The sequence below is a fragment of the Brevibacillus sp. SAFN-007a genome (assembly GCF_051967035.1).
Taxonomy (GTDB): Bacteria; Bacillota; Bacilli; order Brevibacillales; family Brevibacillaceae; genus Brevibacillus.
In genome coordinates, this window is the sequence record NZ_JBQCKK010000012.1 from 57672 (window position 1) to 114970 (window position 57299).

Here is a 57299-nt window from a genome sequence, read left to right on the forward strand (position 1 = left end):
AAGGATAAGGTAAAAGATGTAGAAACTGTTTCTGATGAAACCATGGAAAAAATTCTCGCCCTCCAGCCCGACTTGATTATTGCCGGGTCCTGGATGAAAAACCTGGATAAACTGAAGGAAATTGCGCCGACAGTTGTCTACACCTGGGGCAAGCTCGACTATTTGGCGCAGCAGCGCGAGATCGGCAAGCTGCTGAACAAGGAACAGGAAGCGCAAGCGTGGATCGACGATTTCACCAAGCGCGCGCAAGCTGCCGGAGAAGAGATCAAGGCGAAAATCGGCAAGGACAAAACCGTCTCCGTCTTCGAGCATGATGCAAAAGACTTCTATGTATTCGGAAACAACTGGGCACGCGGAACCGAAATTCTGTACCAGGCAATGGGTCTGGCCATGCCGGAAAAAGTGAAGAAGGACGCGCTCGGCCCTGGCTACTACATGCTCTCCCTGGAAGTGATTCCGGAGTACGCTGGAGACTATATCGTACTCAGCCAGCGCAAGGGCGGAGAAAATGCATTCCTGAACTCTGAAACATGGAAAAACATTCCGGCCGTAAAAAACAACCGTGTGATCGTCATCGATACGGAGGCCTCTACCTACAGTGACCCGATCACGCTGGAGTATTTGCTGAACATTTTCAAGGAAGGTTTTTTGGGCAAGTCGTAATCCGTTACAGCTAGATGAGCAAAAGGCCTGAAAGCAGCGTGGAAAATGCGAGAGCAGGAACACGCAACTACCAAAATATAAAATGGCGAAAACGCTTGGGAAACCAGGCGTTTTTTCTTTTTGGACGGCACAGGAGGATAAGCCCTATTCTATTTGCTTTCCAATGGGCAGGAAGGATGAGGAGCGCCGTTTCTGGTGAACATGGGATTTTTGCGTGTGAGGTGCCGACACGGGCGTGATGCTACAGCCTTGGTGTATGGAGAGAAGGAAAAGAACAGATGGAGGGAGAGGAATCAAGATAATAAGGGAGAATATTCCTGGATACAACATCCTGTTTTTTCTCTGGAATCTATGGAAAAAGGAACGAAAGTAATGGATGAACGCAAGGTTTTAATACTGATCGATCAAATAGATAAGACCAAAGAAATAGCCGATTATTCGTTTGGTGAAAAGGAAGACGTCATACATATTTACTTTATGAGACGTCGCGATCAGTTTTACCGTTATAAGAAGAACAGAGTTGTGATTAAAACCTCTCCCCGACCGTTGACGATCACTCACGGAGTGGTCTTGTGTGGCGGGCTTCCCCTGCGAAATGTACAGGAGGTTGTCCAGTTTGAAGACCTCTGCAAAGTGTTTTTCGACAATCAGCAGACGGGCATTTACAAATCATCGGCGATTCGCGTAGGGACAGCAGAGGAAGCACACAACCAAGCCGCACAAGTCTTAGATTATTGGCATGACAATGTGCAATACACGACGACAGAGGGGAAGCCGGATTTGTTTTTGCAAAAGCAGTTCTCCAGGCTACATCGCATACATCCGGATAGTGTACTGGTGACTTATCTCAGGCGCGCCCCGATTGCCAAAGCGGAGCGAAACGCCATTGCTGACATCTATCCATTCAGGATTAATGTGAGCCAAAAAGAAGCGCTGGAACAAGCGCTAGCTAGCCAGATTTCCATCATTGAAGGGCCGCCGGGCACCGGGAAAACACAAACGATCTTAAATATCCTGGCTAATCTGGTTGTCATGAAAAAGAAATCGGTAGCCGTTGTTTCGGGAAACAACGCGGCTGTCCAAAATGTGAAAGACAAGTTGCAAAAGCACGGGTACGGCTTTATCGCCGCAACGTTGGGAAACAAGGATAATCGAGAAGCTTTTTTTCAAAGCTTGCCGGAATACCCGGTGGCGGGATGGCAGAGCAATAGACAAGAAGACGAGATCTTGGATCAAATCCTAAAGCTGTCCGAGCAACTAAAAGAGTTGTTAACCCTCGTCAACCGCAAGGCTAAGCTGGAGCAAGAGATTGAGGCTTACCGTCTGGAGCAAAAGCATTTTCTTTTTCATCATGAAAAACACAATCTGGAGGAGATGGGGCGAATATTTTATCGTCGCCAGACTGCTGACACCATCATTGCATTTTTGGCAGACGAGTATTTTACAGGCGACCGTTCATTCCGTTTTTTGCAGAAAGCAAAGCTGTTGTTCAAGTACGGTTTTGTCCATTTTCAAAAATGGAAAGAGAATCGCCTGGAATGGATTACACGCTTGCAGATGAAGTACTACGAACTGAAGCTGGAAGAATTGGAGAAGGAGCGGAGCGGCATACAGCAGAAGTTGGAGACGCAATCATTCGACGAGTTGCTGAGGCAGCATGAAGCGTACTCTACGACTCTTTTCAGGCATAAGCTGTACGAGAAATATAAAGCAAAAAGGAAATACAGTGGAACTGCTAAAAGCTATCAAGGGGACTGGAAGGAGTTTATTGAACATTTCCCGATCGTGCTGAGCACCACGCATGCTTTGCGTTCTTGCATACCGGATGACTATCTGTTTGATTATGTCATGATCGACGAAGCGTCCCAGGTGGATTTGCTCACAGGAGCGCTTGCCATGTCATGCGCCAAAAATGTGATTATTGTTGGAGACACGAAACAGTTGCCCCAAATTGTTGATAAGGACATTAAGGCCAAGCTGAAGACCGAGGCTGTCGATGAGGCATACGACTATTTCAACCAAAGTCTTTTGTCTTCCATGCTTGCCGTATACGGTGAAAAGGTTCCAAAAACGATGCTGAAGGAGCATTACCGATGCAGGCGCGGAATCATCGGGTTTTGCAACCAGCAGTACTACAACAATGAACTGATTCCTTTAAAAGTAGAAGAAACCGCAGAGCCCCCCATCCGGTTGCATTACACAGCGGCAGGAAACCATATGCGCAAAGTAACGAGGGGAGCACAGACAGGGACATGTAATCAGAGAGAAATTGAAACGGTGAAAGAGGAGATTCTAAAAGAGTTGCAGCTTCAAAATATTCCTCTGGAGGATATCGGCTTTGCCACTCCGTATCGTTTACAGGTGGAGGAAGCGAACGGCATTTTAGCTGAGCAGGTTGAGATTGATACTGTTCATAGATATCAAGGACGGGAAAAGCGAATCATGATCCTATCAACTGTTCTGGACCAGACGAGAGCCGGGCAGATGGGGAAGCGCTTTGTCGAAGATTCATGTTTGGTCAATGTAGCCGTATCCAGAGCACAAGAGCAATTTATTCTCGTCACCGACCATGCGCTCTTTCGCAAATCGCGAAAAGATATTGGCAATTTGATAAGGTACATAGAATACAGCACCTTGCACGAGAATATCACACAAAGTCAGCTTATTTCCGTTTTCGACCTATTGTACAGCGAATATTCAGAGCGTTTGAGGGACTTGCAGAGTCGATTGTTATTCAATACGAAACTCAAATCAAGATTCCAATCGGAAAAGATCATTGAGCTTGTTTTGTCCGACTTGCTCAAAGAAGATGCCTATAAGTGCTTTACATTCTGCACGCATGTGCATCTCAAAGATATATTCAAGGATACTGAGCCCCTCAGTGATGCCGAGCAGAAGTACGTGAAAAATCGAGCATCGTTTGACTTTGTCATTTACGACGTGATGAACAAGCAGCCGCTATTGGCAATCGAGGTAGACGGTTTTGCTTTCCATCGAAATCATCCGCAGCAACAGGAGCGGGACGAACTGAAAAACAACATTTGCCGCAAATATCAGTTTCCGCTGTTGCGACTCCCGACTACTGGCTCTGGTGAAGAAGCAAAGATTCGCAACGAACTGGATCGGCTTATAAGCGGATAGCATCTGATCGGCGCGAAAGCTGGCCGCCTTTTCACCCGAAACATTTTGGCTGGCTTACCGTCAAAAAACCCGTGCTTTCACGCAAGTAGTTGCGTACATGGCACGGGGTCTCCCTTCCCTTCAAATTCTTTTACTCCACCAGCCCCCTGATCTTCGGAAACACCTTCAACGCCGTCTTGTAAAACACATCCTCCTGATACTCCGCCGGGATCAGCTCCTGCACGAACTGGATGTACGACTTCACGGGGGCGAGCGGCCAGTCGGTGCCGAACAGGAGCTTTTCGTAATGGTCGCAGTAGGTGATTGCGTGGCGCAGGTGCGCGAAGAACAGCGGCGACTCGGCCAGCCTGCGGCAGTTGGCGGCGTCACCGACCATCAGGCCGGAGAGGTCGGCAAACATGTTGCGGTTTTTGTACACGACTTCCGCGCCATCCAGCACCCACGGGTCGCCGAAGTGCGCCATCAGGAAGTTCACGTCCCGATGCTTGACCGCTACCTCGTCGAGCGTGAGCGGGTGGGCGTATTTGAGCAGGCCGCGCTCCGAGTACGTATCGCCTGTATGAAACACAACCGGCACCTCGTATTGGGCCGCCAGCGCGTAGACCGGATCGTAGACGCTGTCGTAGGCGTAGAACGGATAGTAGCCCAGATAGATTTTCAAGCCGACGGCCTGCGGTTTTTGCAGCTCGGCTTCCAGGCGGGCGACTGCCGCCTCGTCCAGCTGATACGGATTGACGCCCAGGCAGTAGACGAGCTGCGGCGGCAACTCATCTGTCAGGTCGAGGCCCATCGGTGTCGCCGCTTCCGGGTCGGGAAAGCCGTCCTTTTGCGTCTCGGTCAGGCCCATACCGATGCCGAGCACGACGCCGCTTTCCGCATATTCCTGCAAAATGCCTTGGACGGAGTAGTCGACGAACGACTTTTCGGCCGCCGTGCGCTTGAATTCTTCGATGTGGGATAGATGCATGTGGGCATCAATGATCTTCATCGTGAGAGCCTCCCTTCGGTTTCGCGGGCAAACCGGATGGCGCGCAAGGCCGACAGCGAATCGGCTGGCAGCGGCTCGTCCGCCAACAGGAAAAAGACCGGGGCGGTAAAGGTTGTTCGGTCATGCGGCAGGTTCAGCTTGCGCGCGAGGGAGGCGAGGGCGATGTCTGCCGTCTCCAGGTCCGTGACGATTTGCAGCTTTTCCTTGCGCGACGGGCTGCCAAACGTATAGTCTGACGCTTCGTAGGCGAACAGTTCCCCTTGGCCCAGCTTGTAGTGCAGCTTCTCGCCATGCTTTCCTGCCGTGTTCAGCCACAGAGGGCCTGTAGCAGTTTCCGTTTGCAAAAAGATTTCCGTGGTCCACTCTTTGTTCGCAAAGTACGTCCCCGTATGCTGCACGATCTCGACAGTATGGCAGAGCAGCGGGACGCCAGGCATGAGCAGGAAATATTGATGGCAGGTGAGGCCGCGATATGTTTCCTGCTTTTTCACGTGGTAGCTCAGTTTGATCCCTTGCCAGACGTTGCGCTGGTTGTCGGTCAGTCGGGCGAAGCAGGCGGCCCGCTCTTCCTTGACCAGCGAAAACGCACTCAGCCCCTCGACGTGGTTGCTGATGCCGCCTGTCCACGGGTTCCACCACGACTTCGGCTGGCGCTCGGGGAAGGAGCTGGCCAGCCACTCCTGCCCTCCGGCAGTGAGCGAGTAGAGCGCCGGGGCGAAGTCCGGGGCGGCTTTGATGCGGATAAAGCCGTTGTCTGCGACGTACACCAGTTGTCCCGCTTCCTCCGTCGTCTCCTGGACAATCTCGCCTTGGCCGATGGGGAAGATCGCGCTCTGCAAGCGAGTGTCGTGGGTGGCGAAGCGTCCGTCTACGCGCACGAGGTCAGGCGAGCCAGTCGGCGCTGCGAACGAAAAGTGCGATTCTGTCGCTTCGGCCTCCTCCGTGTAGCGGGTGGCTTGTTCTGCGGCAGGCGCGCTTTGCAGCGAGGCAGACAGCTCGCCCTCCCAATATTGCTGCTTGTACTCCTTGACCTGTACGTGCACTTCTTTTCCTCCGACAAACGGGTTGTGACCGTTGGCGATAAGCTCCAGATGAGGGGTCAGGGACAGGTTTTCTGCCGGCAAGGCTTCTTTTTGCGCAAAGGCGCGGAAGTCCTTCCAGTCCGCATACGCACCGTGTGTCATGTGGATCGGGCCGAACGTCTTTTTGTCGTGCGGCTCCAGGCTGCCAAGGCACGTCTCCAGCGTGAACTGCCGGACCTGGAAGTCCAACTGGTATCCCGCTGGCCAGCACATGCCCCACGGCGTCGCTTCCTCGCGGGAAAACAGCCAGTTTTCGCTGACGAGCTTGCCATCCCAGTAGTCCAGGTCGCTGCCGTAGGAGGAGGGGACGTCGACATAGCGGCCCTGATACGGCAAAATCGGGCGGTGCAGCGCGTGCGAAAAACCTTGGGTCAGCCACAGCTCCGCCGCCGTTTTTTCGGCAGAGCGGTTTTCCAGTTCCAGCAGGTGTTCGACGGAGCCGTCTCCGAACAGCAGCGTTTTTTCCACCAGGACGAGTTCGGGGGAACGGCCGGAATGATACGTGGCGCAAATCCCGATCGCGCCCTTTTCCGCGACAAACACGACCTGCTCGGCGCGTTTTTTGGAAAACTCGCTGGAATACGGCTTGCCAAGCTTGGGATAGGTGATGGAGCTCGGCTCGCCGCCATTTGCGCTCGTGATGGTCAGTTCGTTGTCATCCTTGGTCAAAGACAGCGCGTGGCGGCCGTGGTGCAAGTGCCAGGCTTGTTCCGTCTCGCCTGCGAGTATGGCGCCAAGGCCCGTGAAGGCAGCCCCGAGCTTTTTCGCAAACGAGACCGTACTGCCGTCTGCAAGCTGCGCCTGTACGTGTACATCTGCCTCGTAAAATCCGTGTTGCAGAACCTCAGCGGCAAGCGGCAGCGAGATGCGCTCTTTGCCCGCCAGCGTCAGCGTGAATAATTGTTCCCGGAGGCGTAAAAACGGCGCTTCCGGAAGCGTGAACGAAAACTCCGCCTCTTCGGCAAAGTTGTTTTCCACATCGAGATACAACGGGGCGGTCTGTCCGGGGTAGGACAAGCCGGGGACGTGCAGGGAGAGAGAGGCGGGAAACTTGGGCAGGATTCCGACCTGGAACAAGGCGCGCTTGCCGTTAATCAGGACGTGTGTGCGGACGCTGGGGTGTGTGCGCCAGACGCTTTGCTCCTCTGTAATCTCTCCGACAAAAAAGCGGGTGGACAGCGTCGTCTCGCCTGTCACTTCCTGTTCGTGATGGTAGTCAAAGCGGATGTTTTGGTCAGACTCCCCCGTCAAGGACAGCGTCAACGGCTTGCCTGATTTGTTGACGATCCGGTAGCGAATCTGGTACGTGCGGCCGAAGACCAGCTCCAGCTGCTCCACTTCGGCAGCGAGCAAGTAATCTTCCGTTTCGATCAGCCGCATGCCGCGTCCGCGCCGTTCGAACTCCACGCGCAGACTCTTGTCGCCTTTCGTCCAGGAATAGGTGAAGTAGTCGAAGCCGTTTTCTTTCCGGCCATCCGGCTCGACCACAATCTCGCGGGCAGAGTCCCGATACCAGTCGAGTTCCGCAAAATAGTGCGCAATGGCTTCCGTCCGCAGCACCGTGGGCATCATGTTCATCAAATGTGTGCTATCGTCGCGGTCTTCCCAGAAAAAACCGAATTTTTTGTACAGCGGGACAGCCTTCGTGTTTCCCGCCCATGTATAGAGATCAAGCCGCGGCCAGCCGAGCTGGACCGTCTGCTCGAGGGCGTGGGCAAGCAGCAGGCGTCCTACCTTTTTGCCGTGGTATTCCGGCCGGACGTTGAGCAGGGGAATGTAGAGGGCGCCGGTATCTTCGCGGTACTCGGCAAGGCTGCAATAGCCCACGACGGTTTGGCCGTCCATCGCCAGGTAAACGGCGAGAGCATCGGAGCGTGCTTCCTCCTGCCTGATTTGTTCCGCTGTCGTGATCGAATTTCCGCCACCCCAACTGTCCCGGCTGGCGTTCCACATGTCCGCGACGGCTCCGGCCAGCTCGGGACGGTAGAGGACGATAGAGAGAGAATCCATGATTGCCTGCACCTCGATCTCATTGTCAGTATTTGTATAGTAATAGAGAGACGATAGAGGGAGAGATTTGGTTTCTGGTTTTCCCGGCTTTTTTCGCAGGGGCGAGAGTCAGCGGAGTGGGGCGGTGAACACGATGACAGTGGATCAAGCAAAACGTGCTTGTTTCTCGGGGCAGAGTCGAGGAAAATAAGAAGAAATCCACTATCTTCCATAAAAAGGGTCATGCCGATGTCTACGTACAGTCTTTTGGAAAAACTGCTGTTTTGGTCAGCCGCTCTGGACGAAAAAAAGCTGGCGCGCTCGCTTGCAGGCAAGACGATTCTCCTTACAGGAGCAAGCTCCGGGATTGGCGAGCAGCTCGCCTATTTGTTGGGGCGCTGCGAGGTGAGGTTGCTGCTGGTGGCGAGAAGCGTGGACAAGCTTCGCCGGATCAAACGGGAAATCGAGCAGCACGGAACGGCTACAGTCAGCGTTTTCGGGGCGGATTTGCGCGAGTCGCTTGAACGGGAGGCGTTTTTGGCCTGGGTGTGCGAGCAGGCAGACACGATCCATATCGTGGTCAGCAACGCGGGCTTGTCCATCCGGCGTTCGATCATGGACTCGCTCGACCGCCACCACGATTTTACACGGACGATGGCGATCAACTACTTCGCTCCGGTCAGGCTGCTGCTGTCTCTTCTGCCGCAGCTTGCCCGAAGCAACGGACATATCATTCATGTTTCCACGATCAACACGTCGCTGATTCCGCTGCCGTACTGGGCGGCGTATCAAGCTTCGAAGGCGGCCTTCGACATCTGGTTTCGCTCGGCGGCGCCGGAGTGGAACGCGCGAGGAATCGCTACGACTGCGATTTATTTTCCGCTGGTAAAAACGCCGATGATCGTGCCGACTGCCGCTTACCGCAGCATGCCTGCCATGAGCGCGGAGCACGCCGCCCGGGTGATCGCCCAGTCCATGTATACGAGACGAAAAAGCTGGCGGCCGTGGTGGCTTCTGTTCGGAGAGCTGGCCTCGGTTTTGGGCAGACGACTATGGGAGCGCCTCACTCCGCGCTGGCTGCGAAAAAAGGGGGGATGACGGTGCGGATCGCGTTTTTGCTTGCGGCGCTGTACCGAATGAAGCTGTTGACACCAGCGGGCATCGGCCGGCTGCTTGCCGCCGTCTGCCGATACGGAATCAACCTGCTGACGCTGTTGCAGGTCGCACAGCGCACGTACGGCCAAAAGATCGCCCTGGCCGACGAACGGGAAGCTGTCAGCTATCGGCAGTTGTGGAGCGACTCTGCACGCCTCGCCTGGGTGTTCAGGGAGAAATACGGATTTGCCCGCGGCCAAAAGGTCGGCTTTGTCTGCCACAATCACATTACGATGGTGAAAGCGATTTTTGCCGCTTCCGGCACGGGGTGCGACATCTATTTGCTCCATCCGGAGATGAGCGCAAGGCAGCTTGCGCAATGGCTGGACGAGACGAAGCTCGACCTGCTCGTCCACGATGCCAAAGAGACGGCTCACATCGAGCAAGCGGCCAACGGGACCGTGCGGCTGTACAGCTATCACGACCAGTTGCCCGCCATCGATCGGCTGGTGCACCAAGGGCATGGGAGGGCCGGAACGGCTGCCGCCACCCGAAAATTGCCAAAGCGGGCATCTGCCGGGCGTATTATGCTGTTGACAGGAGGGACGACGGGACAGCCGAAAAACGTCGCGCACAAGCCGTCGCTGTTCCACTATTTGCCGCCGTTTTTGGCGCTGCTGACGCGGCTTCGGCTGCTGCGCTGCCAGACCGCCTATGTGGCGACGCCCATCTGCCACGGATACGGGCTGGCGATTCTGCTTTTGTTCCTTGCGCTGGGCAAAAAAGTCGTGATAACGCCCGGCTTCGACGCCGCCAACGCCTGTGCGCTGATCGAAAAGCACAAGGTCGATGCCGTGACAGTCGTTCCGCTCATGCTGAGAAAAATGCTGCGGCACAACGCGAGCGCCTTGCAGTCTCTCGCCTGCATCGCCTCTGGCGGCGCGCCGCTATCGTCCGCCCTCGCCGCCGAGGTGTCCGGCCAATGGGGAGCGGTTTTGTTCAACCTGTACGGCACTTCCGAAGCGGGCCTGTGTGCCGTCGCCACGCCACAAGATCTGGCGTCTGCACCGCACACCATCGGCAAAAAAATCGGCGGTGTCGGCTTGCACATACGGGGAAGGGACGGGCGAAAACTCGCGGCAGGCGAGATCGGGCAGCTTTGCGTGCGAAGGCGGAGAGCGTTTTTCTCCACCCGGACTGGCTGGATCGAGACAGGCGATCTGGGCTATCGGGATGAGCGCGGGTATTATTTTTTGTGCGGGCGGACAGACGACATGGTCGTCTCCGGCGGAGAAAATGTGTATCTGATCGAGCTAGAGCGCATGTTGGCCGAGCATCCGGACGTAGAGGATGCGGCAGTGGTGGGCATTCCCGACGAAGCGTTTGGGCAAAGGCTGAAAGCGTTCGTGCAGCCTGCGAGCCATGCCGGGCTGACGGAGGAAGCATTGCTGGGCTGGCTGCGCCCGCGAGTCGCCAGGTACCAGTTGCCAAAAGCGATTGTGTTCGTTGACCGCATCGCCTACACCGACCTGGGCAAGCCCGACCGCAAGCGGCTGATGTAAAAGCCCGGCGGCCAAGCGGTCTGGGCGCATCGTGCTGTAAAGCGCTTCCGAAGCAAGCTTGTGTAACTTGCAGCATACTGTTCAAGGAAATCTGGTAAGCCGATTGCCTATAAATGGGGCTTATCAAAAAAGGGGGAGAGTAAGAACCTTTCTAGCCCCACACAAACAACTCCATTCCGGAAGGGGCCGACCATCTTACGAAGTAGATTGTATTTGGTTTCGAAGCACTCCCAAATATTTCCGTTTGTATTTGTTTACGCCTTGCTGGGAGATACCTAAATGCTTGGCTACGATTTCTTCTGGAACCCCATTGATAACTACTTGCTCGATAATGAATCTTGCTTTAGATGGAAGGGAATGTAACATGTCTTCTACATACAGCTTTGAATCTACAGAAGACAATTGATTTTGCCCGCAGAAATTTTCTATGATCGGAAGCTCTCGGGCGGAAACCTTCTTTGCTTGATACTGCAACCGCCAAGCAATTCTTTTGATAACTTTCCTGCATTCTTCTAGTCGTTCGTCCTTCATGCTTCTCACCATCCCATCCTATAGGTACATGAACAATGTAAAAAGCAACTTTCTTTCACCACGTCTCCTGGCTTCATATCCGTGTTAGTACCAGGATATTGTGGTCTATCGGATGCCATAGAAAATTCATCCTATAAAGTTGATGAACAATAGTAGGGCGCCCATTATCGCTTTCACTATTCAAGGAAAAAAAAGCATCATTTTACAACCAGTTTTTTGGGGGGGAACGAAAATGAACAAAAAATCAATGATTATCGTTTTCCTGGTCTTACTCCTGATCGCTGCTCCAGTTATATATGTTCAAGGCACCTTGTTGAGCTTAGAAGATCAGGTGCGCCACTATCTCATTACCGAGAAAAATATCGATGAGAAAACAATAGGTAGTCTGGATGGCCGTTTTGGGAAGCTTCCGTTCTTTGGTGTAGAAGTTATTTTTGCGGATGAACCCGATGTAAGATACTTTTATACGGAAAGAGACGGAGACATAGTACCTCTCGGTGCAACGCTGAAACCCGAAGGATACAATTACAAACATAAATGAGGCGAAAGCAGCTTGTGTAAAGGAAACGACACATTTTCCCGAAATATCCTGCCCCCGAAAGCCATACATATTACGAGACATCCGAAACAACCAGGGGAAAGGAATGAGCAACCATGCCTCAAGGCATCCACCATATCGAGCTGCCGCTGCCGATCGGGACGATCTGGAAGTTCGTCAGCGTACTGGAAAACTGGGTTCCGCTCGTGCCCGGCTACATCAGCCACGAGGTGATTGACGAGCGGCGCGTGACCTGGACGTTTATCGGCGACATCGGGATCATGAAAAAGCAAATCAGCCTACAGGTGGACATTACCGAGTGGAACGAGCCGACAGAGGTGAAGTTCACGTTGACTGGGATCAACGAGAATTTTACGGGAGAAGGCTACTTTCGCGCGGAGGCGCTGGGGGAGGCTCGCACAAAAATGACCGGGTTTCTCGATATTACCGCCAAAGGCTTGAAGGCCCCGATGGTCAATTCGATTCTGAAATCCCATGTCCCGCAATTGACGACAGATTTGGCGGAAGCCGTCGCCAGCCGGGTGAGGGAAACATAAGCGAAGCGCGCTGCTGAAAACCTTTGCGAGCCGGCAAAGGTTTTTTCTTTGGAAGCCGGACACTTGCGCAGTTGACGACTTCGCGATTTTGCATTAAGCTACCATAATTAATTGGGTAACTGTTGCGAAAAAACATGGGTTTCACGAGGAAGCAACAGGAAAAATGACGAAGGGTGATCGATGTGAAAATCCAGAAAAAATACGAAGCCATTCTCTTTACGTTTCTAATGGCATTGGGCATGTCTTGTCTTTTATCGTTCTTCATGATGCTGGTGAATTTCGGCTTCAACTCCATGCTGCTGGAGCGCTGGCTCAAGGCATGGCCGATGGCTTTTTCGCTGGCGTTTCCCGCCGCTTACTTTTTGCCAAAAGTCATCCGGCGGCTGATGAAAAAAATTACGTTTGTCGAGAGCAAATAAGCTTGGTCATCTGCACAGCTAGCGAAGGCTGTGCTTTTTTTTGTACATCGTCAGGCGGGTACGGCCGACAGGCACTGGGGGCGATTCGTTATTGATGATGAGAATCATTATCTTTATAATAGACCCACATCCAATTCCATGACGCCACAGCACAGAACAGGAGGGAAAGGGAGTTGTCATTTCAGGACGATGTATGGTTATGGAATCACGCAGCTCTCAAAGTAGTGGATGCCCGCCGGGCGGTGATCCAGCCAGGCGACAGCCTGCGCGCGCACCAGCTTACGGCAGGCTCGTTTTTGTGTACTGTACAAGGGAAGGCTCGCATACGGCTTGGTGATGTGCAGTATCAGGCGGGCCCTTATCATATTTGCCATGCCGGAAAAGGCAGTTCATTCGCAGTCGATTCCGTGCAGGAAGCGCTCGAATACTATTTGCTGCAATACAAGGCGACCCTCGCTCTGCCGTGCCGCGAGGAGCTGTTGCGGCTGCAACAGAAGCGGGACCCTTTTCAACGCGCGCACAGCTTTACGCCGCGCTATCCGCTTTCGCTGTTTGGCACCATCCGCCAGCTGCACGAGAAATGGCAGAAGGCGAGCATGCTGGACAGGCTGCACGCGAAGGCGCTTTTGCATCAGTTTGTGTACGAATGGCTCCAGCAGCGCCAGGAGCAGGCAGAAGAGCCGACTCCCCAGAGTCTGGTGGACAAGGCAATCCGCTTGATCGAGGAGCAGTTCTCCGAGAAAATGACGCTGCATGCGCTCGCGAGCCAGGTAGGCTGCCAGGAGCGGCAGTTGCAGCGGCTGTTCAAGGCAGCGCTTGCGGTAGGGCCGATGGAATACCTGCTCCGCGTCCGGGTGGAAAAGGCCAAGGAGCTGCTGCTGAAGCTGAATGTGCCGCTGATGCACATTGCCGAGTCTGTCGGCTTTTCAGACAGCTATTACTTCAGCCGCCTGTTCAAAAAATACGTCGGCATCTCCCCCAGCCAGTTTCGAAAAATGGCCGGACAGCTCGAACTTTGTCGCCAAAATCCATCCCGTTTGTCGCTATCGTTCATTGGCGGCAAACACGTGCCCTTGTATAGTATTACTGACGAGAATGGGAGTCATTCTCAACAAGGAACAGCAGTGGCAGCGCCTGCTTCGACTGCTCTTCTAGCGCACAGGAGCAAGCGCGCCAAACAGGCAGACGCTGAGGAGGGAGTGGCAAAAGCGACAAGCAAGCGTATTCGGCATCTGCGAGGCGAACTGGAACTGGACCGACTGATCGAAAGAATAGCGGTGCTTGATTACCAGTACATCGATCAAATGTACGCTCTCGGCCACTTGCCAGTAGGCAGCGTATTTGCCACGACCAGTCTGTCCGGATTGCCGGAATATTTGGGCGAGAAAATGAGCGCGATCAAAAGGCTGGGGACAAAGGATCATCCGGATTTGACCGCGATTGCCGAGCTGTCGCCGGAGCTGATTGTCTGCACGGATACACATGCGCATTTGTACGACGAGCTGGTCGCGATTGCCCCGACGGTGATGCTCGACAGAAACGACGACTGGCGGACGACGCTTCCTGTGCTGGGAAAAATGCTCGGCAAAGAGCAGGAGGCGCAACACGTGATTGACGCGTACAACCAAAAGATCGTCCATCTGAAAGATGCGATTGCGGCGAAGCTGGGGGGCAAGACGGTTTCCTTGATCCGGCCGCGCGACAACATGATCCGGCTGCACACGACGGCGCACCGGACGGCACGGATTTTGTACCGCGATCTCGGCATCGCGCCGCCGCCGATGGCGATGGACAGCAAGCGGACCAGCTCGTACATCCAGCTGGACGCCATGGCCGAACTGAATGCCGACCACCTCTTTGTGTTGCAGGACGATACGAACGCCGCGCTGACCAGCGCCTACCAGGAGTCCGCCGTCTGGAGAAGTCTGGGCGTGGTCAAAGCCAACCATGTGCGCACGTTCGATACGACGATGTGGATCGGCTTTTACGGGCCTGTCGCGATTAACCGGGTAGTGGACGAAATTGCAGACGCGCTGTTGTCCTGACCGCCTCATCTCTGCCCGCAAAGGGAGAGCATTTGATGAACAAAAACTGGCTAGAAGCGGACGAATCGGCGTATGTGGCGGAGCATTTTCGCCTGACCCATGGCGTACCCGTGCGCTCGGGAGAGTTGATTCCGGTCACAGCGTTGTTGGATGAAAAGACGTGCGCGGACTGTCTCGCGCGGATGAGCGGCTATTTGCACGCCCCTTCGCTGAAAGTGACCGCCTCCCTGTTTGCCAAAAGGTACGCATTTTTGACCGTTGCCCCCATCTTGTACGCCATGACGATGTACAACAAAGCCGTCATGCTGGACGTCGGGCAATGCCAGCTCGTTTTGGCAAAGGAGCCGGGCGAGCCATGGCTGTCGCGGCTCCATGTACGCGCGCCGGACGTTCGCGCGTTCGCTGCCGGGGACAGGAGCGAGTGGCGGGAGCAGATCATCCGCAGCTTGTTCGCCGGACATATCGCACCGCTGTGGCACACGATTTCCCGCGTGGCGAACATTCCACGCATCGTGCTGTGGGAAAATACGGCGGTCCGTTTGTTTTCGCTGTACGAAAAGCGGATCAAAGCGGAGGCGGGAAGCGAACTGCGGGAGCGCGTCCAGGCTGACTTTGCCTGCCTGCTCACGCACGCGCCTGCCCCATGGTTCGGGGAAGCACAAAATCCGTTTGCGCCGTTTTGCGTGTTTGGCGACAGCGAATCTGGCGCGATGACAGCGCGACCGAACCGGATTCGCAAGACGTGCTGCTACCATTACAAGGTTTCTTCGCGCGAAGGTTTTTGCTCGGCCTGCCCGAGAGCGAAAAGCCGATGACAGTGAGAGAGGATCGTGTCCGCACGGTGGAAAAGTGGAGACGGAATCTGTTTATTTTGTGCGCCGGGCAATTTTTGACGATGGCCTCGCTGAGTTGCGTCACCCCGTTTTTGCCGCTCTATTTGCAGGAAATGGGCGTATCTGATCCCGGCGAAGTTCTCTGGTGGACAGGAGCGATTTACGTCGCCAACCTGCTGACGGCGTTTTTGTTTTCGCCGCTGTGGGGCAGGCTGGCGGATCGGCACGGCCGGAAGCTGATGATCGTCCGCTCCGGCTTCGGTCTCGCGGTCACGATTACGCTGATGGGATTTGTCACCAGCCCTGTGCAGTTGCTCGTGCTGCGGCTGGTGAACGGGATGATGGCAGGTTTCAGCCCGGCTGCTGTCGCTTTTACGGCGACGAATACGCCACAGGAGCGCAGCGGCTATGCGCTCGGCATCCTGCATGCCAGCGCGGTCGGGGGAACGATCTGCGGCCCGCTTTTGGGCAGTCTTCTCGCCGTCCGCTTCGGCTTTCGCGCCGTCTTTTGCTACACCGGTCTGTGCATCTTGCTTGCCGCCATGATGATCGTTTTTTGGGTGCAAGAGCGTGTAGCAAACGAGCAGCAGCTTATGGAGAAAACGAACTTTCTCACCGATTTGCGGCACATCGCGGGCAAAAAACCGCTCGGCGCGCTGTTCGTCTCTGCCGCAATCGCCAGGGCAGCGATGGTCGGTACGTTGCCGCTCATCCCGCTGTACGTCCAGCAGTTGCTTCCCGATCAGGACAACGTGGTGATCCTGGCGGGCGTGACGACGGCGGTCATGGGCCTTGCCAATATGCTTGCGGCTCCCCAGCTGGGGAAATGGGGCGACAAGTTCGGCTCCCACCGGATTTTTACCTTCGCCGTGTTCGGCTCGATCGTATTTTTGGTGCCGCAAGCGTTTGTCCAACAATTATGGCAATTCATCGCCCTGCGCTTTTGCACGGGAGCATGCCTGGGCGGGATGATGCCCTCCCTGCACGTTCTCCTGCGGCAGTACGCGCCAAAAGGAATGGAGAGCAGGACGTACAGCTACCATAATTGCGCTGTCTTTTTGGGCGGCATGGCGGGGACGTTTGCCATGGGAGCGATTGCGAGCGGATTCGGCTTGTCGCTGATTTTTGTCGGCTCGGCCGTTTTGCTGCTCCTGAACCAGCTATGGATGACATTCATGGTGCTTCCGCATATCGGCCCGCTGCACGAAAGCGCAGAAAAGCGCCAGTGAGCTTTATTTGGACAAGGAAAACATTGGAAAAACAAAAGGGGGAAACAGCAGTGTTGATCAATAAAAAATGGTCGTTCATTTTCAGCGCCGTGCTTCTCGTTGCCTTCGTACTCGCAGGCTGCGGAACGAGCGGACAAGGAACCGCATCGGGGACGACAGAGACACAACCGTCGCAAAGCCAGCCGCAAACAGCGGCCGAACCGGCTAAAGACGCGGGACAACAGGAGGTCCGGATCGTTTCCCACGCGATGGGAAAAACAGAAGTAAAAGGAACGCCGACCAAAGTCGTGACGTTGTTCCAGGGCGCTACCGATGCCGCCCTGCTGCTTGGCGTCAAGCCGGTAGGCGCAGTAGAGTCGTGGATTGAGCAGCCGTGGTACAACTACATCCGAGACAAGATGGATGGCGTGACCAACCTTGGCTCGGAAAACCAGCCGAACCTGGAAGAGATTGTGGCACTCCACCCGGATCTCATCATTGCCTCCAAGACCCGTCACGAAAAAATTTACGAGCAACTGTCCGCGATTGCGCCAACGGTGATGACCGAAGAGGTGCATATTTGGAAAGACACCTTGAGCCTGAGTGCAGAGGCGCTGAACAAAAAAGCGGAAGAGGCCAAGTTTTTGGAGGAATGGGCGCAAAAGGTAGCCACGTTCAAGGAAAAAATGGGCGACAAGCTCAAGCTGGAGGTCGGGATTGTCGACTTCCGCCCGGATCACGCCCGTATCGTGTACACCGGCTTTTCCGCTCTCGTTCTGGACGAGCTGGGCGTAGCGCGGCCGACGAACCAGAAAGGCGAAGAGTGGGGAGTGAAGCTGACCTCCAAGGAAAACATTGCGCAAATGGACGCGGATATCATTTTCGACCAGACGAGCACGACCCGGGACGACGGACGACTGGATTTGCGCAAGGAGTGGACGGAGCACCCGCTCTGGAAAAATCTGAGGGCGGTGAAAAACAATCGCGTATTCGAGGTCGATTCGGCGATCTGGAACAACGGCTCCGGCCCGTTGGCGGCATTGGGCATGCTGGAAGACTTGTATGAATTTTACGAGTTGAAATAAGGATGCGAGAGGAAACTGTTGACCACAAGCGAGCGTCAGCAGTTTTCTTGTCGATGGCTTTCGCGAAAAAAGCGAGGGAGGATTGTTGTGCGCTCATACTTGCATCAGCCTGTTTACAAGGCGCTTGGCTTGATCGGCTGCGCCATTGTCCTCGGGGGATTGTTTGTGGCAAGCATCGCCCTTGGCAGCACGCCGATTCGCTTTCTAACCGTCATCGAATCGTTTCGCGATTATGACGCCTCGCTCAAGGAGCATGTCATCGTGATGACGACCAGGCTTCCGCGCGCCGTTTTTGCTGCGGTGATCGGAGCAAACCTGGCTGTCGCCGGCGCTCTCATGCAGGCGTTGACCCGAAACCCGATGGCGTCGCCCAGCATTTTCGGCATCAATTCCGGGGCTGTTTTTTTTGTGGTGGCGGCACTAGCTGTCCTGCCGATTTCCTCGCTGGACCAGCTGGTCTGGATCGCTTTTGCGGGAGCGGGCGTAGCTGCTTTCACCGTGTACTTCCTCGGCTCGATGGGCCGAGGGGGCATGACGCCGCTGAAAATCGTGCTGGCAGGTTCGGCCATGTCCGCGCTGTTTGCTTCGTTTACACAAGGAATGCTCGTCCTGGACGAGTCCGGGCTGCAAAATGTGCTGTTTTGGCTGGCAGGCTCTGTGTCCGGCAAAGAGCTGGACAGCTTGCTTCCGGTGTTGCCCTACATGCTGGTCGCCGGAGTCGCGGCGCTATGGCTGGCCCGGTCTGTCAACATTTTGGCGACAGGCGAAGAGGTTGCCAAAGGCTTGGGACAAAAAACGGGCCTCGTCAAGCTGCTGATTGCGCTCACCGTGATCCTGCTTGCGGGCAGCTCGGTCGCGGTCGCAGGTTCGATCGGCTTTGTCGGGCTGGTGATTCCGCACATCGCCCGCTTTCTGGTCGGCATCGACTATCGCTGGGTCATTCCGTACAGCGCGGTTTTGGGCGCCATCTTGCTGGTCGGCGCGGATATTGCGGCACGCTTTTTGATTATGCCCGCCGAGATGCCGCTCGGGGTCATGACGGCGCTGGTCGGTGCGCCTTTCTTTGTCTATACGGCCCGCAAAGAGTACCGCGCGAAAGGAGCATCGCAATGAATCGGCTATTTTCGATCCGAAGCTGGACCGGACGCTTTGCGCGGCTACTGCCGCAGAAGACGATGCTGCTTCTTGCGGTATTGCTGCTGTGTACCGTCGTCGGGATGGTCGTCAGCGTGCAGTTGGGCAGCAAATGGATCCCGCTGCCGGACGTCGTGCGCACGCTGTTTGGCTACGGTACACCAGAGCAGACCCTGGTCATCGGCAAGCTCCGGCTGCCGCGCGTTCTGCTCGCCGTGCTCGTCGGCGCGGCGCTGAGCGTCTCGGGGGCGATTTTGCAGGGCGTGGCCCGTAATCCGCTCGCTTCGCCCGATGTGATCGGGGTGACGGGGGGAGCTGCTTTTGCCGCGGTCGCGTTCATCACCTATACGGCGGGAGCGGTCAGTGTGCGGTGGCTTCCGCTGGCGGCTTTTTGCGGGGCGGCGCTCGTTTCGCTGTTGATTTACTTTTTGGCCTGGAACAAAGGGGTGACGTCCACGCGGCTGATTTTGGTCGGAATCGGGGTAGCTGCCGTCACCAGCGCGTTGACCATGCTGATGATCGTCCTCAGTCCGATTACGGCGGCCAGCAAGGCGTACATCTGGATGACAGGCAGCATCTACGGCGCGTCGTGGGAAAACGTGTACGCCATGCTGCCCTGGGTGATCGTGTTCATTCCTTGGGCGCTTTTATACGCCCGCATCCTCGACGTCCAAGAGCTGGGGGACGAGCTGGCGACAGGGCTTGGCGCGCGCGTGCAGCTTCACCGTTGCATCCTCATGTTCATCAGCGTCGCCTTGGCAGGGGCGGCAGTTGCCGTCGCGGGCGCCGTCGGCTTTATCGGGCTGATCGGCCCGCATATCGCCCGAAAGCTTGTCGGCCCGTCTCACGGCCGCGCCATTCCCGTGGCGGCCCTGATCGGCAGCCTGCTCTTGCTGACTGCGGACACGGTTGCCCGGCTCGCCTTTCAACCGCTCGATGTTCCGGCAGGCGTCTTTACAGCGGGCGTAGGCGCTCCTTTTTTCCTCTATTTGCTCTACCGAAGCCGCAATCGCTAGAAAAGCAAGCTCCGGCCGCTTCCCGGGATTCCACCGGGGAGCGGATTTCTTTTGCCGCAGGCAGAAGCTGTCGCGTATTGACTTTTCCCTCCAAAAGCAGTAAGCTAGGCATATAGAATGTTAGTGAGTGCTAACTATAAAAATCTAGGCAGACGGGAGGGCGAAGGGAAGGAGCAAGCGGCTATGGACACCAAAGAAAAGCTGATGGCAGCCGCCATCGAGTTAATGGCAGCAAAAGGCTACAAAGGCGTATCGACAAAAGAAATCGCTGCCGCTGCCCAGGTTAGCGAAATGACGCTGTTTCGCCATTTTGGCAGCAAGCAAAATCTGCTCGACCAGGCAGTGGAGCGCTACCATTACTCCGTGGAGATGGAGCGGATTTTCGCCGAACAGATCGTCTGGGAGCTGCGGACTGACCTCTTGATGGTGAGCCGGATGTACCACGAGATCATGGAGCGCAATCGCAAGCTGTTTCTCATCGTGCTCAAGGATGACGACCTCGTGGCCATCCGCGAAAAGGCGCAAAAGCATCCGCGCAAGCTGCTGGAGCTGTTGACGCAGTATTTTCAGGTCATGCAGGAGAAGAACAAGTTGATCGCCACCGATGCCGAAGCGCAGGCGATTACCTTCCTGTGGATGAACTACGGGGCGTTCATGACGCATTTGTACGGGGCAGAGACGATCACAAACGTCACGAGGCAGCGGTTCATGGAATCGAGCATCGACTTGTTCGTCAGGGCGCTGACTCCCTGATTGTTGGAAAAAGCATGCGGGCAGGAAGCGCAAGCATACCGCATGTACACATGGGAGGTGGGAACGTGAACAGCAAACCGTCTTTCGCATTACCGAAAAGGGTTGGACAAACCGCCGCGACCGGGTTCCAGATCGGCGTGCGCAGAACGCTGCCGATATCGAGCGAAGGGGCCTGGACTTTTTTGACGTCACGAGAGGGCTTGAAGCTGTGGCTGGGCGAATGGCCGCTGCCTGCCTTTCAGGTGGGAGAAGCGTTTTCGTGTGCAGAAGGGATTTCCGGGGAGTTCAAGGTCGTCAAGCCGTTTCAGCAGCTTCGCCTGCGGTGGAAAAAGCCGGAGTGGGAAAAGCCGTCGACCTTGCAAATCCGCTTGGTAGCCGCCAAAAACGGGAGAACGACGATCAGCTTTCACCAGGAAAACCTCCCGGACAGCGCGGCGCGCGAACAGATGAAGCAGCAGTGGGAGGAAGCGCTGGAAAAGCTGAAAGAAAAAGCGGAGGAAAACGAGGGGAGAAGTGTCCAGTGAACAAGTTCAGCCATATCGATCTGCGCGTGAAAAGTCTGGAAAAATCGTTGCCCTTTTACGAAAAGCTGCTGCCTGCGCTCGGGTTTACGCGCACGTTTCACAGTGCGAACTGGCGCGTGTTTGCAGCGGAAGGCGAGCTGCCGAGCGTGCCGTACTTTGCGATCACCGAAGACCCGGAGCACGTCCCGAACGGCAATCTGATCGGCTTCTGGGCGAGCGATCGGGACGAGGTAGACCGGATGGCCGCGCTCGTGGAGCAGTCCGGGGGCATCATTCACCAAGGGCCGCAGCTGTTTCCCATCAGCCCCACCTACTACGCAGTCTACTTCCAGGACCCGTGCGGCAACCAGTACGAGATCGTGCATCGTCTGAATTAAACGAAAGAGTTGCCCTGAAAAACAACAGAAGAGCAGGAAGCGAACGGAACGGTCATTTTCGCGGTTATTCCCGTGGCCGTTTGCCGTTGCGCGCTGCAGGAGCGGCTCTGTTTTTGGCGCGGCGTGCTTCTATGCAGCAAGTCTGCGGCGGATGGCGCGGTTTCTTTCTCTTTGCTTTTTCGATGACACAGCACAGGCAGCCAGCCTGTGTTTTTTTGTGGGACAAAACGAAAAGCGCGTGAACAGGACGATTCTGAAGGAGGAAAAACGAATGACCGAACAAATGGTGAATCGAAATGGTGTAGAGCTTTGCACGGAGAGCTTCGGCAATCCGGGCTATACGTTCGAGGACATGGCAGACGACGCGATTCACATACTCGATGCCTACCGGATCGAGCGGGCGCACATCGTCGGCATGTCGATGGGCGGGATTATCACGCAGATCATCGCTTTGCGGCATCCGGACAGGGTGCGGACGATCAGCTTGCTGGCCACGTCGAATTTCGCCCCGGATTTGCCGCCGATGGAGGAGAAGATCGGGCAATTTTTCAGCAAGGCAGAAAAGATCGATTGGGAAAAGGAGGAGGACGTGATCGCCTTTTCCGTCGCGAAGTGGAAAGTGCTTGTCGGCTCCAAGTACCCGTTTGACGAAGGGCGGACGTATGAGCTGGCAAAAGCGGAAGTAAAACGCAGCCGCAAGATGGCCAACATCAACAATCACGCGCTGATTCCCGGCAGCGAACCGTATCTGGCCCGGACGGCGGAAATCATGGCCCCTGCCCTGGTCATTCACGGCACAGAGGACCCGATCATTCCGTATCCGCACGGTGTCGCGCTGGCGCGGACGATTCCCGGCGCTGTACTGGTGACGCTGGAAGGCACCGGGCATGAGCTTCCAGAAGGCGACTGGGAGGTGATCGTCGGCGCCATCTTGCAGCATACGCAGGAGGGCGGCGAAGCGTAGCAGGCGGCCCGTGCTACCGCCCTGCTTCTTCGATCTCGTCTTCCTCGCAGAGCAAACGCTCCATCTGCTCGCGGTCCACATGCGCGAGTCCCCAGTCGCAGATCATTTCCAAAAGCGGGATGAGCGAGCGTCCTTTTTCCGTCAGCGCGTACTCGACGCGGGGCGGCACCTCGGGATAGACGGTTCTCGACACGAGGCCGTCTTCCTCCAGTTCGCGCAGCTGGTTGGTCAACGTTTTGTGGGAGATGTCACGGATGTAGCGATGCAGCTCCCCGAAGCGCCTGGGCGCGTGTTCGTACAGCTCGTACAAAATCATCACTTTCCACTTGCCCTGGATGATTTGCAAGGTAGCGTCAAATTCGTTCAAGTACTTTTTCTTCGTCATGGTTCTGTCCTCTCTTACCTCCAGGTTCGTAACCCACTTCAAGGTGCATACTGGTGAAGGGCCGGCGTTTCTGTATATACTCACTTTACCATGAATCAACAAGGAAAGAAGGTACTGTGGATGAAAACGGGATTTGTCGTGATTACAGGGGCTTCGTCCGGCATCGGCAAAGCGACGGCCGCCCTGTTTATCGAAAAAGGACACAACGTGCTTTTGATTGCGCGGCGCATGGAGCGGCTGGAGGAATTTCAGAGCGCTACGGTCCGCAAGGCGCAGGTAGACGTGACGGACGAGCAGGCGTTGAAGAAGGCGATCGCGGAAGCGGAGGCGCAGTTCGGCCCGGTGGAGGCGATCGTCAACAATGCGGGGCGGATGCTTCTCGGCGATATCAGCAAGCAGGACAGCAGCGAATGGAAAGACATGTACGCGGTCAATGTCATCGGTGTGTTGAACGGCATGCAGGCCGTGCTGCCGTCGATGATTGAGCGCAAGACGGGCACGATCATCAACATCAGCTCGATTGCGGGCAAAAAGACGTTTGCCGACCATGCCGCTTACGTAGGCACGAAATTCGCCGTTCACTCGATCAGCGAAAACGTGCGTGAAGAAGTAGCGAAGCACAACGTCCGCGTCATGACGATTGCCCCTGGTGTCGTCGAGACAGAGCTGTTGAGCCACACGACCGACGAGGCGATCAAAGCGAGCTACACGGATTGGAAGCACTCGATCGAAGGCGGTCTCGATCCGAAAACGGTAGCGGAGACGATCTACTTTGCATTCAGCCAGCCGCAGCATGTCAATATTCGCGAGATTGTGCTGGCGCCGACGAGACAGCAAGGATAACAAGCGAGACCCCTAGGCGACCGTCTGGGGGTGTTTGGCGAGCCGCCGGAGCGAACGGCGGCCGATGTACGGTGCCGATTATCGGGTTGACCCGATCGGCACAGGAAAAACTCCCTGTTCAAATCTGGATTTTGTGCATGGCTTACTGGAGAGGCCCCTCTTTATAATGGGAGAGTGACTACTCATTACCGAGGGAAAAGAGGACCGAGCATGCGCAAGCGATTCATGACAGAGGAAGTGGCCGGCTTTGCATTGTCTATCCATGTGCCGAGCAGCTATACAGAAAGAAACAGGCGCTATCCGGTCGTCTACGTGCAAGACGCAGGCAGCGTCGTCATGGATGCGTACAATTACCTGGAGCATTTGTTCATCCATAAACAGCTTCCCGAACTGATATTCGTCGGGATCAAGCCGCACGACCGCAATCACGACTATACGCCGTGGCCGGCAGGTGCGCTTGTTTCGGACAGGCCGGCGTTTGGCGGCGGAGCGAACCGCTATGTGCAAGTGCTCGCAGACGAGATCAAGCCGTACATCGACGCGAACTACCTGACCATGCCGGAGCCGGAGAACACGGCGATAGCAGGTTGCTCGCTCGGGGGACTGGTCAGCGCCTACGCGTATTACAATCGGCCGGATACGTTTGGCAAAAGCGCCTGGATATCTGCTTCGTTCTGGTACGAGGGCTTTATCCCGTATATGCAAAAGACGGCTTTGCCTGATGAAAAGCACCGCATTTACATGTACGTCGGCGAGCTGGAAGGCGCCTACAAACAGACCATTCAGTCGGGGATGCTCGCGCAAACAAAAGAGGCGCATCGGATCTTGCTCGCCAAAGGCTTTCCCGAGGAAAATCTGAAATTCGAGACCGATCCGCTCGGGACGCACGATTCCTTTTTCTTCGCGATTCGCTTCCTGAATGCGTTGAAATGGCTGTTTGGCGACGGCACCGATGCGTTTTTGCGCTAAAGACAGGCGGAGCGCTTGCTGCACCTCCGTACTGCGCCGGGAACCCGAATGTCCCGCATGTATAGAAGGAGAAAATCGGGACACACTGAAAGGCATACACTGTTAACCACCTTTTTCAACCCTCGCACTTTGCCATGCGAGGGATTTTTTTTTGCCCAGATATCCGGTGACTCGTACGAGCTTGCTTCTATTGACAGACAAATCTGGGACTGCTATAAAAAAATAGTGGATAGCACTCTCGATGCCAGAGTGCTAACAAGTGTGTCGTGCAAAAGAAGAAGGGAGAATGTCTGATGGAAAAGAAGCAGTTTCAGGCAGAATCGACGCGACTGTTGGAAATGATGATCCATTCCATTTACACGCAAAAAGAAATTTTTCTGCGTGAGCTGATTTCCAATGCCAGCGATGCGATTGACAAAATCTATTACAAATCGCTGACCGATTCCCAACTCGTTTTTGATAAAGACAATTACTTCATTAAAATTACCATCGACAAGGACGCCCGCGAGCTGACGATTACGGATACGGGGATCGGGATGACGGCCGAAGAGCTGGAAACCAATCTGGGAGTCATCGCCAAAAGCGGCTCGCTCGCCTTCAAAAAAGAAATCGAAGCCAAGGATGGCTACAACATTATCGGGCAATTCGGGGTGGGCTTCTACTCCGCCTTTATGGTCGCCGATGTCGTGACCGTCATCAGCAAGGCGCTGGGGGCAGAGACAGGTTACAAATGGCAGTCCAGCGGCGCGGATGGCTATACGATTGAACCGTACGAAAAAGAGACAGTCGGTACGACGATCATTCTCAAAATCAAGGAGAATACCGAAGAAGAGCGCTACGACGAGTTTTTGGAAGAGTATCGGATACGCGCGATCATCAAAAAGTATTCGGACTTCATCCGCTACCCGATCAAGATGGACGTGACCACCCACAAGCCAAAAGAGGGCAGCGACAACGAATTTGAAGAAACGCGGGAAGAACAGATCATCAACAGCATGGTGCCGATCTGGCGCAAGAACAAAAGCGAGCTGACGGACGAGGATTACGAGCAGTTTTACGCTAGCAAGCATTACGGCTTTGACAAGCCGCTGGCGCATATCCACGTCAGCGCGGACGGAGCCGTCGTGTATCAGGCGATTTTGTACATTCCGGAAAGCATTCCGTTTGACTACTATACGCGCGAGTATGAAAAAGGTCTGGAGCTGTATGCCAATGGCGTACTCATCATGAACAAATGCGCTGACCTGCTGCCGGACTATTTCAGCTTCGTCAAGGGGATGGTCGATTCCGAGAGCCTGTCCCTCAACATTTCCCGAGAAATGCTACAGCATGACCGCCAACTGAAGCTGATCGCGAAAAACATCGCCAGCAAAATCAAAAGTCAGCTGCAAAGCATGCAAAAAAACGAGCGGGAGAAGTACGAGAAGTTTTATCAGGCGTTTGGCAGACAGCTCAAATACGGCGTGTACAGCGATTTCGGCACGCATAAGGACACGCTGCAAGACCTCCTGATGTTCTACTCCTCCAAGGAGAAAAAGCTGGTGACGCTGGCTGAGTACGTGGAGAGAATGCCGGAGGATCAAAAATACATTTACTACGCAACCGGAGAATCGAACGAGCGCATCGAGAAGCTGCCGCAGACCGAGCTGGTGGCCGACAAAGGCTATGAAATCCTGTACTTCACGGAAGACATCGACGAGTTTGCGATCAAAATGATGCGCACCTACAAAGAGAAGGAGTTCCGCTCCGTATCCAGCGCCGATTTGGGCATCGAAGCGGACGACCAGGACAAGGCGGCAGACAGAGAGAAGGAGGACAACCAAGAGCTGTTCGCGTACATGAAGAGCCTGCTCGAAGGAAAAGTGACCAACGTAAAAGCGTCCAAGCGTCTGAAGTCCCATCCGGTTTGCCTGTCCACCGAGGGCGATGTCACCATCGAGATGGAAAAAGTCTTGAACGCCATGCCGAACAGCCAGGGCGTGAAGGCGCAAAAAGTGCTGGAAATCAACGTGAACCACGACGTGTTCCAGTCGCTCAAGGCCGCTTTTGCCGAGGACAAGGAAAAAGTGAATTTGTACACCACCCTGCTCTACAATCAGGCTTTGCTGATCGAAGGCTTGCCGGTTGAAGACCCGGTCGAGTTTACAAACAACATTTGCAAAATCATGGTGTAACCCGCGCCAAGCGCAGCGGACAAGGAGCGGGAAACACGCACGAAGAGGGATGCATAGACGGCATCCCTTTTTTGCGTGCGACGGGCAGTTGCCTCTTTGCGAGGAAAGCGCCTGAGCTAGCCGCGCACAGCAGTCTTGCTATTCGCCAGCCCAGCCGATAAGATGGAAAAAATACAAGCTCTGGAGGAGAGAACGAAATGTGGGAAGAGAAGTGGCAAAAGGACCGTATTGTCGATGCGGATGAACTGAGAAGGCTGGTGGGAGTTCCGCACGAGACCGTTGCGAACAAGAGCATTGCGCAGGTGGAAGAGCACGTCATCCGTTACTTGTCCATGTCGCCGCTGTTTTTTCTGGCGACAACAGATGCCGACGGGCGTTGCGATGTTTCCCCGCGCGGCGATGAACCTGGCTTTGTCAAGGTGCTGGACGAGCGACACCTGATTTTTCCGGAAAGAATGGGAAACAGACGGGTGGACTCCTTGTTGAATATCGTGGCAAACCCGCGGGTCGGGATGATTTTTCTCATTCCCGGTCTGGAAGAAGTGCTGCGCATCAACGGAAAAGCGGTGATTACGAAAAACGCCGAACTGCTGGCGGCGCAGAACTGGAAAGGAAAAACGCTCGGTCTCGGTGTCGTCGTCGAGGTGGAGGAATGCTTCATTCACTGTCCGCGCGCGTTCAAGCAGGCAGGCTTGTGGCAGACGGAGTCGTGGCCGGAAAAAGCCGCTATGCCGTCGGTCATGGACATGTTTCGCGCCCATTTGCGAATCAACGGGGTTGCGTTGAAGGAAAACGGGTAGCTCCCGAGGACGCAACAAAAAAGCCTCCCGCGAATGCCTGGTGCAATCGCGGGAGGCTTGGTCTTGTCAGGCAAACACAGCGGAAACCGGATGGGTTCGCGGTGTGGCTCTGGTTAGTTTTCCACTGCCTTGACTTGTTCGATTTTTGCTTTGCGCAGCTTGTAAATCACGACCAGCAGGATAAACCAGACCGGAGTGACGAACAAGGCAACGCGCGTATCCTCGGCAAGGCCGAGCACGACGAGAATGAACGCCAGGAAAGCGAGAATCAGGTAATTGGCGAACGGATAGAGCGGCATCTTGAACTTGTTGGCTTGTGCCAGCTCCGGTCTTGTCTTGCGGTACTTCATGTGGCAAATCACGATAATGCCCCAGATGTACAGGAAGCTGAGTGTCGAGATGCTCGTAATCAGGGTGAAGACGCCTTCTGGCATGACGTAGTTCAACACAACCGCAATCAGAACGACGACAGTAGAGAAGAACAGGGCATTGGCAGGCACCTGACGGGCTGTCAATTTGGTCATGGACGCAGGTGCGTTGTTTTCTTTACCGAGCGAGTAGAGCATCCGGCTTGTACTGAAGATCGCGCTGTTGCACGCTGAAGCGGCGGAGGTCAGCACGACGAAGTTGACGATTCCTGCTGCGGCAGCGATTCCGATTGCCGCAAACACTTGAACGAACGGACTCTCGCTCGGGATGATGGCGTTCCATGGATAGATGCTCATGATAACGCTGAGAGCGCCGACGTAGAAGATCAGGATACGAAGCGGAATATTGTTGATCGCTTTTGGAATCACGCGCTCAGGGTCTTTTGTCTCTCCGGCCGTCAGTCCGACAAGCTCGATACCCGCAAAGGCGAACACGACCATCTGGAAGGAGAGCAAGAAGCCGGTGATGCCGTTCGGGAACATGCCGCCATGGCTCCACAGATTGGAGAAGCTGGATGCGCCGGAGTTTGTGGAGAAGCCCTTGATAATCATGAAGATTCCCACGACGATCAAAGCGAGAATCGCGATAACTTTAACGAGCGCAAACCAGAACTCCATTTCGCCGAAAAGCTTGACCGTTGCCAGGTTCATGATGAGCAGAACCACGAGCGCAATCAATCCCGGCATCCATTGCGGAACCTCAGGGAACCAGTATTGCGTGTACATGCCGACAGCCGTCAAGTCGGCCATGGCAATCGAGATCCAGCAGAACCAGTACGTCCAGCCTGTGACGAACGCTGCCATGTTTCCGAGATAGTCTTTTACGAAGTCAACAAAGGAATGATAATTCAGGTTACTGAGAAGAAGTTCGCCGAGCGAGCGCATGATCAGAAAGCAAACCATGCCGGTAATCAAGTAAGCGAACAGGATGGACGGACCAGCCAGGTGAATGGATTTTCCCGCACCGAGGAATAAACCTGTCCCGATGGCTCCGCCGATTGCGATGAGTTGAACATGCCTGTTTTTCAAGCCTCGCGCCAAATTTTGCTGTTGCATGTGATCCCCCTCATTTCTCATGCGTGTCATTCATTTACGATTGTGGGTAAAATAACAGCCGCCAATCTTCCGAAAAGTTTATCAAACTTTGTAAATTCATCTTACCATAGGGATACAAAATAAAGACAAGGTGAAGTTGCTTCCATCCAAAAAAACGCTTACATTTTTCAGTGAAGTAGACATTTTGCAGGTTTGTCGGTAGGTTCCCCTCCCTTTTTTTCGGAGCAAATATGAACGGTTATTCAATTGCGAACGCACAGCGAACCTGGCGTCATTCCTACTTTCTCACAACAAAAAAAGGAGCGGGAAAAATAGGCGGGTCCTACTTTTCGCTGTCCTTTTGCCGGCAAGGCTACCTCCTGATGGTGGCTGGGGCTTTCCCCGGAGATGAACATGCATCCATCCGCGCGTGAGGTATTCGCGTGCGTTTTTTTTGATAGTAAATGATTCAAAAAAGCTTGTCAAATGAAAATTTGCAATGAACAGACTGTTTTAATCATAAAACATTTTTGACTGATGGAAGTCCAGATTCTGCCACGATGCGGTGAGGAATTGCGTCCAAAAGGGAAAGGGGCGAAAGGTGGCAGGTCGCAGCCGATGGCTGGTGGAGCGGAGAGCGAATTCACAAGCGAATGGAACAAAAGCGGAGCGATGTGAATAAAAAGTAGCACAGCTCGATAGAGGAGGGCTGTGCTTCTTCGCCGTTGTTGCGGCGCTGATGGGCACGTTTACGGTCGAGAAACCGGCAGCGTGAACCCCCGTCTGACGCGGCGGAAAACGGAAAATGAGGATTGACAGGCGAATGAATATCCGATAAATTTTGCATTAGGGAAACATTTTTATACACAAGCATATTATTTTGCTGTGGAGAATATTATTGGTTAACAACTACAATTTTGTGTATAAGCATAGATGAGCCAGCCCTATCGGATGGTGCTGGGAAATCTATGGTCAACGACAGGCAAGAACGAACACCCATGATTAGATACTTTGGAGGGAATCTCATGAATCGTGCAGTGTCAGTCAGAGAGCTTCACGTCTCCTATTTTGGAGTCGAAGTGGTGCGCAATGTCACATTTGCCATCGAACAGGGAAGCATGGTGGGCGTGATAGGTCCAAACGGAGCGGGGAAGTCGACCATGATCAAGGCCATGCTCGGATTGATCGGCAAGGACAAAGGAGACGTCCTGTTTTCCGGCAAGGAAGTGAATGAAGTCCGCAAGCAAGTCGCCTACGTGCCGCAACGGAGCCAGATCGACTGGACGTTTCCGATCACGGTGATGGATACCGTTCTCATCGGAACGTACCCGAGCATCGGCTGGTTCCGCTTTCCGAAAAAGAAGGAAAAGGCGTGGGCGATGGAATGCCTGCGCAAAGTCGGTCTGGAGGACTTTGCGAAGCGGCAGATCGGCGAGTTGTCCGGCGGCCAGCAGCAGCGCGTCTTTTTGGCCAGGGCACTGGCGCAAAAGCCGGAACTGCTCCTTCTGGACGAGCCGTTTGTCGGGATCGACGTCGCCAGCGAGGAGACGATTGTGCGGATTTTGAAGGAGTTGAAGCGTGAGGGCAAAACGATCGTGGTCGTCCACCATGACCTGAGCAAGGCGAATGCGTACTTCGACCAGCTGCTGCTTTTAAACAAGGAGCTGATCAAGTTCGGAACCGTCGAGGAAGTGCTGAATCGAGAGGTCATGGAGAAAGCATACGCGCATCAACTTCAATTTCTCGAGAAGGTCGAGGTAACGGCGTGATGGATTTTTTACAAGCAATCGCACACTATGGATTTTTGCAAAAGGCTTTGTTTACATCGGTGGTAGTCGGCATGATCTGCGGGGTCATCGGCAGCTTTATTATCTTGCGGGGCATGTCGCTGATGGGGGACGCGATCTCCCACGCGGTTTTGCCGGGAGTAGCCCTGTCGTACGCCTTCGGAGTGAATTTTTTCCTGGGGGCGGTCGCCACTGGCGTCTTGACGGCCATCGGAATCGGCTACGTCAGCCAGAACAGCCGGATCAAGAACGACACGGCTATCGGAATTTTGTTTACCTCGGCTTTTGCCCTGGGGATCATCATGATTACGATGCTGAAAAGCAGCACGGACCTGTATCACATCCTGTTCGGGAACGTGCTGGCGGTCCGGCCGTCCGACATGTGGGTAACCGTCGGCATTGGCGTGATTGTGATCGTGACCGTCTTCGCGTTTTTCAAGGAGCTGCTGCTGACGTCGTTTGACCCGACGATTGCGGCCGCCTACGGGTTGCGCAACAATCTCATCCACTACCTGCTGATGACTTTGCTGACGATGGTGACCGTGGCGTCGTTGCAGACGGTGGGCATCGTACTGGTAGTCGCCATGCTGATTACCCCGGCTGCGACCGCGTATTTGTTGACGGACCGTCTGTCGGTGATGATTTTCCTGGCCGCCGGCTTCGGGGTCATCTCGTCTATCATCGGTTTGTACTTCAGCTTTACCTACAATCTGGCTTCGGGGGCAACGATCGTCATGGTGGCAACCGCGCTGTTTCTCATGGCGTTTCTGTTCTCCCCCAAGCACGGGGTTGTCTGGAAAACGATTCGAGCCCGGCAAAAAAAAGTCGAGCTTTCCAGGTAAAGGAGAATTCGCATGAAAAAATGGAGTTTGTTTCTCGTCTTTGTCCTGGCAACGGTCCTGCTTGCTGCATGCGGCGCTCCGCAAGACAACTCGGCCGAGCCGGGCAAATCCGGCAGCGACAAGCTGCGAGTGGTCACGACGTACTCGATTTTGTACGACATTGTCAAAAACGTGGGCGGCGATCGCGTCGAAATTCACAGCCTGGCTCCCGTCGGCTCCAACCCGCACGAATACGATCCGTTGCCGGTTGACGTGCAGAAAACAACCGATGCCGATGCCGTGTTCTACAACGGCCTGAATCTGGAGGCAGGAAACGCGTGGTTTGAAAAGCTGATGCACACAGCAGGCAAGTCCGGTCCGGATGCGCCCGTGTTCCGCCTGAGCGAAGGCGTAGCCGCTAAGCATTTGACCACCAAAGGCAAGGAAAGCGAAGAAGACCCGCACGCCTGGCTGGACATTCGCAACGGCATCAAGTACGCGGAAAACGCACGCGACGCCCTCATCAAAATCGACCCGGCACACAAGGAGACGTACGAGCAGAACGCAAAGGCGTACATCGAAAAGCTGCGCGCCCTGCATGAAGAAGCCGTCAAGCAGTACAGCCAGATCCCGCGCGAACAGCGCTTCCTGGTTACGAGCGAAGGCGCGTTTAAATACTTCAGCGAGGCGTACGATTTCGACGCCGCCTACATTTGGGAAATCAACTCGGAAAACCAGGGAACGCCTGAGCAGGTCAGCCAGGTAGTCGACCTGATCCGCGCGAAAAAAATTCCGGCGCTGTTCGTCGAAACGAGCATCGACCCGCGCAGCATGGAAATGGTCTCGCGCGAAACCGGCGTGCCGATCGTCGGCAAAGTGTTCACCGACTCGCTCGGCAAGCCAGGCGAGGACGGCGATACGTACATCAAGATGATGGAGTGGAACATCAAGACGATTTACGAAGGGTTGACAAAAAAATAGACAGCAAAGCATGCACAGTTCTCCTGGTGGGGAACTGTGTTTTTGTTGGCAAACGATTCGACGAGAAGAGCAAAGGATTGTCTCGTAAAAAAACACAAGATTGAGTATAATAGTTGAGTGTGAAATGGGACTGCGGAGTCTTGCAAGCAATCAATCTGTGACGTTGAAAGAGAGTGGGAATGTATGGGTCGCAAGTGGAACAATATCAAAGAGAAAAAAGCTTCGAAGGATGCGAGCACCAGTCGTATATATGCCAAGTTCGGGAAGGAAATTTATGTGGCCGCCAAGCAAGGCGAGCCGGACCCCGAGTCCAACCGGGCTTTGAAGGTCGTTCTGGAGCGAGCCAAAACCTACAACGTACCGAAAGCCATTATTGACCGCGCGATCGAAAAAGCGAAGGGCGGATTCGAAGAAAACTACAGCGAGCTGCGCTACGAAGGCTTCGGACCGAACGGCTCCATGGTCATCGTCGACGCCTTGACGAACAACGTCAACCGCACGGCGTCTGAAGTGCGCGCCGCCTTCAACAAAAACGGCGGAAACATGGGCGTGACAGGCTCTGTCGCTTACATGTTCGATCCGACGGCGGTGTTTGGCCTCGAAGGCAAAACGGCCGAGGAGGTCCTCGAAATCCTGATGGAAGCCGAGGTAGACGTTCGCGACATTCTGGAAGAAGACGGAGCGGTGATTGTCTACGCCGAGCCGGAGCAGTATCATGCCGTGCAGGAAGCGCTCAAGAAAGCAGGCATCACCGAGTTCACCGTAGCCGAGCTGACCATGCTCGCGCAAAACGAAGTGACGCTGTCCGAAGAGGCGCAAGCCCAGTTTGAAAAAATGATCGACGCCCTCGAAGACCTTGACGATGTGCAACAGGTGTACCACAACGTCGACCTGGGGGAATAGGGTCAAGAAGAGAAAGACCTTTGCCGCGTGGGTGGCAAAGGTCTTTTTGCTTGCGGCGGCACCTGCAAACGAACAGGGAACGGCTGCTGCGACGCGGAGGAAAGGGCGAGCCTACATGCGGCCTAAAAATAAAACCGCCTCCGAAAAGGAGACGGCATATATCGAGCTCGCTAGTTTTGAGGTGGTACCGATCATCACGTGCGACGCATCTACCTCCTGAAGGGAGTTAAAAGCTGTTAGCCGTGTTGCGGTTTTCCTTTACTCACTAGGTGATCGTGTACATCATCCATGGCACATCGCCTCCGAAGGGACTACAGCCTGTTTGAACACACACCACCGAGCTCGATGAAAATAGTATGATCCGATTTCCGGCTTTTATACGCGCGAATCGCGAATGGCAAAACGCGCTGCGATGGCAACCGTTATTTCAACAGTCGCGCGGAAAGGGCGTTCAGCATCGACTGGTTGCTGTAGGCGGTGCCTCCGGCCAATCCGGGATTGACGGCATTTTCGTAGACCTGCCGGTTTTTGACTACACGCAGGTTGTTCCATTCGTTTTGCTGTTTCACCTGTTCAAAAGCGCGGGCGGCATCAGGATCGCTGCTTTTATCGACCATCACGAACAGATGATCCGGGTCTGCCTGGGCCAGCTCTTTCAGGGAGAGCGCCACGGGCTCTTTTGCTTGCTCCACGACGCTTGGCATTGCCAGTCCCAGATCGGTGTACAGCAAATAGTTGTACCGCTCGTTTTTCGGATAAACGAGAAAAGCGCCTTCGTGGAACCAGGCAGTCAGCACGATTTGGTCCTTGATCGGAGCCAACTTGTCACGAGTCTTTTCCGTATTCGTCCGGACCTTGCTTACAATCGCCTCGACGTTGGCGTCTTTGCCGCGCACTTCTGCAAGCAGCCGCAGGTTGTCTTCCCAATGCGCTCCGTTCGAGGAGACAGGGATCACCGCTGCCGCGCTTTGCAGCTTGCTACGCTTTTCTTCGGACGTCTTGTCGGAGGTCAGGATCGTGTCCGGCCCCAGGGCGGCAAGATCGCCGACGTGGTCTGCGATGTTCGCCGGGAGCTTTAGCGTATTTTGCGTAATTGCGGCGTATTCTTGTGGAAACGCCCCTGATTTTTCCACCGTGGCGGCAAACGGCGGGATGCCGGTCAAAAGCGCATCTTCAAAGCTGCTGCGAGACTCGACAAAGGCGATTTGCTTCGTGCGCGCCGGGATTTCATAGGTGTTGCCCAAATACTGGATAGAGCGTGTCGGCTTGGCGGCACGATCGCCTGCGGCTTGTCCTCCCGGCCCGCTCGCACCGCATGCTGTCAGCACCAGAAAAACAGCTGTTATAGGGATGGCCAGTAGCTTTTTATACATCGCTTCGTCACTCCGATCGTACCATGGTCTGTTTTTTGCAAGAGAGGTGATCCCAGTAAATTATAGGCTACCCGAATCGGGGTGGACTGCCTCATTCCTGAACTTTTTCAGACATTCTCCGGAATCCTTGGTTTTTTCAAAATTGACACCGCCAGAACGATTATGCTTTACTGAAATCAATGATCGCCCAACAAGCAAATAGCGGCGGATGATGATTGTAGGAGAGACTAAACGAACCGTTTAGCACCGAAGGAGCAAGTCCCATAAACCCTTTGGGATCAATCTCTCAGGTACCAGATACTACAATGCGGACGCACCTCTGGAGAGCGCTGACTAAGCCACCCAAGGGGAATACTCCCGGATTGCTGCGCGGAGCCAAACTCTCAGGTAAAAGGACAGAGGAAAGGTAGAGTATCGTCACTCTATCTTTCCCCTGTCCTTTTTCTATAAAAGAAAAGGCCAGCTTCCCGTCTCACGCATTTTGCTCGGATTGGGCAGTCTATGGAAAAGAAACCGCATCGCGAACAGGAGGAATCTCTTATGAACCACGAGCCTCACAAAAACGAGAACCGCGCCGTCTTGCTCATATCGTGCCCGGAGCGGCTGGGCATCATCTCGGCCGTCTCCAACCTGTTGTTTGGCTACAAAGCCAACATCGTGCAGTTCGACCAGCACACGACAGACCCGCGCGACGGCATGTTTTTCATGCGGATTTTGTTCGATCTGGAAGCGCTGCCCGAATCATTCGGAAAGCTGGAGCAGGATCTGGCGAAAATGGCCGAGGAGTACCCGATGGACTGGCGGCTCAGCAAAGAAAGCCAGCGAAAGCGCATGGCGATTTTCGTTTCCAAAATGGATCATTGCCTCGTCGAGCTGCTGTGGCGCGTCAAGTCGAAGGAAATTCTCGTGGATATTCCCATGGTCATCAGCAATCATCCAGACGCCAAAGAGACGGTGGAGGCGTACGGCATTCCTTTTTACCATATTCCGCTGACCACCCAGAGCAAGGAAGAGGCGGAGCGCAAAGCACTTGAGCTGTTGCAGGGCAACGTCGACTTCATCGTCCTGGCCAGGTACATGCAAATTTTGTCCCCGCGCTTCGTCGCGCAGTACCCGAATCGGATTATCAACATTCACCACTCCTTCCTGCCGGCGTTCATCGGGGCCAACCCGTACAAACGCGCCTTCCTGCGCGGGGTGAAGCTCATCGGGGCGACTGCCCACTACGTGACCAACGATCTGGACGAAGGGCCGATCATCGAGCAGGACGTCATTCGCGTCAACCACCGCTATACGGAGGAGGACTTGAAGGTGGCCGGACGCCACGTCGAGCGAAACGTCCTGGCGCAGGCGATCTCCTGGCATGTCGAGGATAAAGTGATCGTGTACGGGAACAAGACGATTGTGTTTGCGTAGCAATCTGGCGTGCGAACGAGAACCCGGAGCAGTTCCTCTGTCATGAAAAAATCCACCCCGCATCAGGTGGATTTTTTTGCTGTAAGGCTCATCTGGAAACCTCTTGACAACCATCTTCAAATATCAAGAAAAATGCTAAAATTTAACTGATGATGAAATGAGGGGAGGTATACATGTGATTCCGATTGTTTTCTATCTGATCCTGCTAGCAATCTTTATTTACTTACTTACGAAAAGGTCAGACTTCATTAGGAAGGATCGAAGGCTATTTATCGCATTGGCTGTAATGGTGTGCTTTGGGCTTATGATGAGCGTAGTGAATTTTTGCCGCAACTGCCCCCGTGACATTTTTTATGCCAGCAGGTATGGTGGAACATAGAAGTTTTCACGTACAGCTAAACAGGCGAGGGATGAGGTGAACAGATGCAGTTCTATTCCAAATACATAAAGAAATACGGTGTGGTCGCGAGCATCTCCATGGTGTTTCTGCTGGTGGAGGCGCTGTGCGATCTGTTGCAGCCGACAATCCTGTCGCGGATTATCGACATCGGGGTGGCAGAGCGCGACATGGATTACGTGCTGAAAACCGGGGGACTGATGCTCTTGATTACGGCGCTGGGCGCGGTCGCCGCCTCCATGCGCAACGTGCTCGCCACCTACGTGTCGCAAAACTTCGGGGCGCAGCTGCGGTCCGATTTGTTTTCCAAGGTGCAGTCCCTGTCGTTTGACAGTCTCAACAAGTTCGACCGGGCGTCGCTCGTCACGCGACTGACCAATGATGTCAACCAGGTGCAGGTGTTTGTCAACGGGATGATGCGCATTTTCGTCAAGGCGCCGCTGGTGTGCATCGGGGGACTGTTCATGGCGACGCAGCTGAACGCGGATTTGGCGGTCGTGCTGGTGGTAGTCGTGCCGATTGTCGGCTTGTTGATCGTTTTGAATCTGAAAATCGGTTTTCCGTTTTTTCTCAAGGTGCAGCAAGCATTGGACCGGGTCAACGGAACCATGCGCGAGTATTTGTCCGGGGTGCGAGTCGTCAAGGCGTTCAACCGCTTTGACTTCGAGGTGGGCAAATTCACGCGGGCCAACGAAGAGTTGCAGCGGAAGTCGCTGTCTGCCACGCGCGTCATGTCCGTATTCAGCCCGGCGATCATGCTGACGGTCAACCTCGGGATTGTCGCCGTGCTCTGGTTGGGCGGCCTCGGCGTCGAGCAAGGAAACATCCAGGTCGGACACATTGTCGCGTTCATCAACTACATGACGCAAATTTTGTTTTCGCTCATGATGATTTCGCTCGTTTTCAACATGTTCGTGCGGGCCAAGGCATCGGCTGGCCGGATCGGCGAAGTTTTTGCCGAAGAAAACCGGATGAGCTGGAAAGAGAGCGCGGCGCAAAGACCGGGAGCGGAAACGGGCCGGATTGACTTTGAACAGGTCAGCTTTTCGTACGATGACCCGGCTGGGCAGCTTGTCTTGAAGAACATTTCGTTTTCGTGCCTGCCCGGCGAGACGGTGGGGATCATCGGCTCGACAGGTTCGGGGAAAACCACGCTGGTCAGCCTGATTCCGCGCTTCTACGATGCGACGGCAGGGACGATTCGCGTAAACGGGCAGGATGTCCGCGAGGTGGACCCGGCCAAGCTGCGCGAAACCATGGCGATTGTTCCGCAAAAAACGACGCTGTTTACGGGAACGGTGCTGGAAAATATCCGCTGGGGCAAGGAGGAGGCCACGGAGGAGGAGGTCGAGGCGGCGGCCAGGATGGCAGAGGCCCACGCGTTCATTGCGGCGATGCCGGAAGGCTACCAGACGCGCGTCGGCCAGGGCGGAGTCAACTTTTCCGGCGGGCAGAAGCAGCGCATCTCCATCGCCAGAGCGTTGGTGAAACAGCCGGAGATTCTCATTCTCGACGACAGCACGAGCGCGGTCGACGTGGCGACGGAGAGCAAGATCAAGGAAGCGCTGCAAACGTACGCCAAAGGGCTGACCTGCATCCTGATCGCGCAGCGGATCACCTCTGTCATGGATGCCGACAAGATCGTCGTGCTCGACAACGGAGAGGTCGCCGGAATCGGCACGCATGAAACGCTACTGGCCACGTGCCGGGTGTACCAGGAAATCTTTACGTCGCAAATCGGCAAGGAGGTGAGCTAGGATGAGCCAGCAGCAAAAGCAACAGCCGTTTTTCCCTCCCCGTCCGGGCCGCGGCTTCGGACATGGCGGTGCGCGCGTGCCGGTGAGCAAGCCGAAAAACTTTTCCGCGACGCTGAAAAGACTGTGGCAGGCGTTCGGACGGGAAAAACGATGGCTGCCGCTCGTGTTCGCCATCGTTTTCGTGGATGGCTTGCTGATGCTCTCGGCCCCGTATCTGATCGGGAAGGCCATCGACGCGATGACAGGCGGGGCAGAGGCGTTCGGCTTTTTGGCGATCATCATTCTCGCTTTGCTCGGCTCGTACATCCTGGACGGAGCCTTGACGTTTTTGCAGGGCTGGATGATCGCCGGCATCACGCAGCGGATCGTGACCAACATGCGGCAGGCGTTGTTTGAGAAGCTGCAAAAGCTGCCGATTGCCTTTTTCGACTCGCGCACGCACGGCGAGCTGATGAGCCGCCTGACGAACGATATCGACAACGTCAGCAACTCCATCTCGCAGTCGACGACACAGCTGATGTCCGGGGTGATCGTACTCGCCGGGTCGCTGGTGATGATGCTCGTGCTTTCGCCGCTTCTCACACTCGCCTGCCTGATTACGGTGCCGCTCGTCTTTTTGCTCACCCGCACGATTGCGAAGCGAACCAGTGTGCTGTTCAAAAATCAGCAGATCGAGCTGGGCAAGCTGAACGGCCACATAGAAGAGACGATTTCCGGGATTCAGGTCGTCAAGGCGTTCAACCACGAGCAAAAGGCGATTGCCGACTTTGATGCGATCAACGACAGGCTGTGCAAGGTCGGGATGAAGGCGCAAGTCTGGTCGGGCTTTTTGATGCCGATGATGAACGTGATCAACAACCTCGGCTTTGCGATGGTGGCGATTGTCGGCGGAATCCTGGCGGTGAAAGGGATGATTACCGTCGGGGTGATCGCCAGCTTCCTCAGCTATTCGCGGCAGTTTGTTCGCCCGCTGAACGATCTCGCCAACATTTTCAACGTGTTGCAGTCTGGCGTAGCGGGCGCGGAGCGGGTGTTCGAGGTGCTGGACGAACGGGAGGAGCCGCTCGATCCCCCGGACGCCGCTCTGCTCAGCGAACCGAAAGGGCACGTCGTATTCGACCGGGTGAGCTTCGGCTATCACCCCGACCAGCCGATTTTGAAAAACGTCAGCTTCGAGGCGCAGGCGGGAAGCATGACTGCTCTGGTCGGTCCGACGGGCGCGGGCAAGACGACCGTCGTCAATTTGCTGACGCGCTTTTACGATGTGACGGAAGGAACGATTTACCTCGACGGCAAAGACATCCGCGAATACTCGCGGGACAGCCTGCGCAGAAGCTTCGGCTTCGTGTTGCAGGACACGTACCTTTTTTCCGGGACGATCAAGGAAAACATCAAGTACGGCAAGCCTGACGCGACAGATGCCGAAGTCGAGGTGGCCGCTAAAATGGCGCATGCCGATGTGTTCATCAACCGGCTGCCCAAGCGCTACGATACGCTGCTGACGGAAAACGGCGGCAATCTGAGCCAGGGACAGCGCCAGCTTTTGGCGATTGCCCGCGTCATCCTCGCCCGTCCGTCGCTTCTGATTCTCGACGAGGCGACGAGCAGCATCGACACGCGGACAGAGCTGATTATTCAGGATGCGCTCGCGTCGATCATGGAAGGGCGCACGAGCTTTGTGATCGCGCACAGGCTCGGCACGATTCGCGACGCCGATACGATCATGGTCGTGGATCGCGGAGAAATCGTGGAGAAAGGTAGCCACGACGACCTGATTGCGCAAAAAGGGGTGTACTACCAGCTGTTTTACAACCAGTTCAAAAATGTGCAGGCCGCTTCGTCCTGATACAAACAGCCCGTCTGGCACGCTGACTTTTCCGCGTGCAGACGGGCTGTTTTGCCGTCACTTGCCGAAGTAATCCAAAATAAACTCCTTGAACCGAACCGCAGCCGGAGACAAATACCCGCCTTTGACCTGCGCCATGCCGATGACGCGCTGGCATTTCGGCTCGCGGATGCGGATTTGCGCGATTTTGCTTTGGTCGATGCCGCGCAATTCGGGGAGCAGGGACACACCCAGTCCGGCTGAGACCAGCCCAGCGACGGTGGCCGCCTCCTCGCCCTCAAAGGTCACCCGGGGGACGACGCCGAGTCCCTCAAACAGCTGGTCGGTCGTACGCCGCAGCGCGTAGCCCTTTTTCAAAAAAATAAACGATTCCTCGGCGATTTCCGCAAGCAGGATGCTCTCCCTTCCGGCCAACGGATGTCCAAGCGGCACGATGGCGAAAAGCTCCTCGCGCCAAAGCGGCGTCCACTGGATCGGCAGCCTGGTTTCCGTCGGCTCGGCGAGAAGGCACAGGTCCAGCTTGCCTGCGCGGAGATGCTCCAGAAGCGAATAGCTGTGGTTTTGGATCATCGTGAAGCCGATGGAAGGCGACTTGGCGCGAAACGCGCCGATGAGGTCGGGAATCAGGCTGGTGCCGAGCGTGTGCAAAAAGCCGAGTGCCACCTCGCCGTGGTCGGGGTGGACGAGATCGCGAAGCTCCTGTTTTCCGTCCTCGAATTCTTTGAGGATGCGAGTGACGCGCTTCAAGAAAAGCTGGCCGTACCGGTTCAGCATGATCGTCCGCCCTTGCCGTTCAAAGAGCGGGACGCCCAGTTCTTCCTCCAGACGCGCGATAGAGCGGCTGAGCGCGGGTTGGGAGAGCGACAACGCCTCTGCTGCGCGGGTGACGTGCTGCATTCGGGCGAGCGTCTGGAAATATTCGAACTGCTGCCATTCCATGAAAGCGACCTCCCTGTGCGACGATCACGTGTGATTGAATCATTACTGTTGTGCATCAAAATCATGATTACAATAAATTATACATTATGAATTGTCAATGATAGTATAACAGTGAAACGGGTAGAAATGCGGGGAGGTTTCATCATCATGGGATACATCAGGCAAGGTACGACCGCTTTTCGCAAGATCAATCTGGCGTTTTTTGCGGCAGGCTTCAACACGTTTGCGATTTTGTACAGTACGCAGCCGCTGATGCCGGAATTTACGCAAGAATTTCATATTTCTCCGACGATGGCGAGCCTGTCGCTCTCGTTGACGACGATCTCTTTGTCCGTCAGCTTGCTCGTGTTCGGGACGATCTCGGAGGTGTGGGGACGCAAGCCGGTGATGATCGGCTCGATGCTGGCCGCCTCCCTCCTGTCGATTCTGACGGCGTGCAGCCCTTCATACGAATCTCTTCTGCTTTTTCGCATCATCCAGGGAATTTCGCTAGGCGGCCTTCCTTCGATTGCCATGGCCTATCTAGGTGAAGAAATGGAGCCAAAAAGCCTGGGAGTGGCGATGGGGCTGTACATTAGCGGCAATTCGCTGGGGGCGGTGTGCGGACGGATTCTCTCCGGCATGCTGAGCGACTGGTTCAACTGGCACATGGCGATGGGCGCAATCAGCCTGATGAGCCTGGTCGCCACGCTGATCTTCTGGCTCAGCCTGCCTGCTTCGCAAAATTTTCATCCGCGCGCCCCCGAGTTGCGCAAGCTGGCGGCTTCCATGCTCAGCCACTTGCGGGACCCGGCTCTTTTCTGCCTGTTCGGCATCGGGTTTCTGAGCCTCGGCAGCAATGTGGCGCTTTACAATTACGTCGGGTATGTCTTGACCGCACCGCCTTATTCGCTCAGTCAAACACTCGTCGGCTGGATTTTCATCGTATTTCTCGTCGGCATGTTCGCCTCCGTCTGGATGGCGAAGCTGGCAGACAGGTTCGGCAGGCTGAAAATGCTGCTCGTCTCCTTGATGCTGACGCTGCTCGGTGCGTGCCTGACGCTCGACACTCATCTGGCGGTCATTATCGCGGGCTTGCCCGTGCTGACCTTCGGCTTTTTCGGGAGCCATTCGATCGCGAGCGGCTGGGTCGGGCGGCGGGCGACCCACGACAAGGCGCAAGCATCGTCGCTCTACCTGTTCTTTTACTATGCTGGCGCAAGCGTCGGAGGCACGATGGGCGGCCTGTTCTGGTCCTCGCTCGGTTGGGGCGGTGTCGTTGCGATGATCGCCGGATTCATGGCCGTTGCCTTCGTGTTTGCCCAGCGCCTGTCCAAAATCATCGCCACTCCGTCTAGGCCGTCCGTGGAGAGAAAGTGGACGGTGGCGAAGCTGAAATGAAGCGGCGGAGCCCCTTTCTTTTCGAAAAGGAACGGGACGAGGCTATGGAGTGCAAAACCAGCCAGGGTCGCAGCATGTTCCGACATGATCCCCTCACGGCAGACAGGAAAAAAGAGTCCAAAACAGCTTGGACTCTACCCTGTAGACCGGAGGGGATTTTTCACGATACCGCGTCACGCATCGAGGCTGGCTACTTCTGGGCGTGTCTTTTTTCCTGGATGACGCAGCCGAGGTAGAGCAGCAACAGCAGCAAGGAAACGTACACGGAACCATCGAAGTAGCTTTTAAACAGCTCGCGCGACCAGCGATCCTCGCCGATAATCCAGTAAGCGAGCGAATTGGAGATGGCGATTCCGTCATTTGCTGCAGGGATGAGACTCTCGGTGTAGTTTTGGGCAAGGCAGACCGTCGATAGCACGGATGCGAACAGGAGCACAAGCGTTACGGCTGAGTAGTAGTTTCTCGCACCGATTCGCTTCAGGAAAAAAAGAACGAGTGCAACAACCAGACCGGCCATCATGAGAAACAGCATGGTTCGAATCCTCCTTTGGCAAGATGAGCCAAATGCTTTTGGAAATCTTGTTGGGCAAATGCAAGCGATTGGCTTCTCTTCTAGGCTTGTTGTGGTTCTATATACATTTTACCAGTTGCGGAGTTCATTTGGCATTTTATAAAACGGCAGCCGACGTAGCTTAACCGAAGAAGCGGAACATGAGAGGTCCCCCGCTTTTTTTTACCGTTTCCAGGTTTTCTCAAATCCAAAATGGTAGGATAGAACCGGGAAGGAGAGTGATCGCTCATGCTTCGAAAAGTGCTGGTCGCGCTCGCATCTGCGCTCATTTTGTGCCTGGTGCTGGCCTGGTCGACCTACACGCCAGCAGGCGAGCGGGAAGAGGGTGTCTACCATTGGTCGTACGGCTCGCTGGTCGTGATTTATCTCATCTATGCCCTCCCCGTCTATTTGCTTGGCGGGATTCCGTTTGCCTATCTGATCGAGTTCGCCGAACGCAAAACGGGGTGGAAGCATCCGCTGGCTGTGTATTTCTTTCGCTTTTTTGCTTATGCGTTGGCGGGCTACATCGTGTTGGGACTGCTTGTCCTATCGAACGAGGGCTCTTTGCGTGATGCTTTTGCGTCGTACGGGTTGCTGCTGTTGGGCGGAAGCGCGGCTCTGTTGTACGGCCATGTCCTTCTGTTCAGCTTTTGGCTCGTGAAAGGACGAAAGGATTGGTAGTGATCGGCATGACCATTGGCGGTAAAGACAGAAAGTTGTTGAAACTTGCAGGCTGCTGACCCGTATGTATAGACGAACAGATAAAAAAGGGGAGGCGGAACATGAACGACAACAACGTAGTAAAGATGAATCCGTTCCAAGCCGGGGGAAAGCTGCTCACGACCATTCTCGTACTTGCCGTCTTGATCTTGCTCGGGACCCAGTCGTTTACGATCATATCAGCAGGGCATAGCGGTGTCGTGCTCCAACTGGGCGCGGTTCAGCCAAAAGTTTTGCAGGAAGGCATGCACTTTAAAATTCCTTTTATCCAGACCGTCATCCCGATGGAGGTACGGGTTCAAAAATCGGAGACGAGCCAAACGTCCGCTTCGCGCGATCTGCAAACCGTCTCGACGACCATCGCGGTCAACCACCATCTGGACAGCGAAAACGTCAACAAGCTGTACCAGCAGGTGGGGCTGGAGTACAACAGCCGCATCGTCGACCCGGCGATCGCCGAAGCCCTGAAGGCCGTCACCGCGCAGTACACAGCAGAAGAATTGATCTCCAAGCGCTCCGAGGTGAGCAACAAGGTCAAGGAGGTACTGCGCCAAAAGCTGTCTACCTACCACATTATTCTCGATGAGATCAACATTCGCGAGTTTACGTTCAGCGACGAATTCAACCGCGCGATCGAGTCGAAGCAGGTAGCGGAGCAGCAGGCGCTCAAGTCGAAGCTCGACCTGGAGCGGATCAAGATCGAAAAGGAACAGGAGATCACGCGCGCGCAGGCACAGGCCGAAGCGCTGCGTCTGCAAAAGCAGGAAGTCACGCCGGAGTTGATTCAGCTCAGACAGATCGAAGCGCAGCTGGAAGCGATCCGCAAGTGGGACGGCAAGCTGCCGAACGTCACAGGCGGCGCGACTCCGTTTATCAATGTAGGGAACCAGTAACGACAAAAGCGAAGACCATCCGGGCCACGAATGAGCCGGATGGTCTTCGTTTTTGGTTTAGCGCGTGCTCTCGAACAGCTCCAGCCATTCGCCGTCCGGCCCGCGGAAAAACATGTAGCGGGAGCCGTTCGGCAGCGTCGTGATCGCTTCGTCGATGAAGGACACGCCAAGCTGCTTCAGTCGCTCGATCTCGGCTTCGAGGTGATCCACGGCAAACGCCAGATGGTGCACCTTGCCTTCCTCCGGCAGCGCGTCGTTGTAGCCGTGAATTAGCTCCAGCTCCGTCTCTGTGCTGCCCGGAAACCCGAGAAAAGCGAGCGTAATAATCTGATTGGAATGCACGAGCGTCCCTTTCAGCTCCATGCCGATCACGTTTGTGTAAAAGGCGATGGACGCCTCCAAATCTTTGACCATCAGCCCGACGTGCTCGATTTTTTTGATTGCCATGCGCGGTTTCTTCCTTTCCCTGACAAGCTCGTTTTCCTTTCATTGTAGAAGATTTGCTGCGAAAAGTCTGCCCGTCGGGTGCTGCATGCGGCGCTGGATTCCTCCCATTGCCTGCGCTGATGGCGTCCATCGAATGATTCGATTGGAACAGAGTGACGGAACCTGATACGGTGAAGGGAAAGAACAGGAGGTGGCTGTATGGAGCAGCCTGAACCGCTCGGTGGTTGCCGTCATGTCCGCGATGCCGCCCGCCGCTTACGCGCATGCCTGTGTATGGGCCGATGGCACGACGGTCAGTCTCCGATGGCTGATGGAGGATTACGTCGCGCATATGGAGCACCATCTCGGGCAGCTGTCCAGACAACTTGGCCAGGACTAGACGATAGACTTCGATTCCGTTTGGGGAAGCCCGGCGAGAACAGAAGTGACGATGTGCACCGAGTCAAATTCGCCCTCGGATGCGGCGATGATCGGCGAGGGCTTGGCGAAAAGCAGCCCGTTGATTTCCGCCACAGTCAGCCCTTGCCCGTGCAAGCGCAAGATTTCCCCTTGCAGCTGGAGCAAATCGTCCAGCTTGCGCATAAGCAAATCTTTGCCTTTTGCCATATAGCCGGCATGAGCGCAATACATCGCTTGAAAATCGCGGGTGAGGACGCGGCGAATCGATTCGATCAGCAGCGGGATGGATTCGTCGCGCAAAATAACTTTTGTCTTCGTTCCGAGAAACAGGTCGCCGGCAAACAGGCGGCCTGTTTGCTTGTCGAACAGGGCGACGTGGTCGTGCGCATGCCCCGGCGTATGGATGACCTCCCAGTCGACAGTGCGGGAGTGAAAAGCTTCAGCGAGCGGCCGGGCGGCAAAAGGCTCGCGCATTCCCCAGACAAGCTGGCGGTACAGCGGATAGTCGGCGGGCCTGGAGCATAGCTCCACGCCTTTTTCGTGGATGTAGACCGGGACGTTTTGACTGCGGACAAGCCACGCTGCGTTTCCGCTATGATCCTCGTGGCTGTGCGTCAGGACGACGGCGTCGAAGGAAACCGCTGAAAAGCGGGCGATCAGGTCGGCGGCAAGCGATTGCGGCCCGGTATCGACCATCATCCCGTCTGTGACATACACATGGATTCCCCACTCGCGGCCTGCTCTCTTCACAACCCCTTCCAGGCATAGGACATCTTCATGCTGATGGACTTCTATCACAGGAACACCTCCATTTTCTCCCTGCCGAAACTCGTACTGCCCACATAGGAACACATGCTCATTATACTATTGAATGATTATTCAGTCATTTCTCAATTTCTTTTCCTCGCCCGTCGATCGTGTATGATGGTTAAAGAATGGATACGGACAAGAGGTGAAAAGATGAAGGCAATGCCTATTGATGCGGTGCTGCCGGAGTTGATGGGAGCGCTTGCGGCAAGCAACAGCGCCGTTCTGGTCGCCGCTCCGGGAGCAGGGAAAACGACCAGGGTGCCGCTCGTTTTTCTCGACCAGGACTGGCTCCAGGAAAAGCGCATTCTCATGCTGGAGCCGCGGCGACTGGCAGCGCGAGCGGCGGCAGGCTACATGGCGCGGCAGTTGGGAGAGCAAGTGGGAGAGACGGTCGGATACCGGGTCAAGCACGATACGCGAGTCGGCCCGCGGACGCGAATCGAAGTCATCACCGAAGGAATCTTGACGCGGATGCTCCAGGACGATCCGGGGCTTGCGGGCGTCGGCCTGCTCATTTTCGACGAGTTTCACGAGCGGAGCCTGCATGCGGATTTGGGGCTGGCACTAAGTCTGCAGGCGCAAGGCTTGTTTCGCGAAGACCTGCGGATTTTGGTCATGTCCGCCACGCTGGCGGCGGAGCCTGTTGCCCGCCTGCTGGGGGGTGCTCCCGTCATCGTCAGCGAAGGCAGAGCATTTCCCGTCGAGACGCGTTTTTTACCAAAGCCGTGGACGGGCGCGGTCGAGGAGGCAGTCACCCGCACCGTCCTGTCGGCATTGGCGGAGGAGGCAGGGGATGTACTGGTGTTTTTGCCGGGCGCCAAGGAAATTCGCACCACGCAAGCCTTGCTGGCGAAGAGCGCTCTTTCTGCCAACGTGCGCGTCTATCCGTTGTACGGGGCGCTTGCACAGCACGAGCAGGATGCGGCGATTCAGCCGGGCAAAGCAGGCGAGCGAAAAGTGGTACTCGCCACTTCGATTGCGGAAACAAGCTTGACGGTCGAGGGCGTGCGCATCGTGGTGGACAGCGGGTGGAAAAGGCGGCCGCGCTTTTCTGCGCGCACCGGGATGACGAGGCTGGAGACGGTGCGGGTATCGCGGGCCGCAGCTGACCAGCGCAGGGGGAGAGCAGGCAGGCTGGACACCGGTGTTTGCTATCGGCTGTGGACGGAGCAGGAAGACCGGATGCTCACGGCGCACGAGCCGCCGGAAATCATGGAGGCAGACCTCGCCCCGCTCGCCCTGGAGCTGGCAGCCTGGGGCGTAGCAGACGTACAGGAGTTGCACTGGCTCGATAGGCCGCCAGAAGCGTCTCTGGCCCAGGCGCAGGAGCTGCTCCAGCAGCTGGGGGCGCTGGACGGGCACAGGCAGATTACGGCGCATGGCCGGGTCCTGGCCGGGATGGGCCTGCATCCAAGGCTTGGGCACATGATTCAAAAAGCGGGCAAGCTTGGGCTTGGCGAGCTGGCGTGCGAGCTGGCCGTTCTGCTGGAGGAACGCGATATCGCCAGGGGACGAGCGGCTTTTGCCGATGCGGATATCGTGTCGCGGGTGGAGCTGTTGCGGCTCGTCGCCGGAACGAAAGGAGCCGCGCGCGCTGCCGGGGACGGACAGGCGGATGAAGCGCTGTGCAAACGACTGTGGAGCGAAGCCGCGCAGCTCAAACGGCAGTGGGGAGGCTCCGGGACGGCCCAAACGGCCGAGGACGTCAGGCAGACGGGCAGGCTCCTCGCTTTTGCCTACCCCGACCGGATCGCCCAGCGCAGGGAAGATGGCCGTTACTTGCTGCAAAATGGTCGCGGCGCGACGTTTGCCGCTGCACAACCGCTGGCGTTTGCGCCCTATGTGGTCGCTCCGCTTTTGGACGATCAGGGGGCGGACAGCCGGATCATGCTGGCGGCAGCGGTGGAGGAAAGCGACCTGTATCGCGACTGGTCCGGGCAAATCACGGAGGAGACGACTGTCTGGTGGGATCGTTCCATTCAGGCCGTACGCGCGCGCACGCGCAAAAAGCTGGGAGCTTTCGTCATGCGGGAGGGGGCAGCAGAAGCAGACCCGGACGCGGTGCTTTCGGCGCTGCTTGCGGGCATCCGGACGGAGGGGCTGGAGCTGTTGCCCTGGAACCGTCACGCCCGTCAACTGCGGGAGCGGATGCAGTTCATGAGCGGCCTTTTCCCGGGATGGCCGCGGGCGGATGACGAAGCCTTGCTCGATACGCTGGAGGAATGGCTCGCGCCGCATGTGTACGGCATGCGCAAAAAAGACGAGCTGCACCAGCTGTCCATGTCGACCGTGCTGGAAGGGATGCTCAACTGGGAAGAGCGGCAGCAGTTGGATGAGTATGCACCTACGCACATCACCGTTCCCAGTGGCTCGAAAATCCCGATCGATTACAGCGATCCCGCTGCGCCATGTTTGTTTGTCCGGCTACAGGAGCTGTTCGGCTGGCAGGATACGCCGCGTATCGGTCGGGGCAGGGTGCCGCTGACGCTGCACCTGCTCTCTCCGGCGCAGCGTCCGGTACAGGTGACGCGAGACTTGGCCAGCTTTTGGCAGCACGCGTACTTCGAAGTAAAAAAAGACTTGAAAGGCCGCTACCCGAAGCATTACTGGCCGGACGATCCGCTCGCCGCCATTCCGACGAACCGGGTGCGCCCAAAGAAATAGTACATGGGGGCTTGCAGGTATGCCGCTTTTATAGAGATCGAACCAGAAAAAGCCGAGGTGCACAGCCAGGCTCAGGGCGATATTTCCCAACTTCCTAGTACCATGTGCGCAAGTCGGCTTCCCACTGAAACTTTCGCGCGGCATGCCTCCGTCAGGAAGATACCGCGATTCACGTACTACCCTCTCTATTTTCCTTGGGGCTGCCTCTTTGTCGGGCAGTCCTTTTTTTGTACAGGATGGCTGGCGTCAATGGCTCGGCGCTCCAGGCTTTCTAGCGGTTCGGGCTGTTTCCCCATCTGTCCCGATAGATCAGCTGTTGCAGGTCCTCCCGCTTTGCCCATTGGTGCAGCTCCAAAAGCGGCCGCTCCGGGTAATGATCGGTATAGCCGATGGACAAAAGCGCGACCGGATCAATGTGCGGCGGGATGTGCAAAATGCGGCGCACGTCGGCCTTCTTGTAAAAGCTGACCCAGCCCATCGCCAAATCTTCCGCGTAGGCGGCGAGCCACATGTTTTGAATGGCACAGCTGACCGACATGATGTCCGTCTCGGGAATCGAATTGCGCCCGAGCACGTGATCGCCGCCCCGCGTCGGGTCGCAGGTGACGCAGATCGTGAGCGGAGCTTCCTTGATGCCCTGGATTTTCAGCGCGAGAAAGGCGGTTTCGCGCTCCGTCCCTTCGTAGTGGATGGCGAGCGCGCGCCGTTCCTTGTCCGCACAGTCTGCCAGCTCCTGCTTGGTCAGCTCGTCCTCTACGAGAATAAAATTCCACGGCTGCATGAATCCGACGGAAGGGGCGTGATGGGCAGCGGCCAAAATCATGGCGATTTTTTCCGGCGGGATCGGATCCGGGCGAAACGTCCGTATATCGCGCCGATTGCTGATTGCCTTGTACAGACCGGTTTTTTCTTCCGGGGTCAAACGCTTCATGAACAAAACCTCCCTGTTCGCTTCGGCTTTCTCTCATTTTACTGATCCGCACGATCATGTCCAGACATTTGCCTGACATATTCATGTCCTAGGCTATAGGGGGAAGTCCTGTCCGTTTTCGAGGGGAGAGAAACTGGAATGACCAACATCTTGATCGTGGAAGACGAGTTGCCCATCTCTCGGGTGTTGAAAGCGTACCTGGAAAAGCATCAGTTCCGCGTCGAACAGGCGTTTAACGGGGACGAGGCCCAGCGCAAGTTCGATGCGTTCAATCCCGCGCTGGTGCTGCTCGACGTCATGCTGCCTGGCCGGAGCGGGTGGAGTCTTTTAGAATACATACGGTCTAAAAGCTCCTGCCCCGTCATCATGCTGACGGCGCTGGGGCACATCGACAACAAGCTGGCCGGATTGAATCAGGGAGCGGATGATTATATTACCAAGCCGTTTATCGCCGATGAAGTCGTGGCCCGTGTCAAGGCGGTGCTGCGCCGTCCCAAGCAGATTATCGAGGGAGATCATGTCAAGCAGTTCGGCAGCCTGAAAATCGACTTCAAGGCGTATACAGTCACGCTGCATGGCATTGAGCTGGCGTTTACGCCAAAAGATTTGTCGCTGTTTCTGTTTCTTGCCCAGTACAAAAACCAGACGTTCACCCGCGAGCAGCTGATCGAGCAAGTGTGGGGCATGGATTACGAGGGCAGCGACCGCGCCGTGGACCTGGCGATCAAGCGCATTCGCCGCTCTCTGGAAAACTGGCCCGCGTCCGAAGGGGAAATCCGCACGTACCGTGGCTTGGGTTACAAGCTCTGCGTCTATGAGTGAGAAAAAGCGCATCTCCCTGTTTCGCTATTGGACGACCCGCTACGTCATCACGCTCTGCATCGGCCTGTTGGTCATCGGCATCGCGTCCAGCTACTGGATCAACTACAGCGAAAAGCAGAGGCGGCTGGACTTCATGCGGCTGATGGCGGCGGAAGTCTCGGACCGGGTGGTCGATGCCAACGGGCAAGTCATCCTGGCACCTTTTCTGTTCCGTCTGCTCGACAGCCGCCAGGAGTCGCTGCGCGTCAATTACAAGCCGTTCATGGTCATTTTGGATGCCGAGCATCGCCCGGTGTTTGGCGGACCAGGGCCGTTCAGCACCGAGCTGAGACGGATGGCCCGCGACCTGGTGGAAGCGGATGAGCGCATGACGCAGGTAGAGCTGGGGCGTGGAGAAAAGCTCTTGTTCGTGAAAAAAAGCATCCAGGTCAACCAGCAGACGGCGGGCTGGGTCATGCTGTTTACGCCCATGCGCGATTTGACGCGCAGCACGACGGAGTTTCAGCTGCTGTTCATCATGCTGCTCAGCCTGGGGCTGCTCGGCTGGCTGGTCATCTACCTGTTGACGAAAAAGCTGGCGACGCCGATCAAGGACGTGGCAGAGGCGGCCAAACAGATCGTCATGGGGAATTACGACATTCACCTGGAAAAAGACAGACGCGAGGATGAGATTTACGAGTTGATCCACTCGTTCAAGGAAATGGCGGATCGGCTGCGGCAGCTGGAGTTGATGCGAACCGAGCTGTTGGCCGGAGTGACGCATGAGCTGAAAACGCCTGTCACGTCCATCAGCGGGCTGGTGCAGGCAGTCAAGGATGACATCGTCGGCGGCGAAGAGGCCAAGGAGTTTTTGGAGATTTGTTCGAAGGAAACGGCCCGCCTGCAAAAAATGGTCGAGGATTTGCTCGACTTCAATTCTTTTGCCGTAGGCGATATCCGCATTCGCCGCGAACAGCAAAACATGTACGAGCTGGTGCAGGAAATTACCCATCAGTGGCAAATCGTGCAGGAGGCGGAGCAGATTGAGTTGTCGATCGTCAGGCCGGAGGAGCCGATCATCGCCAGCACCGATCCGCTGCGCGTGCAGCAAATCTTGTACAACCTCTTGAACAACGCCGCGCAGGCGATGGATTCGGCCGGAAAGATCGTCGTGACGCTGTCGCGGACAGGCGATGAGATTCGCATTGATGTCAAGGATACAGGCACGGGCATCCCGGAGGAGGAGCAGGTGCTTATTTTCGAGCGCTTTTACCGGGGAGCGGACAAGAAGCATACCGTCCGCGGTCTCGGGCTTGGCTTGTCGTTTAGCAAAATGATCGCGCAGGCGCTGGGGGGCAAGCTGCTGCTTACCGAAAGCAGCCGGGCAGGAAGTACGTTCACGCTGCTGTTGCGTGACTAGCCTTTTCGTTTTACGCAATCGACCATGCCGATCGGCTGGTCGATTTTTTTGTCTGTTGCGAAGACCAGAAGCGATGACTTTTCCCTTTGCTCCCCTTCCCCTGACTTTTCCCTGACGTATTCGTTCCGTATAGTGATCGCAGCAGGGAAGACGAGCCTCTTCCCCCATCATGAAGCAAAAGGCAGGAGGATGAGCTGTGACGCAATCGGAGAAAAAGCAGACGTTGTTTTCGGGAGGGCGAAATCGCAGGAAAAAATGGCTGATCGTCGGACTGGCTGTCGCGGCGATTGCGGGGGGAGGCGTGTTCGGCTACCGGACGCTTTTCACCCCGGAGCGGGCGCAGGCAGCGTATCAGGTCGTCACGGTCAAGCGGGGCGATGTGTCGGAAACCGTGCTGGCGTCCGGAACCGTTCAGGCTTCCAAGCGCTCCTCGCTCTCGTTTTCAGACGCGGAGGATGCGAAGGATGCGATCTCGACGATCCAGGTGAAAATCGGCGACCACGTAAAGGCCGGGCAGGTGCTGGCGACGATGGATGATTCCGTTGCCAGAATGCAGGTGACCAACGCCCAGGCGAACCTTTTATCGGCACAAGCGAAGCTGGAGGAGGCGCAAAAGCGCAAGAGCGCGGCAGAGCTCTCTTCGTTGCAGGCGGCAGTCGCCCAGGCGAAAAACGAGCTGGAACTGGCGAAGCAAAATATCGACGGGCAAAAGGCGACGAACGATCTGGCCAAGGCGAAGGCTAATCTCGACAACGCCCAGAAGACGTTTGATTCGCAAAAGAAACTGTTTGAGGCAGGGGCCATCTCGCAAACCGAGTACGACAATGCACAAGACGCTCTGGAGCAGGCGAAGCGCGATTACAGCACGGCTGTGCTGGCAGCGGAAGAGACGCGCTCGCAGGCAAGCGTAAAGGTCGAGCAGGCACTCGCCGCCTACCAGACGGCACAGGAGGCGCTGAACGAAGCGAACGAAGGGCCGGATTCCGCGACGATTCTCGCGGCGAAGGCGGCGGTCGAGCAAGCGAAGGCCGAGCTGCAAAAAGCGCAAAAAGCCTTGAACGCCGTGACGCTGCGAGCGCCGATGGACGGGGTGATCGTCCAGGTGAACGGCAATGTCGGCGAGGTGCCCGGCAATGATTTTATCATGATGGACAATTCCAACTCCGGCGAGCTGGAGGTGCTGGCCCAGATCAGCCAGAGCGATATCGGAAAAGTAAAGGAAGGCTTGCCTGTGTCGTTTACGACCAGCTCGTACCCGGATGAGACGTTTACGGGCCAAGTCAAGCTGATTTATCCGGAGGCGAAGACCGATTCCGGCGTGACGAGCTATGATGTGCTGCTCTCGGTCACCAACAAGGACAGCAAGCTGAAGATCGGGATGACGATGAACGTCACGATCGAGCTGGGAACGCACAAGGATGTGCTGTACGTGCCGGCCTATGCCTTGCAGACGCAAAACGGCAAGGACGGCGTCTACCTCTTGTCCGGAGACGGAGACGGCGCCGGAGCCAAGGACGGTGCAACCGGACGGCCTGCGAACGAACCATCCGCAGCCGAAAAGTCCGAGGCCAAGCCGGAGGCGGGAGCGCAGCAGGCCGGGCAGACGGGCGAGCGCACAAGCGCGAGAGAGGGCAGACTGGCTGCCATGCCGTACCAGTTCGTGCCGATCAAGATCGGCTTTTTTGCCGCGGATCGGGTAGAGGTGCTGGAAGGATTGCAGGAAGGGGACAGAGTCGTCATTCCGATCAGTACAGGCACAAGCTCGTCGTCGACCAATCAGAACGGTGCCCGAATGGGAGGCGGAATGCCCGGCTTCGGCGGCTTCCCGGGTGGCGGAGGCGTCGTGCCGATGAGGGGACGATGAAAAGATGAGACCAGTCATACAAATCGAAGGGCTGAAAAAGCAGTATCAGATCGGCGACCAGGAAATTTGGGCCTTGCGCGGCGTCAGCCTGACGATTGAAAAAGGCGACTTCGTGGCGATCATGGGGCCGTCCGGCTCGGGCAAATCGTCGATGATGAACGTGATCGGCTGCCTCGACAAGCCGACGTCGGGGGAGTTTTACCTGGATGGCCACCCTGTTTCCGAGGCGCACGATGATGAGCTGGCGGAGATTCGCAATCAGAAAATCGGCTTTGTTTTCCAAAACTTCAATCTGCTCCCGCGCACGACAGCGGTGGAAAATGTGGAACTGCCGCTCTTGTACGGCGGCACGCCTGCCAGAGAGCGCAGGGAGAAGGCGATCCGGGCGTTGGCCAGCGTGGGACTGGCCGATCGGTTGAACAACAAGCCGAACGAGCTGTCAGGCGGCCAGCAGCAGCGGGTATCGATCGCCCGGGCGTTGGTCAACGATCCGGTCATTTTGCTGGCGGACGAGCCGACTGGCGCCCTGGATACCAGGACGAGCGAAGAGATCATGGGCATTTTCCAGCGGCTGAACGACGAAGGCAAAACCGTCATCCTCGTCACGCATGAGCCGGATATTGCCGAGTATGCCAGGCGGATTGTCCGTTTTCGTGACGGCCAGATCATCGCCAATGAAGTGGTCAAACAGCGCAGAAGAGCGTGGGCAGAGGAAGTGAGAACATGAGCTTGATCGAGTGTGTACGCATTTCGTTTCGCAGCATCCGAGCGAACGGCTTGCGCTCCGTGCTCACGATGCTGGGCATTATCATCGGGGTGGCGGCGGTCATTGCGATGGTCGCCATCGGGGAAGGCACGTCCTCCTCTGTCGCCTCGCAGATCAACGGCCTGGGCAGCAATCTGCTGATCGTTTCGCCGGGACAGGCGACGCAAGGACGGGTCAGCCTCGGGGCCGGGTCGCTGAACACGTTGACCATGGCGGACGCAGAAGCGATCGGCAAGCAGGAATCCGTGGCGGGAGTCGCCCCGAGCGTCAACGGCCGCGCCCAGATCGTCTGGGGCAGCAACAATTACTCCAGCATGCTGGAAGGGACGACCGCCGATTTTTTGCGCGTGCGTAATGCAGAGGTGGCGCAAGGCCGGTTTTTCACCAACTTCGAGGTGACGCGGCAGTTTAACGTGGCGGTCGTAGGGACGGAAGTTGTCAGCAACCTGTTCAAGGGCGCGACGACGAACCCGGTGGGGCAAACCGTGCAGATCAATCGCGTGCCGTTTACGATCATCGGCGTGCTGAAAAGCCAGGGAAGCTCCGGCATGACCAATAACGACGACAGAATCCTCATCCCGATTACGACCGCGATGAGCCGCTTGACCGGAGGCAAAAACGTCAGTACGATCTACGTCTCGGCAGCTTCTGCCGACACGATGGATGCGGCGCAGCAGGCGATCCGCCAGACGCTACGGGCCCAGCACAACCTCCGGCCGCAAGCGGCGGACGATTTTCGCATCACCTCCCAATCCGACATTCTCAGCACGGCGCAGGAGGTGTCCAGCTCGATGACGGCCCTCTTGTCCGGCATTGCGGCGATCTCGCTGATTGTCGGGGGAATCGGGGTGATGAACATCATGCTCGTTTCTGTGACGGAGCGGACGCGCGAAATTGGGATTCGCAAGGCAATCGGAGCCAAGCGCCGCGATATTTTGCGTCAGTTTTTGATCGAGGCCGTCACGCTCAGTCTGATTGGCGGCATGATCGGCATTGCCATCGGAGTAGGCGCCGCGCTCCTGATCGGCAAGCTCGGCTCGCTTGCCACCTCGATCAGCGTGACCCCGATTTTGTATGCGTTTTTGACCTCGTCCCTGGTGGGCGTCATCTTTGGCGTCTACCCGGCGCGCAAGGCAGCCAAGCTAAAGCCGATCGACGCGCTTCGCTACGAATGAGTGTGTATATTTTCCCATTGGGGCATACTAGCTTCGGTGAGGTGTATGTGCTGATGGAAAAAAACGTCCAGTTTTCCGTACCGTGGCGAGAAGCGACACGCATTCTGAAAAGACTGAAAGCGGGAAATTTGCGGTTTCGCGTCAGGCAGTATGCGGAGAAGGCAGGGGTTGCCTTCGTCTTTTCCAGAGTGAGCGTCAGTCAGTACGTGTATTTGTACATCCTGTTTGGTCCGAGAGCCGCTCATGCGGTCAGCAAGGATACCAGGTAGACTGACTGGCGTCTCGTATAAGGGATCACCCGTTTTCCATTATTTCGCTATAAAACAAAACCTGACACTTTTCGATAAGAGAGTTTCATAGTACAATTCCAATATGAACGAACTTGGGGAAGTTCGGGATGGCGGTACCCAAACTGTGCAGGAGGGCCGCCTCTTTTTTTCAAGCGGGGCAATCTGCGGGGATGGTAGGGCAGTCGATCTGCTTTCGCGCCGCACCCCATCGTTTCGAAAGTGGATAGAATAGGTACAATTACCTAAACATACTGCTAGACTTCATAGGTATATCGAGCTAGAATGACAGTATTCACGTGAATACTTTCGTACTACCCTTTCCCAGGAGCGCATCCTGGGGTTTTTTTTCGTTTGCGAAAAACAGCAAAAGCTACGCAACGAAAAAAGAGGGTCGCTGTTTTACGACGATGGGAGTTTCGGAGAAAAGCTGCCTTTCAGCAAGGCGTCAATCAGCTGCTCCTGCGACAGCGAGATCGAGATGCCGGGATCGGGCAGATCGGCATGAAAGCAGTTTTCTTGATACAAATACCACAGGGAGCCAGTTGGCTGCAGCGAGTAGAGCAGCAGATTTTCCTTTGTTTGCTGGCCGATCCTGGCAATATCGCGCAAGGAAGTAAACAGTTCTCCCCACACGGGCAAATACGGCTTGGTTTTGGATTGGATAATGGCGCGGATGAGCTGTTGCTTGGCGAGGAAAAGAGCTTCGGTTACGTGGTTTTCCACAGAGGGCATAGCTTGTGCTCCTTTTTCTGAGCCTGTCGAAATACGGAGGATGTCAGACAGGCTGAAATGTGGATGTTGACGAATTTTGTCGAAACCAAGAATAAG

At 55.7% G+C, this 57299-nt stretch carries 51 protein-coding genes and 1 riboswitch (1 of these 52 only partly in view); of the genes, 39 read left to right on the forward strand and 12 right to left on the reverse strand.

Features of this window, described 5'->3' with window-relative positions:
* Both ACTHO6_RS13935 and ACTHO6_RS13940 read left to right on the forward strand, forming a co-directional pair.
* Positions 1-663, forward strand: the 3' portion of a protein-coding gene (locus ACTHO6_RS13935; RefSeq protein WP_440242223.1) for an iron-hydroxamate ABC transporter substrate-binding protein. It extends 309 nt beyond the left edge of the window; the window shows 663 of its 972 coding nt (coding positions 310-972); its start codon lies off the left edge, out of view; it ends in the stop codon at positions 661-663.
* 201 nt (positions 664-864) lie between these two features.
* Entirely contained in the window at positions 865-3804 is a 2940-nt protein-coding gene (locus ACTHO6_RS13940) for an AAA domain-containing protein (RefSeq protein ID WP_440242345.1), read from the forward strand.
* A 130-nt stretch (positions 3805-3934) separates the two neighbouring features.
* Here ACTHO6_RS13940 and ACTHO6_RS13945 read toward each other — a convergent pair whose 3' ends face one another.
* Both ACTHO6_RS13945 and ACTHO6_RS13950 read right to left on the reverse strand, forming a co-directional pair.
* Entirely contained in the window at positions 3935-4792 is an 858-nt protein-coding gene (locus tag ACTHO6_RS13945) for an amidohydrolase family protein (protein ID WP_440242225.1), read from the reverse strand.
* Positions 4789-7884, reverse strand: a complete 3096-nt coding sequence (locus ACTHO6_RS13950; RefSeq protein ID WP_440242227.1) for an N-acetyltransferase family protein — start codon at positions 7882-7884, stop codon at positions 4789-4791. The genes ACTHO6_RS13945 and ACTHO6_RS13950 overlap by 4 nt, the downstream gene beginning before the upstream one ends.
* Before the next feature lie 228 nt (positions 7885-8112).
* Here ACTHO6_RS13950 and ACTHO6_RS13955 point away from each other — a divergent pair, with 228 nt between their 5' ends.
* Together ACTHO6_RS13955 and ACTHO6_RS13960 are read left to right on the forward strand one after the other, a co-directional pair.
* Positions 8113-8961, forward strand: a complete 849-nt coding sequence (locus ACTHO6_RS13955) for an SDR family NAD(P)-dependent oxidoreductase (protein WP_440242229.1) — start codon at positions 8113-8115, stop codon at positions 8959-8961.
* Positions 8962-8963: 2 nt separating this feature from the next.
* Entirely contained in the window at positions 8964-10520 is a 1557-nt protein-coding gene (locus ACTHO6_RS13960) for an AMP-binding protein (RefSeq protein WP_440242231.1), read from the forward strand.
* 195 nt (positions 10521-10715) lie between these two features.
* On the opposite strand, the gene ACTHO6_RS13965 is transcribed toward ACTHO6_RS13960, so the two are convergent.
* Positions 10716-11051, reverse strand: a complete 336-nt coding sequence (locus ACTHO6_RS13965) for a sigma-70 family RNA polymerase sigma factor (RefSeq protein ID WP_440242233.1) — start codon at positions 11049-11051, stop codon at positions 10716-10718.
* A 232-nt stretch (positions 11052-11283) separates the two neighbouring features.
* On the opposite strand from ACTHO6_RS13965, the gene ACTHO6_RS13970 reads away from it, so the two are divergent.
* The 13 genes from ACTHO6_RS13970 to ACTHO6_RS14030 all read left to right on the forward strand — a co-directional run bounded on the left by ACTHO6_RS13970 (position 11284) and on the right by ACTHO6_RS14030 (position 22504).
* Positions 11284-11592 carry a DUF3139 domain-containing protein gene (locus ACTHO6_RS13970; protein WP_440242235.1) on the forward strand — a complete coding sequence of 103 codons (309 nt, stop codon included), beginning with the start codon at positions 11284-11286 and terminating at the stop codon, positions 11590-11592.
* A gap of 113 nt (positions 11593-11705) precedes the next feature.
* Positions 11706-12146, forward strand: coding sequence for a CoxG family protein (locus tag ACTHO6_RS13975; RefSeq protein WP_440242237.1), 441 nt, complete (start codon positions 11706-11708; stop codon positions 12144-12146).
* A 182-nt stretch (positions 12147-12328) separates the two neighbouring features.
* The gene (locus ACTHO6_RS13980; protein ID WP_440242240.1) at positions 12329-12565 is read left to right on the forward strand and encodes a DUF2798 domain-containing protein; all 237 of its coding nucleotides are present in this window, start codon (positions 12329-12331) and stop codon (positions 12563-12565) included.
* A 173-nt stretch (positions 12566-12738) separates the two neighbouring features.
* Positions 12739-14610 carry a helix-turn-helix domain-containing protein gene (locus ACTHO6_RS13985; RefSeq protein WP_440242243.1) on the forward strand — a complete coding sequence of 624 codons (1872 nt, stop codon included), beginning with the start codon at positions 12739-12741 and terminating at the stop codon, positions 14608-14610.
* A 35-nt stretch (positions 14611-14645) separates the two neighbouring features.
* The gene (locus tag ACTHO6_RS13990; RefSeq protein ID WP_440242245.1) at positions 14646-15425 is read left to right on the forward strand and encodes an IucA/IucC family C-terminal-domain containing protein; all 780 of its coding nucleotides are present in this window, start codon (positions 14646-14648) and stop codon (positions 15423-15425) included.
* Positions 15422-16672 (forward strand): MFS transporter, encoded by a 1251-nt coding sequence (locus ACTHO6_RS13995; RefSeq protein WP_440242247.1) that lies wholly within the window; start codon positions 15422-15424, stop codon positions 16670-16672. The genes ACTHO6_RS13990 and ACTHO6_RS13995 overlap by 4 nt, the downstream gene beginning before the upstream one ends.
* A gap of 50 nt (positions 16673-16722) precedes the next feature.
* Complete coding sequence (locus tag ACTHO6_RS14000) at positions 16723-17736, forward strand: ABC transporter substrate-binding protein (RefSeq protein WP_440242249.1); 1014 nt, start codon at positions 16723-16725, stop codon at positions 17734-17736.
* Positions 17737-17823: 87 nt separating this feature from the next.
* A complete protein-coding gene (locus tag ACTHO6_RS14005; RefSeq protein ID WP_440242250.1) occupies positions 17824-18849 on the forward strand; it encodes a FecCD family ABC transporter permease in 1026 nt (341 codons plus the stop codon).
* Positions 18846-19886 carry a FecCD family ABC transporter permease gene (locus tag ACTHO6_RS14010; RefSeq protein WP_440242252.1) on the forward strand — a complete coding sequence of 347 codons (1041 nt, stop codon included), beginning with the start codon at positions 18846-18848 and terminating at the stop codon, positions 19884-19886. The genes ACTHO6_RS14005 and ACTHO6_RS14010 overlap by 4 nt, the downstream gene beginning before the upstream one ends.
* 183 nt (positions 19887-20069) lie before the next feature.
* Entirely contained in the window at positions 20070-20639 is a 570-nt protein-coding gene (locus tag ACTHO6_RS14015) for a TetR/AcrR family transcriptional regulator (protein WP_440242254.1), read from the forward strand.
* 65 nt (positions 20640-20704) lie between these two features.
* On the forward strand, positions 20705-21163 hold the full coding sequence (locus ACTHO6_RS14020) for an SRPBCC family protein (RefSeq protein ID WP_440242256.1): 459 nt from the start codon (positions 20705-20707) through the stop codon (positions 21161-21163).
* The gene (locus tag ACTHO6_RS14025) at positions 21160-21540 is read left to right on the forward strand and encodes a VOC family protein (RefSeq protein WP_440242257.1); all 381 of its coding nucleotides are present in this window, start codon (positions 21160-21162) and stop codon (positions 21538-21540) included. Before ACTHO6_RS14020 ends, ACTHO6_RS14025 begins: the two co-directional genes overlap by 4 nt.
* A 271-nt stretch (positions 21541-21811) precedes the next feature.
* Entirely contained in the window at positions 21812-22504 is a 693-nt protein-coding gene (locus ACTHO6_RS14030) for an alpha/beta fold hydrolase (protein WP_440242259.1), read from the forward strand.
* Positions 22505-22517: 13 nt separating this feature from the next.
* Here ACTHO6_RS14030 and ACTHO6_RS14035 read toward each other — a convergent pair whose 3' ends face one another.
* Positions 22518-22889: a winged helix-turn-helix transcriptional regulator gene (locus ACTHO6_RS14035; protein WP_440242261.1), complete on the reverse strand. Its 372-nt coding sequence runs from the start codon at positions 22887-22889 to the stop codon at positions 22518-22520.
* Between the two features lie 120 nt (positions 22890-23009).
* Here ACTHO6_RS14035 and ACTHO6_RS14040 point away from each other — a divergent pair, with 120 nt between their 5' ends.
* From ACTHO6_RS14040 to ACTHO6_RS14055, 4 genes are all read left to right on the forward strand, one after another.
* Complete coding sequence (locus ACTHO6_RS14040; protein WP_440242263.1) at positions 23010-23732, forward strand: SDR family oxidoreductase; 723 nt, start codon at positions 23010-23012, stop codon at positions 23730-23732.
* Between the two features lie 210 nt (positions 23733-23942).
* Positions 23943-24701 carry an alpha/beta hydrolase gene (locus tag ACTHO6_RS14045; protein ID WP_440242264.1) on the forward strand — a complete coding sequence of 253 codons (759 nt, stop codon included), beginning with the start codon at positions 23943-23945 and terminating at the stop codon, positions 24699-24701.
* A 293-nt stretch (positions 24702-24994) separates the two neighbouring features.
* Positions 24995-26875 carry a molecular chaperone HtpG gene (htpG, locus tag ACTHO6_RS14050; RefSeq protein WP_440242266.1) on the forward strand — a complete coding sequence of 627 codons (1881 nt, stop codon included), beginning with the start codon at positions 24995-24997 and terminating at the stop codon, positions 26873-26875.
* Between the two features lie 197 nt (positions 26876-27072).
* A complete protein-coding gene (locus tag ACTHO6_RS14055) occupies positions 27073-27675 on the forward strand; it encodes an MSMEG_1061 family FMN-dependent PPOX-type flavoprotein (RefSeq protein ID WP_440242268.1) in 603 nt (200 codons plus the stop codon).
* A 113-nt stretch (positions 27676-27788) separates the two neighbouring features.
* Here ACTHO6_RS14055 and ACTHO6_RS14060 read toward each other — a convergent pair whose 3' ends face one another.
* Complete coding sequence (locus ACTHO6_RS14060; RefSeq protein ID WP_440242270.1) at positions 27789-29159, reverse strand: amino acid permease; 1371 nt, start codon at positions 29157-29159, stop codon at positions 27789-27791.
* Positions 29160-30163: 1004 nt separating this feature from the next.
* On the opposite strand from ACTHO6_RS14060, the gene ACTHO6_RS14065 reads away from it, so the two are divergent.
* From ACTHO6_RS14065 to ACTHO6_RS14080, 4 genes are all read left to right on the forward strand, one after another.
* Positions 30164-30907 (forward strand): metal ABC transporter ATP-binding protein, encoded by a 744-nt coding sequence (locus ACTHO6_RS14065; protein ID WP_440242271.1) that lies wholly within the window; start codon positions 30164-30166, stop codon positions 30905-30907.
* Positions 30907-31767 carry a metal ABC transporter permease gene (locus tag ACTHO6_RS14070; protein ID WP_440242347.1) on the forward strand — a complete coding sequence of 287 codons (861 nt, stop codon included), beginning with the start codon at positions 30907-30909 and terminating at the stop codon, positions 31765-31767. Before ACTHO6_RS14065 ends, ACTHO6_RS14070 begins: the two co-directional genes overlap by 1 nt.
* Before the next feature lie 12 nt (positions 31768-31779).
* Complete coding sequence (locus ACTHO6_RS14075) at positions 31780-32727, forward strand: metal ABC transporter substrate-binding protein (protein ID WP_440242273.1); 948 nt, start codon at positions 31780-31782, stop codon at positions 32725-32727.
* A gap of 183 nt (positions 32728-32910) precedes the next feature.
* Complete coding sequence (locus ACTHO6_RS14080; RefSeq protein ID WP_440242275.1) at positions 32911-33630, forward strand: YebC/PmpR family DNA-binding transcriptional regulator; 720 nt, start codon at positions 32911-32913, stop codon at positions 33628-33630.
* A 422-nt stretch (positions 33631-34052) separates the two neighbouring features.
* Here ACTHO6_RS14080 and ACTHO6_RS14085 read toward each other — a convergent pair whose 3' ends face one another.
* Positions 34053-35003: an ABC transporter substrate-binding protein gene (locus tag ACTHO6_RS14085; RefSeq protein ID WP_440242277.1), complete on the reverse strand. Its 951-nt coding sequence runs from the start codon at positions 35001-35003 to the stop codon at positions 34053-34055.
* Positions 35004-35211: 208 nt separating this feature from the next.
* A riboswitch (glycine riboswitch) is annotated at positions 35212-35316 on the forward strand.
* A gap of 227 nt (positions 35317-35543) precedes the next feature.
* On the opposite strand from ACTHO6_RS14085, the gene purU reads away from it, so the two are divergent.
* The 3 genes from purU (at position 35544) to ACTHO6_RS14100 (ending at position 40419) form a co-directional block, all read left to right on the forward strand.
* On the forward strand, positions 35544-36419 hold the full coding sequence (gene purU, locus ACTHO6_RS14090) for a formyltetrahydrofolate deformylase (protein ID WP_440242279.1): 876 nt from the start codon (positions 35544-35546) through the stop codon (positions 36417-36419).
* 423 nt (positions 36420-36842) lie between these two features.
* A complete protein-coding gene (locus tag ACTHO6_RS14095; protein ID WP_440242281.1) occupies positions 36843-38573 on the forward strand; it encodes an ABC transporter ATP-binding protein in 1731 nt (576 codons plus the stop codon).
* Position 38574: 1 nt separating this feature from the next.
* On the forward strand, positions 38575-40419 hold the full coding sequence (locus ACTHO6_RS14100; protein WP_440242282.1) for an ABC transporter ATP-binding protein: 1845 nt from the start codon (positions 38575-38577) through the stop codon (positions 40417-40419).
* Positions 40420-40476: 57 nt separating this feature from the next.
* Here the strand turns inward: ACTHO6_RS14100 and ACTHO6_RS14105 are convergent, their stop codons facing one another.
* Positions 40477-41358, reverse strand: coding sequence for a LysR family transcriptional regulator (locus ACTHO6_RS14105; protein WP_440242285.1), 882 nt, complete (start codon positions 41356-41358; stop codon positions 40477-40479).
* 147 nt (positions 41359-41505) lie between these two features.
* Between ACTHO6_RS14105 and ACTHO6_RS14110 the strand changes: the two genes are divergently transcribed.
* Entirely contained in the window at positions 41506-42738 is a 1233-nt protein-coding gene (locus ACTHO6_RS14110; RefSeq protein WP_440242287.1) for an MFS transporter, read from the forward strand.
* A 190-nt stretch (positions 42739-42928) separates the two neighbouring features.
* On the opposite strand, the gene ACTHO6_RS14115 is transcribed toward ACTHO6_RS14110, so the two are convergent.
* Positions 42929-43270: a hypothetical protein gene (locus tag ACTHO6_RS14115; protein ID WP_005834497.1), complete on the reverse strand. Its 342-nt coding sequence runs from the start codon at positions 43268-43270 to the stop codon at positions 42929-42931.
* A 267-nt stretch (positions 43271-43537) separates the two neighbouring features.
* Between ACTHO6_RS14115 and ACTHO6_RS14120 the strand changes: the two genes are divergently transcribed.
* Positions 43538-43972: a hypothetical protein gene (locus tag ACTHO6_RS14120; protein WP_440242290.1), complete on the forward strand. Its 435-nt coding sequence runs from the start codon at positions 43538-43540 to the stop codon at positions 43970-43972.
* 101 nt (positions 43973-44073) lie between these two features.
* A complete protein-coding gene (locus ACTHO6_RS14125; RefSeq protein ID WP_440242292.1) occupies positions 44074-44904 on the forward strand; it encodes a prohibitin family protein in 831 nt (276 codons plus the stop codon).
* Between the two features lie 57 nt (positions 44905-44961).
* Here the strand turns inward: ACTHO6_RS14125 and ACTHO6_RS14130 are convergent, their stop codons facing one another.
* Positions 44962-45351, reverse strand: a complete 390-nt coding sequence (locus ACTHO6_RS14130) for a VOC family protein (RefSeq protein WP_440242295.1) — start codon at positions 45349-45351, stop codon at positions 44962-44964.
* Between the two features lie 190 nt (positions 45352-45541).
* Here ACTHO6_RS14130 and ACTHO6_RS14135 point away from each other — a divergent pair, with 190 nt between their 5' ends.
* A complete protein-coding gene (locus ACTHO6_RS14135) occupies positions 45542-45730 on the forward strand; it encodes a hypothetical protein (RefSeq protein ID WP_440242298.1) in 189 nt (62 codons plus the stop codon).
* Here the strand turns inward: ACTHO6_RS14135 and ACTHO6_RS14140 are convergent.
* Positions 45727-46548, reverse strand: a complete 822-nt coding sequence (locus tag ACTHO6_RS14140) for an MBL fold metallo-hydrolase (RefSeq protein WP_440242300.1) — start codon at positions 46546-46548, stop codon at positions 45727-45729. The two genes, ACTHO6_RS14135 and ACTHO6_RS14140, sit on opposite strands and share 4 nt — an antisense overlap.
* A 162-nt stretch (positions 46549-46710) precedes the next feature.
* Here ACTHO6_RS14140 and hrpB point away from each other — a divergent pair, with 162 nt between their 5' ends.
* A complete protein-coding gene (hrpB, locus tag ACTHO6_RS14145; RefSeq protein WP_440242301.1) occupies positions 46711-49224 on the forward strand; it encodes an ATP-dependent helicase HrpB in 2514 nt (837 codons plus the stop codon).
* Positions 49225-49495: 271 nt separating this feature from the next.
* Here the strand turns inward: hrpB and bluB are convergent, their stop codons facing one another.
* Complete coding sequence (gene bluB / locus ACTHO6_RS14150; RefSeq protein ID WP_440242304.1) at positions 49496-50155, reverse strand: 5,6-dimethylbenzimidazole synthase; 660 nt, start codon at positions 50153-50155, stop codon at positions 49496-49498.
* 138 nt (positions 50156-50293) lie between these two features.
* Here bluB and ACTHO6_RS14155 point away from each other — a divergent pair, with 138 nt between their 5' ends.
* The 6 genes from ACTHO6_RS14155 to ACTHO6_RS14180 all read left to right on the forward strand — a co-directional run bounded on the left by ACTHO6_RS14155 (position 50294) and on the right by ACTHO6_RS14180 (position 56450).
* Positions 50294-50977, forward strand: coding sequence for a response regulator transcription factor (locus ACTHO6_RS14155; RefSeq protein ID WP_440242305.1), 684 nt, complete (start codon positions 50294-50296; stop codon positions 50975-50977).
* Complete coding sequence (locus ACTHO6_RS14160; RefSeq protein WP_440242307.1) at positions 50970-52376, forward strand: ATP-binding protein; 1407 nt, start codon at positions 50970-50972, stop codon at positions 52374-52376. Before ACTHO6_RS14155 ends, ACTHO6_RS14160 begins: the two co-directional genes overlap by 8 nt.
* A 196-nt stretch (positions 52377-52572) precedes the next feature.
* Positions 52573-54240 (forward strand): efflux RND transporter periplasmic adaptor subunit, encoded by a 1668-nt coding sequence (locus tag ACTHO6_RS14165; protein ID WP_440242309.1) that lies wholly within the window; start codon positions 52573-52575, stop codon positions 54238-54240.
* A gap of 4 nt (positions 54241-54244) precedes the next feature.
* Complete coding sequence (locus ACTHO6_RS14170) at positions 54245-54967, forward strand: ABC transporter ATP-binding protein (RefSeq protein ID WP_440242311.1); 723 nt, start codon at positions 54245-54247, stop codon at positions 54965-54967.
* Positions 54964-56181 (forward strand): ABC transporter permease, encoded by a 1218-nt coding sequence (locus ACTHO6_RS14175; RefSeq protein WP_440242313.1) that lies wholly within the window; start codon positions 54964-54966, stop codon positions 56179-56181. The genes ACTHO6_RS14170 and ACTHO6_RS14175 overlap by 4 nt, the downstream gene beginning before the upstream one ends.
* A 53-nt stretch (positions 56182-56234) precedes the next feature.
* Positions 56235-56450, forward strand: a complete 216-nt coding sequence (locus tag ACTHO6_RS14180; RefSeq protein WP_440242315.1) for a hypothetical protein — start codon at positions 56235-56237, stop codon at positions 56448-56450.
* Between the two features lie 420 nt (positions 56451-56870).
* Here the strand turns inward: ACTHO6_RS14180 and ACTHO6_RS14185 are convergent, their stop codons facing one another.
* A complete protein-coding gene (locus tag ACTHO6_RS14185) occupies positions 56871-57203 on the reverse strand; it encodes a hypothetical protein (RefSeq protein WP_440242316.1) in 333 nt (110 codons plus the stop codon).
* Positions 57204-57299: the final 96 nt, after the last annotated feature.

Excerpts from the sequence above, each read along its gene's own strand:
- bluB (WP_440242304.1), bottom strand. The coding sequence starts at position 50,155 with ATGAAGCGTTTGACCCCGGAAGAAAAAACCGGTCTGTACAAGGCAATC.
- ACTHO6_RS14080 (WP_440242275.1), top strand. The coding sequence starts at position 32,911 with ATGGGTCGCAAGTGGAACAATATCAAAGAGAAAAAAGCTTCGAAGGAT.
- ACTHO6_RS14010 (WP_440242252.1), top strand. The coding sequence starts at position 18,846 with ATGAATCGGCTATTTTCGATCCGAAGCTGGACCGGACGCTTTGCGCGG.
- ACTHO6_RS14075 (WP_440242273.1), top strand. The coding sequence starts at position 31,780 with ATGAAAAAATGGAGTTTGTTTCTCGTCTTTGTCCTGGCAACGGTCCTG.
- ACTHO6_RS14115 (WP_005834497.1), bottom strand. The coding sequence starts at position 43,270 with ATGCTGTTTCTCATGATGGCCGGTCTGGTTGTTGCACTCGTTCTTTTT.
- ACTHO6_RS13995 (WP_440242247.1), top strand. The coding sequence starts at position 15,422 with ATGACAGTGAGAGAGGATCGTGTCCGCACGGTGGAAAAGTGGAGACGG.
- ACTHO6_RS14110 (WP_440242287.1), top strand. The coding sequence starts at position 41,506 with ATGGGATACATCAGGCAAGGTACGACCGCTTTTCGCAAGATCAATCTG.
- hrpB (WP_440242301.1), top strand. The coding sequence starts at position 46,711 with ATGAAGGCAATGCCTATTGATGCGGTGCTGCCGGAGTTGATGGGAGCG.
- ACTHO6_RS14180 (WP_440242315.1), top strand. The coding sequence starts at position 56,235 with ATGGAAAAAAACGTCCAGTTTTCCGTACCGTGGCGAGAAGCGACACGC.
- ACTHO6_RS14070 (WP_440242347.1), top strand. The coding sequence starts at position 30,907 with ATGGATTTTTTACAAGCAATCGCACACTATGGATTTTTGCAAAAGGCT.
- ACTHO6_RS14120 (WP_440242290.1), top strand. The coding sequence starts at position 43,538 with ATGCTTCGAAAAGTGCTGGTCGCGCTCGCATCTGCGCTCATTTTGTGC.
- ACTHO6_RS14040 (WP_440242263.1), top strand. The coding sequence starts at position 23,010 with ATGAAAACGGGATTTGTCGTGATTACAGGGGCTTCGTCCGGCATCGGC.
- ACTHO6_RS14155 (WP_440242305.1), top strand. The coding sequence starts at position 50,294 with ATGACCAACATCTTGATCGTGGAAGACGAGTTGCCCATCTCTCGGGTG.
- ACTHO6_RS13950 (WP_440242227.1), bottom strand. The coding sequence starts at position 7,884 with ATGGATTCTCTCTCTATCGTCCTCTACCGTCCCGAGCTGGCCGGAGCC.
- ACTHO6_RS14085 (WP_440242277.1), bottom strand. The coding sequence starts at position 35,003 with ATGTATAAAAAGCTACTGGCCATCCCTATAACAGCTGTTTTTCTGGTG.
- ACTHO6_RS14035 (WP_440242261.1), bottom strand. The coding sequence starts at position 22,889 with ATGACGAAGAAAAAGTACTTGAACGAATTTGACGCTACCTTGCAAATC.
- ACTHO6_RS13990 (WP_440242245.1), top strand. The coding sequence starts at position 14,646 with ATGAACAAAAACTGGCTAGAAGCGGACGAATCGGCGTATGTGGCGGAG.
- htpG (WP_440242266.1), top strand. The coding sequence starts at position 24,995 with ATGGAAAAGAAGCAGTTTCAGGCAGAATCGACGCGACTGTTGGAAATG.
- ACTHO6_RS14030 (WP_440242259.1), top strand. The coding sequence starts at position 21,812 with ATGACCGAACAAATGGTGAATCGAAATGGTGTAGAGCTTTGCACGGAG.
- ACTHO6_RS13970 (WP_440242235.1), top strand. The coding sequence starts at position 11,284 with ATGAACAAAAAATCAATGATTATCGTTTTCCTGGTCTTACTCCTGATC.
- ACTHO6_RS14065 (WP_440242271.1), top strand. The coding sequence starts at position 30,164 with ATGAATCGTGCAGTGTCAGTCAGAGAGCTTCACGTCTCCTATTTTGGA.
- ACTHO6_RS14100 (WP_440242282.1), top strand. The coding sequence starts at position 38,575 with ATGAGCCAGCAGCAAAAGCAACAGCCGTTTTTCCCTCCCCGTCCGGGC.
- ACTHO6_RS14015 (WP_440242254.1), top strand. The coding sequence starts at position 20,070 with ATGGACACCAAAGAAAAGCTGATGGCAGCCGCCATCGAGTTAATGGCA.
- ACTHO6_RS14130 (WP_440242295.1), bottom strand. The coding sequence starts at position 45,351 with ATGGCAATCAAAAAAATCGAGCACGTCGGGCTGATGGTCAAAGATTTG.
- purU (WP_440242279.1), top strand. The coding sequence starts at position 35,544 with ATGAACCACGAGCCTCACAAAAACGAGAACCGCGCCGTCTTGCTCATA.
- ACTHO6_RS14185 (WP_440242316.1), bottom strand. The coding sequence starts at position 57,203 with ATGCCCTCTGTGGAAAACCACGTAACCGAAGCTCTTTTCCTCGCCAAG.
- ACTHO6_RS14170 (WP_440242311.1), top strand. The coding sequence starts at position 54,245 with ATGAGACCAGTCATACAAATCGAAGGGCTGAAAAAGCAGTATCAGATC.
- ACTHO6_RS13940 (WP_440242345.1), top strand. The coding sequence starts at position 865 with ATGGGATTTTTGCGTGTGAGGTGCCGACACGGGCGTGATGCTACAGCC.
- ACTHO6_RS14045 (WP_440242264.1), top strand. The coding sequence starts at position 23,943 with ATGCGCAAGCGATTCATGACAGAGGAAGTGGCCGGCTTTGCATTGTCT.
- ACTHO6_RS14125 (WP_440242292.1), top strand. The coding sequence starts at position 44,074 with ATGAACGACAACAACGTAGTAAAGATGAATCCGTTCCAAGCCGGGGGA.
- ACTHO6_RS14055 (WP_440242268.1), top strand. The coding sequence starts at position 27,073 with ATGTGGGAAGAGAAGTGGCAAAAGGACCGTATTGTCGATGCGGATGAA.
- ACTHO6_RS14175 (WP_440242313.1), top strand. The coding sequence starts at position 54,964 with ATGAGCTTGATCGAGTGTGTACGCATTTCGTTTCGCAGCATCCGAGCG.
- ACTHO6_RS13965 (WP_440242233.1), bottom strand. The coding sequence starts at position 11,051 with ATGAAGGACGAACGACTAGAAGAATGCAGGAAAGTTATCAAAAGAATT.
- ACTHO6_RS13975 (WP_440242237.1), top strand. The coding sequence starts at position 11,706 with ATGCCTCAAGGCATCCACCATATCGAGCTGCCGCTGCCGATCGGGACG.
- ACTHO6_RS14105 (WP_440242285.1), bottom strand. The coding sequence starts at position 41,358 with ATGGAATGGCAGCAGTTCGAATATTTCCAGACGCTCGCCCGAATGCAG.
- ACTHO6_RS13955 (WP_440242229.1), top strand. The coding sequence starts at position 8,113 with ATGTCTACGTACAGTCTTTTGGAAAAACTGCTGTTTTGGTCAGCCGCT.
- ACTHO6_RS13945 (WP_440242225.1), bottom strand. The coding sequence starts at position 4,792 with ATGAAGATCATTGATGCCCACATGCATCTATCCCACATCGAAGAATTC.
- ACTHO6_RS14060 (WP_440242270.1), bottom strand. The coding sequence starts at position 29,159 with ATGCAACAGCAAAATTTGGCGCGAGGCTTGAAAAACAGGCATGTTCAA.
- ACTHO6_RS14095 (WP_440242281.1), top strand. The coding sequence starts at position 36,843 with ATGCAGTTCTATTCCAAATACATAAAGAAATACGGTGTGGTCGCGAGC.
- ACTHO6_RS14160 (WP_440242307.1), top strand. The coding sequence starts at position 50,970 with ATGAGTGAGAAAAAGCGCATCTCCCTGTTTCGCTATTGGACGACCCGC.